The following is a 57,671-nucleotide window of genomic DNA, read 5'->3' as shown; positions in this document are numbered from 1 at the left end:
CATCGGCGTTGGCTAATCAAACGGTGACTGGCAGCTTTTCGCTGGTGGATAGCGATGCGGCGTTGGCATCGTTGCAGGCCAGTGTCGGGTTTCAGATGCGCAAAGTCACTGAACGGCTGGTGATTCTCTCTCCATAAAAATAATATATTTTACAATGTGTTGTGATTTTTTGATTAAAAAATTCATTTTCAGGGTTCAGTGATCCGTTTTCTCATTCGTGAACGTAGTGAGAGTGCAAATGATAATTACTATTATTAACGTGCTCGCAGTTCATGACACGAGATGAGGATCTCTTCTAATGAAACAAAAAAGAGCACACCAGGCAGGCTACGTATTCGCCACCCTTTTATTGACCAGCTTTAGTGGTGCGCACAGCGCCGCAGCGCCGGTTGAACAGCAAGCCACGCAGCAATTCAGCTTCAATCTTCCGGCGAAACCCGTCACTCAGGCGGTGAACGACATTGGCCGTATCACTGGCCTGTCCGTTGTTTTCCGTGAAGAGCCGGAAATGGCCACCATTGGTAAACCCGTGCGTGGCACGCTGAGCACTGAGCAGGCGTTGGCAACCCTGCTCAATGGCACCGGGCTGGGCTACCGCTTTAGTAATGCAACCACGGTACAAATTTATGTATTGCCTCCGTCAGCGAGGACTGCATCAGGGGGAACGCCCGACACCATGGTGGTTCAGGCGCAGGGAAATAGCCGACTGGGCCCGGTGGTGGGTTATGTTGCCAGCAACAGTACCTCTGGTACCAAAACCAACACCCCGCTGATGAGAACGCCGCAGTCGGTCAGCGTGATCACCCGCGAACAGGCTGACGCGCAGGGCGCGCAAAGCTTGGTGCAGGCATTGCGCTATTCATCGGGCGTGGCGGCAGAAGTTCGCGGCTCGGCATCGCGTTATGATTTGCCTTATGTTCGTGGTTTCGGTTCTCCGACCGACAGCAACCAGTATCTTGATGGCTTGCGCTTACTGCGCGGCGGCGGTTATGCCATTCCGCAGATTGAAACCTATGGTATTGAGCGCATCGAATTCCTCAAAGGTCCGTCGTCCACGCTGTATGGTGGTGTGACGCCTGGCGGGTTGATCAATGCGATTTCCAAGGTACCGACCAGCGAACCGCAGCACGCGGTTGAGATGCTCTACGGCAGCCATAACCGGATGCAACTTGGTATGGATTCCGCCGGGCCGCTCAACGATGACCGCTCGTTGCTCTATCGCGTTGTCGCGCTTGGCCGGAAATCTGACACGCAGGTAGTGAATACCAAAGAAGAACGCGTCTATGTCGCTCCCTCTCTGACCTGGATCCCCGATACCGATACTTCATTCACGCTCAACATGAGTTATCAGCACGATCCTGAAGGGGGATACTACGGTGTGTTGCCCACGGTCGGTTCACTGTGGCCCAGCCCGGCAGGGCAAATCCCCCGTAATTTCAACGACGGCGATCCGGCGTTTGATCAGTTCGATCGTAAGCAGATCATGGTGGGGTATCAGTTTGAGCACCGCATCAATGACACCTGGAGCGTGCGCCACAATTTCCGCTATCTCGATCACTCAACGGTGAGCAAGAGCGTAGGGACGTCCAGCATGGGGGCCGATGGACATACCATCTCGCGTTACGCGCTGGGAACGGATGAAACGCTGCGCGGTCTGACATCCGATCTGCAACTTCAGGCTGAATTTGATACCGGGCGTTTATATCACACGGCTTTATTCGGTTTTGATTATCAGCAATCTGACTGGACGCAAATTCGGGATTACGGCGGCGCACCTTCCATTGATTTCCTGAACCCGGTGTATGGCGTAGCGACTAACCTGACGCTGGCGCGCATCACCAACCAGAAGCAGCACACCAATCAGGCGGGTTTTTACGCGCAGGATCAGATCGATCTCGATCGTTGGACGCTGGTGGGCGGCATGCGCTATGACACTATTCGAACCAGAACCGATAACCGACTGAATGATACCCGTAGCGTGCAAGATGACGACGCGGTAAGCGGTAAGCTCGGGCTGATTTACAACTTTGACATGGGGATTGCGCCTTATGTCAGCTACTCCACATCATTCCTGCCGGTCAATGGTACTGATGCAAGCGGCAGCGCCTTTAAGCCGACTACAGCGAAGCAGCGCGAAGTGGGGGTAAAATACCAACCTACGCATTTTAATGCGCTGTTTACGCTTGCCTACTTTGATATTACACAAAGTAACGTCGTGACCTCCGCCAACCCATACACCACTTACCAAACCGGGGAACAGCGTTCACGCGGCGTTGAGTTTGAAAGCAAGATGGCGGTTACGGACAACATCAATGTGACCAGTGCCTTGACCTACACCAACGCCGAAGTGGTTAAAGGATTAGGGGTCGATGTCGGGCAGGCACCTATTGGTATTCCTGATTACACCGCTTCGCTGTGGGCCGATTATCGCTTCCGCTCCGGCGTGCTGGAGGGGATTACCCTGGGCAGCGGCGTGCGCTATGTCGGCAGCACGGTGGGGGGATATTCGCCTAACGTTTATACCGCCAACGCCACGCGATTGGATGCGCCGAGTTACACCGTGTTCGATGCGTCAGTCAGTTACGATTTCGGCAAAAGATCGCCAACGCTCAACGGGTTAAGTGGCAAGGTCAGCGTCAATAACCTGTTCGATAAACGCTATGTGACGTGCCTGTCCAATAACTTCTGTAACTACGGCAACGATCGGGTGGTGTATGCCTCACTGGCTTATCGCTGGTGATGCCAATGGAACAAGCAATACGGTCCGACACGCAAGCACCGCGCATGCGTGAGCAGCTAGCCACGCTACTGGGCATTAGCGCGCTGTACATCGGCTTCGGCATGACCATGGGGCTCATTCAGGGTGGCTTCCCTGCCATTATGCGTGCGCAGGGCATCAGTCTGGGAGCCGCCGGGTGGCTCTATGCGCTCTATCTGCCGTTGGGCGTCGCCTTTTTGTGGGCACCGCTGGTGGATCGCTGGCGCCCGCCGTTATTGCCGCCTCGACTGGCGTGGATTGTACCGATGCAAGTGCTGGCGGCATTGACGGTAGCTATGGTGGCGCTGCTGGAAGGCGCAGCCATGGGGATTCTGTTCTCGATGGGGCTCTTTGTGGCGTTCACCATGGCAACCATGGATATTGCATTGGACGGGTTGGCGGTAGAGCGCATTCATCCAGCCTGGCGACCGCGTGCAGCGGCCTGCAAACTGGGAGCATTATCGACAGGTGCCATGATTGGCGGCGGTGCTTTTGTCGCGTTGTTTCACACCTATGGCTGGAAGGCGATCTTCCTGTGCTATGCGGCCTCTCTTTTACTGCTGGTATTACCGGTGCTGCTGTTAATGAAAGAGGTACCGCATGTTGGCCAACCGAACGTTGGGCGGCGGGACGCGGCGAGCCTGAGTGCGTTGCTGCGTAACCCCGTACAGCGCAAGCGACTTACTCTCTTGACGTTAGCGTGCTGCGTTATCTTTCCGATTGCGGGACTGAATCGCCTGATGCTGCTCGATCTCAATGTGCCGATAGCGCAGATCGGTGGGATCGTCGGCACGCTTGGCCCCATCACCATGCTGATCACTGCGGTTATCTCTATGCCGTTAATGCGCCGCTGCGGGCTTTCCGGTGCACTGATGGCGTTCACCGTGCTGGCCTTGCTGGCATTGGCCGCGATGATAACCGGTTTTGTTCGGGTGCAGTCGTGGCTCGCCATGTCGGGAGCGATAGCGGTGGGGGCGGCGGTGAGCGGCATTTTTGTGGTGCTGAGTGCCAGAATATTGGGGTGGTCACGCGGGGCGCAACCCGCTACCGATTACGCGGCTTTTTACGGCGTAGGACGGTTTGCCAGCACGCTGGCTACCATTGCAGGGGCGCAAATGGTGAGCTGGATTAGCTGGCCCTGGTTCTACGCATCGGGTGCGCTGGCACTACTGATTATTACGGGGCTATTGCGTGCCCCCATGGCAGAAAAGGATGAATAACATGAACCAACAACATCATTATTCCGGTGAGCCACTGGACAGTGAAATTTTCGACAGTTCGCGCTGGCCCGTGGTCTTCCTGCGCTTTCCCGCATTGGAGATGCCGAATCGCACCGACAGGTTACTGGCGGGATTGACGCACATTCTGACACAGCAGCGGCGCGTGGCGTTGGTGTGGATTCCAGCAAGGCATGGTCATGAGAGAGAACCCCATGAACAAGAGAAGCAGGCATCGCGATGGATGAAGCAATATAAAAATGAACTGCGGGATTACTGCGCGGGTTATGTGTATTTGACCTGTGAGCCTGAAGTGCGTGAGAGCCTGAGCGCCATGTTTCCCAAAGTGAAAAAGATCCTGCCGTTTCCCAAAACGCTGGCAGACGATATGGAGGACGCTTATCGAAAAGCGACGGCGTTTCTTGCGCTGGATGGGGCCGTGATGGAGTAAGTGCACGACCAGTCGCATTACGGATGCATTTAAGCACCTGTTTCTTTGCTTATGCCCGCATTGCCCAAGCGGCGACTCAACGCACTTTGCGTTATCCCGAGCAGTTTGGCTGCGGCACTCTGGTTGTTATTGGTGCGAATAAGTGCCTCATGGATCAACTGCTCTGTGATTTCTCTAATGGTGGGTAAATTCGCTGGAAAGGTAATCCGTTCACTGTGCGGTAGCGGTTGAGTTTGTTCTAGCGCCTTAAAAAAAGGCGCGAGGGACAGTTCCTGACCGTTGCTGATCCCTGCGGCGGTAAAAGTTAACGATTTTAATTCGGCAATATTTCCGGGGAAGGCGTAATGCTCCAGTCGGCTCGCGAGATCGTGGGGCAGCGCGAGGTAATCCCGCCCCAACGCCTGGCAGGCCATCTCATTAAAATGCTGCAATAACAGGCCAATATCAGCGGTCCGTTCCCTGAGCGGCGGTAGCCTTATGCGCTGTGGTTGCAGGCAGTAAAGCAATCCGTGGGAGAAATTCTTTTGCTCGAGCTGTTCCAGCGGCACCGTGGTACTAAACAATAACCGGCATTTGAGCGCAGTTTCCCGCAGCGAGCCTTGCGGAAAATAGCGTTTGCGCTGGCACAACTGCGTGAACACCCTTTGGGTTTCCTCATTTGCCAGCGCGAGATGTTCAAGCAGCAAAAAACCTGAGCCTGCCATATCGAGCAAGCCCGCTTGATGGGCAACCCCAAACAGTTTTTGCTCTAACATCTGTGGGGTGATATCGGCCACTGACAGCGTTAACAAGGGTAATTCTGGACAAACCTGTTGTTGCAGCGCTTCCGCAAACAGATGTTTACCTGTACCTATTTCACCTTCTATTAAGATAGGCTCGCGGCTATCGTGCAACGCGGCAGCGAAAGTAAAGCAGTCGTGCATTTTGATGTCAGTGGTGAGGATTCGGTCAAACGCACTCAGATTCATGCGATTAAAGAACCCCTCTTTAATTTGATGGTAACGCCGTTCCAGCCCAATCATCTCCATGGCGCGGCGCACGCCTATCAGTAACTGATCGGTTGAACTGGTTTTGGTAATAAAATCATAGGCACCTTGCTTCATGCACGCTACCGCGATGTCGGTTTCATTGAGTCCTGTCAATACGATCACTCGCACATAGGGAGCATGCTCGCGAATATCTCTTAGCAATTGCCGACCATCAAGGGCGGGCATATTGAGATCGAGTAGCACCAACGCAATATCCAAATCATTGATCAGTTGCAAAGCCTGGCGGCTATTTTCACAGGTGTAGGTCCTGGCCTCGGGAATATGCCGATTGAGCAACATATCGATGGTACGCAGCCAGCGGGTTTCATCATCGATAACGAGAATATTGCGACTAAGCTTCATTGCATATTCCTAATAAAATTTTCATTTCGGTGCCAATATTGGGTTGCGAATGGATAAGCCACTGGGCACCGTGTTCGATAAGAATTTTATTGGTGGTCGAAAGCCCAAGCCCTGTTCCCCCTTGCTCGCGACGGGTGGTGAAAAAGGGTTCGCGAATACGTGCCTGAATGTGAGGCTGCATACCACAGCCATTATCGATGACCTTAAGGTATACACGTCCCTCTTCGATCCCGGTTTCAATCGTCAGCAGGGGATGGATTTTGTCCATCGCCAGACAGGCATTCTGAATCAAATTAATAAGCACCAATTGGAGTTGCAGCTCGTCCCCTTTAACCGCCGGAAGGCGAGGATGGAGTGAGAGCTGCAACTGCAACCGTTTGACATTGTTATGGGTTAACCGCAGCGCAGTTTCAACAATGTGATTGAGTGCGACAGGTTTAACATTGCTGAGACCATAGCGTGAGAAATGTTTGAGATCGTGAATGATACAGCCAATGCGCTGGGCCGATTCCTGCACCGATTGGCTGGTATAATTGAGTTTCTCAAGTCCCTGTTGCAGCGCCTGTGGCTGCGAAGTCGTGGACGGCAATGCCCGTTTCAGATCGTCGATAATATCCTGCATCAGACTCATTGATTGATTGATGAGCCCCACGGGATTATTAATTTCGTGGGCGATGCCCGTCGTTAATTCCCCAAGGGATGCCAGGCGGCTGGAGAGTTCGCTCACCTGTTTCAACTCAAAGGGTTCGGTATAGTCTTCGATAAATAAGGTGATCATATTGCTGGAGATCAGGTATAAATTCAGTTTCCAGCGTTTATTGTCGAGCGAGAATTCGATTAATTGTGATTCTTCACCATTGAATCCTGACTGGATAAGCGGTGTGAGTGCGACCTTTGGATATGCCTGTTCAAGCCTTTCTGGTGCTAACAGCCACTGATATTTACCGTTTTGCCAGATTATTTTCAAGTGTTGATCTAGCAGGATAACGCCGCAGGGAAGACCGTCTAATACCGAATGGAATTGGGCCGATACGCGGTTAATTTCCGCCTCGGCTTTTTGTCGTTGGTGGAGTTCCTGTTTAAGGGATTGGGTTTTTTGTTTGAGCACCAGACTGATATAAAGCGTGATTAACAAGCCAATGCTGGAAATGATGGCAGCAAATAATGCCCATTGGAAAAAATCGTTACGGACTTTCCCTAATTCAATTTTTTCCTTACCGAAGCCGACCCATTTATAAATCAAATCATCGAAGTAACCACCGTGGTAATTCTGCTCAAGAACGTCACTTACCGCTTTGGAGAACTGGGGGTCCTTTTCGGACATGACTAAATAAAATTGACTAAGAAATAACGGATTACTCGCTGTTTTAGTCATCGGGAACTGTTGCAACAAGCGGCGGGCACAGTAGAACTCTGCCAGTACAAAGTCCACTTTACCGGCGGATAACAGCTCAAATCCCTGCTCATTGGTGACGACAGGCACAAGGGTAAAATCCTGCGGATTAGCCTTAAGATACATCTCTACCGAAGAAGCTTGTTTAATGGCTACGCGCTTTTTGTACAGCGCGGCCCACGAGTCTGCCTGGCCTGCGCTACGCAGGTTATAGGCACTGATGTAGGTAGGCAATAGCGGTAGCGCTGTGTTGAGCGCAAAGCTTTCTCCAGCGGGCAAATCAATCACGGCTAATTGGCGCGAATTATGGGTTACGGAATACAGGGTTTGCTCGAGCGTTTGGCGATTGATAATTAAATTGTATTGCAACTTTTGGGCAATTTGACGGGCTAATTCAATGTTAAAGCCAGTCTCTTCGCCAGCCTCATTTTGCCACTCAAAGGGCGGGGTATTGCTATGAACATTGAATGTCAGATTTTGCTGCGCAAATCCTTGTGCCGAGAACAGACTCAGCGCGACTATCATTCCCCGTAAATACTGCCAATAGCTCACACAATACACACCTTCTTGAACACTTCCCAACATTGATGATTACTTTTTTATGGGGAAGCGTGGCTGAAAGCTTTACTTTACGCTGCTATTGAATAAAGGGAAGCGATCAATCTCGCTTTTTGACAAGGACGAAACGTTAAATGCCGTTAATTTACCCGTGCAGACTGTTATCTCTTTTTTGACAGAGATATCACATTTAATTTACTTGATTAGTGATACGGTTACGTCATATTCTTTTAAAGAGAATGATAATTAATTAATATTGAAGTGTGGGATCTCTGCATTATGCAAAAATGCATAATAGAGTATGCAAGGTTCAAAGTTTTTTACGTTAAGCGACCTATCTCCAAATTCTATCCTCGAACGTTATCCCTTCAGAAATTACGCAGCGTAAATTCAGGCCGTGAGCAATTCGCGTTAATAACTCCTGAAAAGAATTGAATAACATAGGGGACACTAATATGGATAATAAATTAGATCAAAATCGTCGAGAATTTTTAACCAAGGGAGCTGTACTCGCCGCTGCGGCAGGAACGCTTGCGCTGACCGCTTCATCTACAGCCCACGCCGCAGAAGTGGTGGCAGCAACGGGAGCCACTGCCTCAGCGGAAGAGCCAAAAGCCATCACCGGTTACATTAAAGAGCCTAAAAACTTAAAAGACGTACTCGGCAATGCGCGCAAAATCATGAGCACGTGTGCTGCCTGTGATGTCGCCGGGGCGGGGCGTTGCAACGGTAAAGGTCCGTGCGGGGAAGGTGTTCCCGGTATGGGCGGTATGCGCCAAAGCTTTGTGCGCAACATTGAAGCCTTTGAAGGCATGAGTCTCACAATGCGCAGCCTGCACAATGTGACTAAGCCGAAAATGGAAACGGAGTTATTTGGCGTTAAATTAGCGATGCCTATCCTGACCGGTGTCACCGGTGGTTTAACCTACAACATGGGGGCTGCGAACAAATTAGCGTTCGATGGCGAAGTGATGACTGAAGATAAATACGCCCGCGGCATTATCGAAGGGGCGGCAAACTCAGGTTGTTTAGGGTGGGCGGCGGACGGCATTGAAGATCCCGTCGATACCTACAAACGTCGTTTAGAGGTTGTTAAAGAATTTAAAGGCCGCGCGATTGCACAAATCAAACCGCGTACCCAACAGGAAATCTTTGAGCGTATCGATCTGGTGCAGAATGCCGGTGCGCCTTTCTTTGCGATTGATATTGATTCGGCGGGCCGTGCTGCCCGTGCACTGCCCGGCAGCACAGTTGAGCCTAAGGACCTGAAAAAGCTTAAGGAAATCGTTAAATACGCCAAGATCCCTTTTATGGCGAAAGGCGTGATGACGGTGGAAGAAGCGCTGATGTGCGCCGAAGCCGGTTGCGGGGCGATTGTGGTGTCTAACCACGGCGGTCGCGTGCTGAGCTCGACCCCTGCGACCATGCATGTGTTACCCGCCATTGTCAAAGCGGTACGCGATCGCGGGTACAAGATGCCGATTCTGGTCGACGGTGGCGTGCGTGATGGTGGCGATGTGCTCAAAGCGCTGGCCAGCGGTGCCCATGCCGTATTGGTTGGCCGCCCGATGCTACGTGCCAGCCTCGGCGGTGGTGTTAAAGGGGTTGAGATGCAGTTCAAACGCTTCCAAGGTGAGCTTGAGTCCAGCATGGTGCTGACCGGTACCGCCGATGTGCGGAATGTTGACCCGGCGATTCTGATTCAGAGCGTTTGATTGTAATCATCACGGCATGCCAATTCGGTGTAGCCTTTGACGCATCCGGAGTCCGGCTCGTTTGTTGAGGATGACTTAAGAGCGTTTTACAGTGATGTGCTTTACAGCTTACAGACCCGCGCGGGAGCGGGGGTCTGTCCATGTACTGATTGAGCACCAAAGTAAGCCGGATAAACATATGGTATTCAGGCTACTGCGCTACGCTGTTGCCGCAATGCAGCGGCACCTTGATGCAGGGAATAAAAAACTGCCTCTGGTGATCCCGATATTGTTTTATGCGGGCAAACCGAGCCCTTGCCCGAATTCCACCAACTGGCTACAACTGTTCGACGATCCGGCTTTAGCCAAGCAGCTCTACAGTGAATATTTCCCGCTGGTTGATGTGACGATCATTTCCGATGACGACATCATGCAGCAAGTATACCAATGCTGGAAAGCGATAGGGCTTTTTGCTGACGCTCTCACCCTGTGAAACTCACCTTTTTGTCACAGTAATCTGTGACGACCTCTCGATAAGTACACGTGAATATCACTTTTTGGTGTTATTCGCGTATACTTGACAAGTTTTTTTATTCAAGTATACATGAATGACATGATTATATGGTTTTCATGTGGACTTATAAATGAACAGGATCACTGCTATTGAGCGTTTAAACACATTCGATAAGCAAGGGCGTTATGTCTTTACCTCCCGCGATTTAGCCAAGATTTTCCATGAGGATACGCCCAGAGCGTTTAATGCCGGGCTAAATCGGCTGGTAAAAGATGGCATCCTGACCCGTGCGATTCGCGGCGTGTACGTTTATAACCATGCCAAAAGCAAAGATGCCTATACGCTTGAACGCATCGTGTTAGCGCTACGCCGTGGTGAATATAACTATCTTAGCCTCGAATCCGCCTTGTCTGAATATGGCGTGATTTCTCAAATCCCGATTGACCGGATCACGGTGATGACCACCGGACGTTCCGAAGAACATAAAACGCCTTTTGGGGTGATTGAATTTACCCATACCAAACGGCCACCAGAGCAGATTTTGCAGGATACCTATTTTGGTAATTCCCCGTTACGGCAAGCGACGAAGAAAACCGCCGTGAGGGATTTACGCCGCGTTGGACGCAATATCCACCTGATTGACGAATCGGAGCTATATCATGAATCAGAAAGTTAACTTTGCCGAACTGGTCAGCAAAGCGGTGGAATCAGCCGAGCTTGAAGGTTTACGCAATGTGGTGGAAAAGGAGCTTTTGCACTACGACATTCTCTACTGTCTTGATAGCGCTGGCTTGTTAGAACAGCTTACTTTTCAGGGCGGGACATCGTTAAGGCTGTGTCATGGCGCAAACCGATTCAGTGAAGATTTGGATTTTGCCGGTGGTGTTGCGTTTTCTGGCGCAGACCTAAAAAACATGAAAGCCTGTATTGAGGATTATCTGGGGAATCGGTACGGCCTTGAGGTCAACGTGAAAGAGCCAAATGAGCTACGAAATGAACCCGGTTATGAGGAAATCCGTATCGACAAATGGCAGGTGTCCGTGACCACTGCACCGGAAAAACGTGATATGCCGAGACAGCGGATCAAGATTGAGATCGCCAATATTCCGGCTTATACCAGAACGCCGATGACGCTAAAACGTAACTATGAGGTTTTACCCGATGGTTATTCCGATACGCTGGTCATGTGTGAAACGCTAAATGAAGTGATGTGTGACAAACTGGTTTCGCTTGTCGCCACTACCAAATATATCCGCTATCGTGACGTTTGGGATTTACCATGGCTTATCCAGCAGAACGCGACTTATGATATCGATATGATTCGTAAGAAAATACAGGACTACCGCATCCCGAATTATGATGAGTTACTGGCACAGCGTATAGAAAGCATTGATCAGGTTGTGGGGGATGGGCGCTTTAGCGCTGAAATGCGCCGATTTCTGCCACAAACAGTATTTGATCGAACGTTAGGACGTGAAATTTTTAGCCACTATTTGAGCGGCCAATTAAAAGCGCTCTTGGGGGCATTACAGCAGGCGCTAAAAGGAGAGGATGGGAAAGCACCATTCGTTATGTAATCGTTAGTGGCCAAAATAAAAAGATTTTGCACAAAACTGTTCACCCTGTTCATCAGATATTTTTATTTTTAATAATCAATATATTAATGGATGATGAGTGGGTGAACAGGTGATGAGTAACTCTTCACCTTTCGGGCATAATATGCATCAATTTGGTTTAGAGCCTATTTTTTGCCGCTTGGTAAACCTGTGAGCGTTCCCGTTTACCTATCGCTAAGACCAGCACCACGATCTGATGATCTAGCACTTGATACACCAACCGATAACCAGCGGAGCGGAGTTTTATCTTGTAGCAGTCGGACATGCCGTGCAGTCGGTTGGCGGGAACATGAGGATTTTGCAAAACGTCTTTCAGCTTCTTGCTGAACTGCTCTCGCAACGGGGCGGTCAGCTTCTTAAATTCTTTCAGGGCGTGTTCTTCAAACTCAAGACTATAGCTGATCCAACTCAACCTTAACCCGCTTCCCTTTCATCCTTGAACGGGCAATTTTAGCGAGTTCGATATCTTCCTGATACTCGACCAATGCTTCCCACAGTTCCGGGGAAACATAGTAGCCAGAGATGCGACCATTCGTGAGCACAGCAACGGGTTGGCCGTTGGCTTCTTTCAGTGCAGCATTCGGTGATTTTTTGAAATCGCTGATACTGACTGCCGCATTGGCAAGGATAGGTTGTACGATCATAGCGCTATCTTTAGCATGGTATTTGATACTAAATTTAGCACTGAATTAGTGATGGGACAAGGCTATTGCGCTGAACCTGTCGGTCGCTTCTGATGCATTTATGATGGAACAGTGTGTTGTCAGGAACGCAGTGCTTTTTCTATTTCCCGACGCAGGATACTATTGAGTCGCGTTTGATAGCCCGGCCCTTCGCTTTCGAGCCAATTCAACACATCGGCATCAAAACGTACGGTTTTTTGGACTTTGATCGGCTTAAAGAACTTGGCTCGTTTCGCCTTATTCCATACAGCGTCAGGCAGTTCCGGCGCATCGGTATAGCCAATGTCTGCATCTGCCATGTTGTTAAGACGATCAATCTGTTGTTTACGGTCCATAGTCCTTGTACCTTGCTCTTTCTTTGGCGTTCGCCTTACGGGCGGAAATGATCCTGATTGAACCGAATCTATCCATATGGACTAGCAACAGTAAAATCTGTCCGCCTGCTGCACCGAGGGTTTGATAGCGCTTTTCGCCATAATCAAATCGGTCATCACAAACGCTCAATACACAAGTCAACCCGTACAGCCGGGATGACTTGTGGCAGATGAGTATCAGTCTACTTCATCGAAGATGATTCACTGTATCCAACGAATCATTCAAATGTTCCAGCCGTTCAGCCAGCATGAAAGTGAGTACTTCTTTCATGGCAGGATCTTCCAGTTTGATTAATGCATGGGTTAGTGCACGGCACTGGTCAGTGATTTCCTCTGAAGTTAGCGGTGTGGAATCAAACATGACGCACCTCCTGAGGGAGCGGGTTATCGGCTGATGGCTGTAAGTCAGAGTAATGTGGAGGTATGAATGGCAAGGTAAATAATGGGGATGACAATATTGATGAGATAGACATAGAACAGTTTCCGTTGAGTAACTTATGTCGCTACCACCAGAAACGCCAATTTCAAGGGTGGTAGCCCAGACGGGGTTGGCGTAACCGGCCTCAACGAATCCCGGCGCTTCCGAAGAAGCCCCCGCCTGAGCCACCATTGTTTTTATGTAGTACCAGCATGATGCTGGCTACAAAAAGTACAAGTGTACAAAGGTTGCGACATAAAAAAGACGCATCGCGCGTCTATAGTCGCCGTTGAGTTGCTCAGGACGCCAATCCCGACTGCCGATTTGGCGGCAGCAGAGGAACTATAGCGTTATAATGTGCAGACAAGCAAGAGTGAGTGAGGCCATTCATTACATGATGTATGGGGGGCGTTTAAACTGCCACTCAATAACCATTAGGGCAGTCGCTGTAGTGGTCAATGAAAACGGACCACCCCTTTAGAACTTTTCCAGAATCGATTTTCTGAATCGTTTGGTGATAATCCACCGTTATATTCATGCGGCATGAGTGAGCTGTAATATCCCACGATGTAGTCTGTGATAGCGTGAGCGGCTTCGCTGAAGTTCATGTAGCCCATTACGGGTACCCTTTTTCAGACTTTCCCCTGCTGGCGCAGCCAGCAGCCAGCACACACAAAAGGTTATGGAGTAAATTACGCGAGGGGGCCTACAAGACAGAACGGCACGTTTTGGCCGAAGCGATTTAGCACAGCCATAAGGTAGGCTGCAGTTATCTGTAAAATCAAACGTGTATTTGGCTTAATAGTGCTTCAATTACAAAGCTAATTTAGCAAATAAAAAAAACTGCAATGAATTGATTACTAGTGTGTTATATGCAGGTGTTAACTAACATTAGGAAGAATATGGACACGGAAAACTCCAGTATTTTTGGAAAAATGTATGCGCCTAGAAGCTTCATTGAATTGTGCCAAATCCTTGAAAAAAAATGGGGTAGTTGCCCTCGAGTACATTACTGGAGGGGGCAAGCAAATATTGAATGGCCAATTGATAGTGCTGCTTATAGAAGATTAAAAGTAGGACGTAGAGGAGGAAAAGTTACAGAAAATATGATGGCTGGTTACGAGAAAAATTTAATAAGCCAGGCTAGACATGGTGGTTATGGGTATGAGGATGGACGGAGATTAACTGACTTTGAAGTGCTGGCAAAGCTACAGCACCATGGTGCCGCGACAAGATTTATTGATTTTTCTAGGAATATGCTGGTTGCTTTGTGGTTCGCATGTAGTTCAAAAGAAAATGCAACCGGCCTACTGATAGGGCTTGATCGGTTACATGTATCAGGGGGGGAAGGGCAAAATGAAGAAAGAATGTATGACAATATTTTTTCAACAAAGTCTGACATAAACAAGGCCATCACTTGGCAACCACCGATAGTAACAAAAAGAATCGCAGCCCAGCGCGCGCAGTTCGTATACAGCGCAGTGAGCAAAAGTCGATTTGGGAGCTTATATTTTGATGACAATCCCGAATCGTACATTTTTATTGCTTTACGTCCGGCATTCAAAAGGATGATGCTGGAACAACTTAAGAGCACTTTTGATATACATCATGAAGCATTACACCCAGATATCGATGGTTTCTGCGCCAGCAATAGCACTGACCAGGACAGATTCAATTATGAGCGTTCTTGAATCGATTGTTAGAGCCTAACGAGTATTGCTATCGAGTGATGGGCGCAAAGTGAACACTGGACATAAAAAAGGGGCCACGCTTTCACGTAACCCCTTGATTTAATTGGCTGGCGGAGTCTGAGCGTATTTCCTAATATAATGATTATATTGAAATAAATGCCAATTCAGACTTTGTGATTAGGCCTAAATGTAGGCCTACGAATACGGACGACGGTGCAATCTGGTGATTATTCGATCTTTTTCTTCGGGGCGGTTATCAGGGGTTGGGCTGTGCCTATTTCGTTTTCAATTTGTCTAGATTTGCCCCAATAAAATGATTTTATGTAAAACTGTTCACCCTCGTCACCTGTGAGTTTTATGATTAATAATCATTATGTTAAGAGGTGATGAGTCGGTGAATAGGTGATGAGTAACTCATCACCCTCGTGCTAATCATTGTCACGATGTATAGCTATTTGCTACACAATCCATTATGCTCGCTGTGTAGCTGTTTGCTATACATGAGGTCATTATGAGAACTGAAGCGAAAGAAACGCCGATCAATATCCGAGCCAAAGCTTCGCAGCGTGAACTGATTGATGTCGCAGCAAAGCTGCTATCAAAGTCCCGCACTGATTTTATCCTTGAGGCGGCATGTCGTGAGGCGGAAGAGGTGTTGCTGGATCAACGCCTGTTCCTGGTCGATGAGGCGCAGTTTGATGCCTTTATGACCGCGCTAGAAAAACCGGTTGCCACCAATGAGCGACTGCATGCGTTATTAGACAGGAAATCACCGTGGGAATAACGGCACCTGAATTATTATTGCCCCAGCATAGTGTTGTTGATTTTCGTTGTTCAGAGCCATTATTGGATGAATGGCTAAAACGAAAAGCACTCAAGAACCAAACCATTGGCGCATCAAGGACGTTTGTCGTATGCGAATCGGGCAATAATCAGGTGGTAGGTTACTACGCCTTGGCTACGGGCAGTGTACAACGACAAATGGCACCGGGGGCTTTGCGGCGTAATATGCCCGATCCGATGCCTGTTCTGGTGCTTGGCCGTCTGGCTATTGATGAACGTTATCAGGGTAGGGGGATCGGCGCTGGCCTGCTAAAAGATGCAGTGTTGCGATCCCGTCAAGTCGCGGAGCAGGTTGGTACCAAAGCGTTGTTGGTACATGCGCTTTCTGAGGACGCCAAAGCCTTTTATCTGCACTGGGGCTTTACCAGCAGTGAACTCCAGCCCAATACCTTACTTTTACCGCTGTGGTAAATCAAAAAGCAAAACCGGCCTTCATAGCCGGTGTTGCTACGTCTGTCGCTTGTTAGGAAATTTCACATTTAGGTAGCCAATCAGTATCCGCTTCCCCTGTCAGCGCTAAATTGGTCTGTACTCCCTGTTTAGTCTTGCTCTTGAGATACACCTTGCCGTATTCCGACATCATGGTTGGCAACGCTGTTCCAAATGCCGTAAGCGTCATAGGTCTTTGATGGCCGCGTGACTCCATAAACGACAAATAGGCGTGATACAGGTACTTGCGCGGGTTACGCGGTGTGATGTTGGCATTCCCCATATACAGTCCGTCGGTGTCCCCCAGCGCCAGCAGATAGCCGCAAAAGTCGACCAACGGATCGGCATGGCGTTTGATTTCCAGTGCCTCGGCGCTTTGTTGCTGCGCCTGTAGCAGTGCACGGGCCTCGTTCGGGTTGCTAAAGCGTTGTATCAGATGGCGCACAATTACCGCCAGCTCAGCGCGGATCTTATCTTTCAGCGCCGGGTCGCGCTCGCTGGCCGCGATGGCTTCCGGGAACGGAATAATTACACGACGACGGGACACGCCGCCGCTGCGGTCGCTAAAGCGCATCGGGCTGTTGTTGACCGCCAGAATCACCGCCGGGATACGGGTTGAGTAGGCGTCCCGGTATTTCGGGTCAACTGTAAGTATCCAAGTAAACCGAACCATTCACTTTTTGAGATTTCCGGATCTTCAGCCATCAGACGGTATTCTTCCGGCGTCAGGTTATTCAGTGATTCATGGGGACGCTCGCTGTTATATTCATGCAGCCAGCGCTCCGTAATTTCCCTAACTTCATTCAGCGTTCTGAACAGGTAAAAATCCAGTATCTCTGTTCGGTACGTTCGGTTAAAACGTTCGACAAAGGCATTCTGCGTTGGTTTGCCCGGTTTAATAAATTCCAGTGCCACACCGTGCTCTTCCGCCCACTGTGCCAACGTCAGCGAGACCAGCTCTGGACCATTATCCATCCGCATCTTTAGCGGATATCCTCGGTTTGCCACTATCCTGTCCAACACCCGAACAACGCGTTGTGCTGGGATATTCAGGTCTATTTCTATCGCCAACACTTCACGATTAAAATCATCCACCACGTTGAACGTGCGAAAACGCCTACCACACACCAGTGCATCATGCATAAAATCTATCGACCAGCACTGATTAAGTGCCTCCGGCGTCGCCAGCGGGGCCGGATTACGCACCGGCAGACGCTGCTTTCCTTTACGACGAAAATTCAGTTTCAGTAAGCAATAGATACGATGAACGCGTTTGTGATTCCATGCATGTCCCTGCCTGCGTAGCTTCTGGAACAACTTCTTGAAGCCATATCGCGGATAGCGTTCCGCCATTTCAGTCAGTGCCTGAATGACCGGCTCATCACGCCGAGTGTCAGGCTGATAAAAATACACCGTCCTGCTCAACGATAACGTCCTGCATGCCTGGCGGATGCTCATCGTAAACTGCGCGGTCAGATAACTGACGAGTTCACGCTTTATCGCTGGTTTTAAAGCTTTTTTTCAATAACATCTTTGAGTGCCCTGCACTCCAGACTCAGATCGGCAAACATCTGTTTCAGACGGCGGTTTTCATCCTCCAGATCTTTCATCTTTTTGATATCAGAGGCTTCCATTCCGCCAAACCTCGCTTTCCAGTTGTAGTACGACGCCTCGGATATTCCCGCTTCGCGGCAAACGTCTTTGACGGTACGTCCGGCTTCAACAGACTTCAAAACGGCAATGATCTGATGCTCGGTAAATCGGGCTTTGCGCATAGCGATCTCCTCAACGGGACATAATCAGTATGTCGGAAGATCTCTAAAAGTGAATGGTTCGGTTTACTGGGATACTTACAAGTTGGCTTCAGACTTCACGGGGCAAATTGAAGACACAAAAAAGCCCGCAGGGCTTGCGCTGTGCGGGCTTTCAGGACTTTATCGGATGACTCTGGTAATCACCGATCAAGAATTTGGTGGAGCTGGCGGGAGTTGAACCCGCGTCCGAAATTACTACACCGTCGGCACTACATGCTTAGTCTAGTCTTTACATTCGCCGGTTAGCTGCGAACAGACACGCCACTAACAAACTAGCCTGATTGGATTTAACGCTTCAACCCCAGGCAGGGCATCCACGCGATCTCTTTTGGGTTTGACCTCTCTTGATCCCCGTCCTAAGAGCGGAGGCTAGGGAGAGAGGGCTCAGAGCAGGTTATTAAGCTGCTAAAGCGTAGTTTTCGTCGTTTGCGACTATTTTTTTGCGGCTTTTTACGAGGCAAACCGCCCCTCGGCATGCTCCTAAGGCTACACAATCCCGTCGAATCCAGAATCAGCCCCAAGTACTTCAGTAGTATAACAGAACCGTGACGCCCTAATCCACTGTTAGCGGTTAGCGTTTTTCATGATGCGTGCTTTGTCCGTTTGCCACTCGCGCTCTTTGATATCCGAGCGCTTGTCGTGCTCTTTCTTGCCTTTGGCAACGCCAATCTTTATTTTTGACCAGGCGTTCTTCCAATACAGCGAAAGCGCGACCACGGTGTAACCTTCACGATTAACCCGTCCGTAGAGTGAATCTAGCTCGCGCTTATTCAGCAACAGTTTACGGGTACGTGTAGGGTCACAAACCACGTGGCTTGACGAAGCCAGTAGTGGCTGAAAGGTAGCACCAAACAGAAAAGCCTCACCACTGTGCAACAGTACATAGCTGTCGCTGATGTTGGCCTTACCTGCACGTAGTGATTTTACTTCCCATCCTTGCAACGCCAATCCCGCTTCGAACTCTTCTTCAATGAAGTATTCGTGGCGAGCACGCTTGTTTTGCGCAATGGTAGCGGAGCCGGGTTTATAAGCTTTTTTCTTTGTCATAGTGTCGTCATTATACCGGATGTTAAAGGGAAAGACATCACTGCCGCATCAGTGAACGCACGTTGAGGAAGGGATGCGATCGTTGCCTCAGAATTTTTACCATCCGGGCCATCGGTGCTATTATTCCGCGCGTTTGAAGTCATACGGAAAATGTCATGCCCAAGATTAGTCGCTCTGCACTGGTGCCCTACAGCGCGCAACAAATGTACCAGTTGGTGAATGATGTCGCCTCCTATCCCCAGTTTCTGCCTGGCTGTACCGGGAGCCGCGTTCTTGCTGCCAGCGCTGAAGAGATGACGGCCGCCGTCGATGTCTCTAAAGCTGGGATCAGCAAAACCTTTACCACGCGCAATACGCTCACCGAGAGCCAGTGCATCACTATGCAGTTGGTGGATGGTCCGTTCCGTCAACTGAGTGGCGATTGGCGCTTTATTCCTTTAAGTTCCGATGCTTGCAAGGTGGAACTGCATCTTGATTTTGAATTCACCAATGCGTTGATCGAACTGGCCTTTGGCAAGGTGTTTAAAGAGCTAGCAAGTAATATGGTGCAGGCCTTCACCCTGCGCGCCAAAGAGGTATACCGTGCCTGAAATCCGTGTCGATGTGGTTTATGCACTGCCAGAACGCCAGTATGTGCGGTCCGTGACGGTGGAAGAGGGCGCAACGGTGGAGCAGGCTATTGTTGCTTCCGGATTGCTGACATTGCGTACCGATATCGATTTGCAGGTCAACAAAGTCGGAATCTTTAGCCGTTCAGCCCGTTTGACGGACGGCGTTACAGAGGGCGATCGCATCGAGATCTATCGCCCGTTGATTGCCGATCCTAAAGAATTGCGCCGTCAGCGCGCGGAGCGTTCCAAAAAATAAGGCACATGCTGTGCCTTATTATGCGTGCTCTGATCACCGCGTCACTATCAATTCAGCGTCGGTTGATTTTTCACGTTGGTCAAAATGCCATCCTGGCTGAAGGTCAGCGTCAGCGTTTGCTGTTTTACCGCCTCATGCCCGGGTTGCTGACGGAAAACGTAGAACCAAGTGTCACTGCCAAAGGGGTCTTGCATCATCGGCGTACCCAATGTATAGGCAACCTGTTGCTTGGTCATACCGGTATGGATTTTTGCCACATCAGCCGGTGCCAGATAGTTCCCTTGGTTGATATCTGGACGATAAACCAGTCTTTCCAGCGTAGAACAACCGGCGGTCAGCATAACAACCATCGCGGCGATGACGGTCAGCGTTTTACAGCGCATAGTAAATACATTCCTTAAGGGCATAGGTTGCCGATGATAATAGACCTTGCCTGTCTTGAAAACCGGCAAGGCGCTTGTATGACCACCGGAATGCAAAAAAGTTGATTATTTTTACCAGAACACTATCGGTACCAACGGTAAAACACACTCAATTAGCCCATCGCTAGCGATGCCTGCTACCGTTTTTACGCGGCCAGTAACTCTTTGGCGTTCGCCAGTGTGTTTTTGGTGACTGCACTGCCACCCAGCAAACGCGCCAGTTCTTGCAACCGTGCGCGTTTATCCAGCGGTTGCATCAGCGTTTCAGTAGCAGCACCGTCGGTGTGTTTACTGACAAAGAAGTGTTGATGACCGCAGCCAGCAACTTGCGGTAAGTGGGTGACACACATCACCTGCGTGGATGTGCCGAGTTGACGCAGCATTTTGCCGACAATGGCGGCGGTCGGGCCACTGATGCCCACATCCACTTCGTCGAAAATCAGCGCTGGGGTATCCATTTTACGCGCTGTGATCACCTGAATGATCAGGGCTATGCGGGATAGCTCGCCGCCGGAGGCGATCTTCGCCAGCGCCTGATGAGGTTGACCCGGGTTAGTCGTGACCAAAAACGCGATGCTGTCTGCGCCAAAGGCGGTCAGGCGCTCTGGCGAAAATTCTACTTCAATGGAGAAGTGGCCGTGCGGCATGGCGAGTTCATGCATCTGTGCCGTAATCAACTGAGACAGTTCATGCGCATGGTGTTGGCGGCGGGCATGCAACTGTTCCGCGGCGTGCAGCGCCTGTTGGTGATATTCGCTGACGGCCAGACTGAGCGTGGCGTGGTTGCTCTCTTGTTCTTCCAACTGCTGCTGTTCATCCAGCAGTTGTTGGTAGAATGCCGGCAGGTTTTCCGGGGCGATGTGATGTTTGCGCGCCAGGGCCATCTGGCGTGACAAGCGCTGCTCCAACTCATAGAGTCGGGTCGGATCGAGATCCGTTTGCTCGCTGTAGTGGCGCAACTCATCGCTGGCTTCGCTGATCTGAATGCTGGCTTCTTCCAGCATATTCAGCACGCTGCCCAGCTTATCATCAAGGGTAACAAGTTCGCCGAGCTGGTGCTTTGCGCTGTGGAGCATGCTCATGATGTTCTGATCGTCGTTTTCGCTGAGCAACTGCAATGTCTGCTGACTGAGTGACAGCAGTTGTCCGCTGTTAGCCAGCCGTTTGTATTCGACGTCAATTTGTTCGTATTCGCCGGGCTGAGGGGAAAATTCTTTCAGCTCCTTGAGCTGGTATTGCAGCAGTTCACGGCGTGCTTCACGTTCGATGTTCGCTTGTTGCAGCTGTGCCAGATCGCGGCAGCTTTGGTGCCACTGTTGCCAGATTTGTTGCATGGCAGCAAGCAGTTGCGGTTCGTCGGCATAGGCATCCAGCAGATGACGTTGGTGTTCAGGTTTGAGCAACAACTGGTGAGCGTGCTGCCCGTGCAGTTGGATCAGGTGTTGGCCGAGCTCACGCAACTGCGATAATGGCACGGCGGTGCCATTGATAAACCCGCGTGAACGTCCATCTGCACTGATCACCCGTCGCAGCAGGCACTCGTTGCTGTCATCCAGTTGGTTTTGCTCCAGCCATGCCCGTGCCGCAGGTGTGTCGCTGAGAGCGAAACGGGCACAGATATCAGCGCGCTGTGCGCCGGGACGCACCATGCTGGCGTCAGAGCGGTTGCCCAAACACAGGCCCAGTGCGTCAATCGCGATGGATTTGCCCGCGCCGGTTTCACCGGTGATAACGCTCATACCTGATTGAAAATCAATTTCTAACTCACGCACGATAGCGAAATGACTGATAGTGAGTTGCGCCAGCATGAATCACCTTCCTGTATGTAACAACAGACTGTAATTGCATACAGTATAATGCCGTTTTTTAACCAGTAAAGTGGCCAGCGCGAAATTTTAAAATAATTTTTTTGACCACCCCAGCTTTGTGCTTAGCGTATTGAAATAGCTGTAATTTTCTGGATGTATCAAATTCAGCGAGTATTGGCTGCGGGTAATCAGTACCTCTTCCCCTTCCTGTACCGGCAGGGTTATCTGGCTGTCACAGCTCAGCTCCAGATCGTGAGTGATATGGGAAAACTTCAGGCGGATGGTGCTGCTGCTATTTATCACCAGTGGGCGCGCTGAAAGCGTATGGGGAAACATCGGCACCAGCGCGATGGCATCCAGTGTTGGTGTCAGGATGGGGCCGCCACCGGAAAGTGAGTACGCGGTGGAACCGGTAGGCGTTGAGATAATCAGGCCGTCCGAGCGTTGGGAAAACGCGAAGCGATCGTCGATATAGACTTCGAATTCAATCATATGGGCGACTTTCCCGGGGTGCAGTACCACCTCGTTGATCGCCGTGCTGGTGCTGTCGGGCTGATCGCGGCGGCAAACGTGCGCCTCCAGCATAAAGCGCCGCTCACTCAGGTAGCGCCCTTCCAGCACCTCGGTAAGCTGTTGTTGTGCCTGATCGGGATCGAGATCGGTCAGGAAGCCGAGATTTCCGCGGTTGACGCCAATCACATCAATGTCATAGCGAGAGAGTACGCGAGCGGCGCCTAACATGTTGCCATCGCCGCCTACCACTACGGCTAAATCGGCTTGCATGCCGATCTCCGCCAGACTGCCGGTCAGCGCGTCGGGCAAGTTTAGCTCGTGGGCGATATGCTGCTCGAGCATCACTTGGTAGCCCTCGCCGTGCAGCCAGTGATACAACATTTCATGCGTCGCCAGTGCCGTGGGGTGGCGCGGGTGGCCCACAATGCCAATGCAATTGAACTGTTTCGTCATCGTTATGCTTTTCCTTACCCTGAGCCGCCCGGTATCACGAAATCTGTCGGTATATGTGACTACTTCTCTTGAATCCCCGGTTTTCATCCCCATAATAAGCGAACAAGCGAGATGAATGCTAAAACCGCGGAGAATTTCATGAGTAGTAAAGAACAGAAGTCGCCTGACGAGCAAGTCGTAGATCAAATGGAAGCGGCACAGGGGCAACATGCGGAAGTGGAACCTGCAACGACAGACGTCGCCGATCCGCGTGATGAACGTATTGCCGAATTGGAAGCGCAACTGAACGAACTACAGCAGCGTGAGCGCGATACCGTGCTGCGCGCGCGTGCCGAAACGGACAATATCCGCCGTCGCGCTGAAATGGATGTGGAAAAAGCGCACAAGTTTGCGCTGGAAAAATTTGCGGGTGAAATGCTGCCGGTGATTGATAACCTCGAGCGTTCACTGGATGCTGCCGATCGCAGCAATGAGTCCCTTGCCTCATTGATTGAGGGCGTGGAACTGACGCTGAAATCGCTGCTGGATGCCGTTCGTAAGTTTGGTATCGAAGTGGTGGGTGACGTGAACGTGCCGTTTAACCCGGAAGTGCACCAGGCCATGACCATGCTGGAGTCGGCCGACCATGCGCCTAATTCCGTAATGATGGTGATGCAAAAAGGTTACACCCTGAACGGCCGCTTGCTGCGTCCCGCCATGGTTGCCGTTTCCAAAGCGAAGGGCTGATTTCCCTGAGCGACCCGCGCGTGCCGTGAAGGCAGGCGTAACAAATTGAAATCAATAAAAACCCCAAGTGACTTTACCTTGGGGTTTTTTGTTTATATTTTGTTAACAATATGGCACGGATCACATTTACAACGATGCGCGCGTGTTGGGGCGGTGATAGTAGAGAGGTCATCGTGAACCTATCAGGCGAAACGTATGTCCCTGCTAACGGTGTTGGTTTTAGCTATTGCAGCAATCTGTTTTACCGTTCTACATGCGCTTGATAATCATTATCATTCATGACAGAGTAAACCATTATAGAGGTAATAAAGGGTCATTGTATGCCGGGGAGCCGAGTGATAGAGACTGCCAGCCGCACGTCAAGGAAGCTTAAACTTTCCCTGATGGGGCCAGCATTTATAGCGGCGATTGGCTATATCGATCCGGGTAATTTCGCCACCAATATTCAATCAGGGGCAGCCTACGGCTATCAATTGCTGTGGGTGGTGGTATGGGCCAACCTGATGGCGATGCTGATCCAACTGCTTTCTGCCAAGCTGGGGATTGCCACCGGAAAAAATCTGGCTGAGCACATTCGCGATCGTTTCCCTCGCCCTGCGGTGTGGGCCTATTGGGTGCAGGCGGAGATTATCGCCATGGCAACCGATTTGGCCGAGTTTATCGGTGCTGCTATCGGCTTTAAGTTGCTGTTAGGGGTTTCGCTGCTTGAGGGCGCGATTCTTACCGGTATTGCAACTTTCCTGATTTTGGCACTGCAACAGCGCGGGCAAAAGCCGCTGGAGATGATTATCGGCGGGCTGCTGCTGTTCGTCGCTGCCGCGTACATTGTCGAACTGATCTTCTCGCGTCCTGAAATGGCCTCGCTGGTGCGTGGCATGGCGGTGCCGCAGTTGCCTACCTCGGACGCGGTGCTGCTGGCCGCTGGGGTGTTGGGGGCCACCATCATGCCCCATGTGATTTACCTGCACTCTTCATTGACCCAGCAGGGGGAAGACCACACCCGTGCCGAACGCTATGCTGCGACCAAAATCGACGTGGCAGTGGCGATGACCATTGCCGGATTCGTCAACCTGGCAATGATGGCGACCGCGGCGGCAGCGTTCCATTTTAGCGGCAATCAGGATATCGCCGATCTGGAGCGTGCTTATCTCACCCTCGATCCACTGTTAGGGAAGGCAGCTGCGACCATTTTCGGTTTAAGTCTGGTGGCTGCGGGGCTCTCTTCTACCGTCGTGGGGACGCTGGCGGGCCAAGTGGTGATGCAAGGGTTTATCCGTTTCCATATTCCCCTGTGGGTGCGGCGCACGGTCACTATGCTGCCTTCGTTTATTGTGATTATGTCCGGCATGGAACCCACTCGCGTGTTGGTGCTGAGTCAGGTGCTGCTCAGTTTCGGCATCGCGTTGGCATTGGTACCTTTGCTGGCGTTTACCGGAAATCGAGCGTTGATGGGAGGCATGGTCAACGGTCGTTGGGTACAGAATGCTGGTAATGTAATTGTTTTTGTTGTGGTTTCTCTCAATGCTTATCTGCTGATCAGCACGTTTATCCTTAGCTGATACAGCGCACTATTTCTCACGTCTAACGGATTGTTGTCACAATAAATGTGATGGCAGTCCATTTTTTTTACCAAAAGGCTGGCGCTCATTTTTCCTCCTCTCTATTATCTGGATCATTAATACGAACAGCGTTCGCATATGCGAACAAAAAGAGGTGAGAGATGCCAGTTTTTGATTACAGTAATCCCGTCAAATTTCATTTTGGGTTAGGACGACACAAGCAAGTGGGTGACATTGCCCGTCCTTACGGTAAAAAGGCGCTGCTGGTAGCGTCAGACAGCTCCAAACCCACCGGGCAGTTGCAGGCGGTGCAACAGTCACTAACAGAAGCGGGTGTCGCGTTTGCGGTTTACGATCGCTTTATGCAGAACCCGCTGTCTACGCTGGTGGCAGAAGGAGCGCAGGTCGCGATCAATGAAGGGTGCGATCTGGTGATCGGTCTCGGCGGCGGCAGCGCGATGGACATGGCGAAAGGGATTGCCTTTTCTGCGGTCAATGAAGGTAGCATCTGGGATTACGTGTTTGGTCGTAAAATCGGCACCCGCGCGTTGCCGATCATCCTTATCCCAACGACCGCAGGCACCGGCAGTGAAGCTAACCGCACCGCGGTATTCACCAACCCGGAAACCAATGACAAGAAAGGCTTGGTGAATCCGCTCATCTACCCGAAGGCAGCCATTATCGATCCTGAATTGATGTTGACCCTGCCAAAACGCGTGATCGCCGGGCCGGGAGCCGATGTGCTGTTCCATGCGCTGGAATCTTACATTTCCAAGAATGCCACGCCGTTCAGCGAAATGCTGTCCCTGCGTGCGATTGAGCTGATCGCACAGAACCTGCCGTTGGTCTATGAAGATGTCACCAACGTGGCCGCCTGGGAGAACGTTACGCTGGCCAGTTCGTTGGCGGGCATGGCGATTGACTGCGCGGGCACCACACTGCCGCACGCGTTGCAGCACCCCATGGGCGGCCTGCTGGACGTGGTGCATGCGGAGGGTATCGCGGCGATTTATAAACCCTTTATGGAATATACCTGGCCTGCGGCGCCCGAGAAATTTGCTGCTATCGCTAAAGCCATGGGGGTAGATACGCGCGACATGAGTCAGGAGCAGGCGGCGGAAAGCAGCGTGGCGGCGGTTCATCAATTCCTGACCGGCATTAATATGGTGCCTACGCTGACGCAATTGGGCGTTAAAGAAGAGCACTTTGATTGGTTGATTAATAATGTATTAACCACCATGAAAGTGGTGCTGTCGAATAATCCACGTGTACCAGACGGAGAAAAGATTCGGGAAATTTATCAGGGCTGCTTGTAATTCTGTGTGCGTTATCCACCAGGGATAAACGCTTATTTATCGGGTGCGTAGTGAATTAATATCTATTTGCACCAGACAATAAAAAGCTATTCCGCCTGACGAGATTTTTTCGTCAGCGGACTTTTGTACCCTATTTTTGATGCCCGTTATAAATGTTATGACAATAAGAGGCTAACGATTATGTTTGTGGTTATTGATTGTGGTTCTACCAATACCCGCCTTTATCTGATCAACGATCAGGCGGTAATCAGTAAAAATGAAATTCCCGTCGGGGTAAACAGCACGGCAGCGACCGGTAATAATGCCGCGTTGAAAGAGGGCATTGCTGCCGGTTTCCAACAGTTGTTGGTGCAGGAAAACCTGACGCTCAACGATGTGCGTTTTGCCATCGCCTCGGGAATGATCACCTCTAACCTGGGTCTGGTGGAGATCCCGCACCTGACCGCGCCGGTCAATATTGACTCACTTGCCACCTTTGCCCGCCAATATCGCGATCCGGCGATTTTCCCGGTTGATATTCCGGTGGTGTTCATTCCCGGTATTAAAAATGCGCCAGGTAAGGGGGGCTGGGAAGGGATTGCGTCGCTGGATTTAATGCGTGGTGAAGAAACCCAGGCGATTGGCGTGCTGAGCCGCCATAAGCCCGCGCTGCCGTGCACCATTATTGAGCTGGGATCGACCACCAAGTTGATTCACATTGATGCGCAAGGAAGACTGGCGGGCAGCATGACCTCGCTGAGCGGTCAGGTGTATGCCGCTATTCTGAAAGAGACCTTTATTGGTTCCAGCGTCAAAAGTGCTGAGCCCCAACCTGACTGCTTCTCTGAGCAGATTGCCGATGCAGCCTACCGCAGCGTGCAGCAAAGCGGCCTGTTACGCACCATTCTGCTGACCCGCTTTATTCAATTCTCACTGGATACCCAACCGGCGGAACGCAAGCTGTTTTGCGAAGCGGCGATGGCGGCTGACGACATGAAACTGTTTGCCGATGCCCAGCAGCAAGGATTTGACCTGAACGGTGAGGTGATTTTTGTCGGCAACGCGCAGCGCTGCCATATCTACCAGCACATGATGAAAAACGTACTCGGTCTGACGCGTCCGGCGACGCTTATCACCGCACGGGACGAAATTGACCGGCTGGTAGTGGAAGGGGCTGGCTATATCGCCGCTCGCGTTGATCTGGGGCAACAGGGCTGAGACAGGAGAGAAACATGTATTCCGTTACCATCGATACCGGCACCACCAACACGCGCGTTTTTGTCTGGCAGGACAATCGCATTATTGCTGAAGCCAGCCAGGCAGTTGGCGTGCGCGACACCGCCATCACTGGCAGCAAAGAAACCTTGACGCGGGGCGTACAGGCGGCGGTTCAGGCTGCGCTGGCACAGGCGGCGTTACCGCCAGGGGCCAACGTGACCTACTTGTCTGCGGGCATGATAACCTCCAATGTCGGCCTGTGTGAGATCCCACACGTTGTGGCTCCTGCGGGTATTAACGAATTGGCGGCAGGCATGGTGCAGCAGGTCATTCCTGAAGTGAGCGATCAGCCGATCTGGTTTGTTCCTGGCATTCGCAACAACGACGGTGCGATTGCGCCGGAAAACGTTGAAAAAATGGATGTGATGCGCGGTGAGGAAGTGGAAACCATCGGAGCCATCGCCGCGTTGGATATTCACGGTCCGGCACTGATTATCCAGCCAGGCTCGCATTCCAAATTTATTAAAGTCGATGCGGATAACCGCATTGAAGGCTGCGTAACGACGATTGCCGGTGAGTTATTGGATGTCATTACGCAACGCACTATTCTGGCCAGCTCGCTGAAACACCAGTTTGCTAATGAAGTGGAAGCGCAGTATCTGCTGCAAGGGGCACGTGATTGTGCCGCCGTCGGTCTGGCGCGCAGCTGCTTCTCGGTGCGCATTCTCGATATGTTCGCTGCACTGAGTGATAACCAAAAGGCGAACTATTTGCTCGGTGCGGTATTGCAAACGGATATTCTCGCGATCAAAAACAGCAAGGCGCTGAATATCTCCCCGGATGCCACGTTAGTGATTTGCGGCAAGAAAATATTAAAGAACGCTTTTGAAATATTAATTAAGGATGATGCCTTTTTTACCGGCGACGTGGTGGTGATTGATGATAATCAGCCTTCGCTGTCTGGCTTAGGTGCATTGGAAATTGCCCGGGTCAGAAAAATTATTTAACGAACATTCCGCCTGTTAGCAGGCAGGTAATGTCATTACCTCTTACCCTACAGGTATTATTATAGGAACATCACGATGAGTACTCTGGTTAATACCGATGCCGCGAGTAAAAAAATTGGCAAGAAACGGTGGTTTGTCGTTTTCTTGTTATTAATTGGCGGCATTATCAATTATCTCGATCGCGCTGCATTATCCATTGCCGCCCCCGATATGATGAAAGATCTGCATTTGACCAATACCGATATTGGTTTGATGGGGTCCGTGTTTGCACTGATTTACGCCATGTGCCAACTGCCTTCCGGCTGGCTGGTCGATAAATTTGGTCCGAAGAAAGTCTACAGTTGGGCAATCGGCCTGTGGAGTGGCGCCACCATGCTGACGGGTGCCTGTAGCAACCTCACCACGCTGTTGTTTGCACGCGGCATCTTGGGCATTACGGAAGCGCCGTGCTGGCCGGGTGCAGCGAAAATCACCGCCTCTTGGTTCCCGAAAAAGGAACGCGCCCTGGCAACAGGCTTCTGGGATGCGGCATCCAAATGGGGCCCGGCCATTGCTCCACCGATTCTGGTTGCCATCATTGTCCCGTTCGGCTGGCGTGCGCTGTTCTTTATCGCCGGTGGTATTGGTCTGATCTTCGTGGTGTTATTCATTTTTGCTTACCATCAGCCGGAAAAGCATCCGACGCTGAGCAAAGAAGAGCTGGATTACATTAAAGAAGGTGGCGGCGGTACCGCAGAAAAGCTGGGCAACAGCGAAGTCACCATTAGCTGGGGCGGGTTGTTCAAGTACAAATGCGTGTGGGGCATGATTCTGGGCTGGTTCTGCTATGTGTGGATGATGAATATTTTCACCACCTTCCTGCCGCTCTATTTGATGAAAACCCAGAACATCGAACTCAAAGCGTTGGGCATTTACGCCAGTATCCCTTACTTCGGCGGTATCGTTGGGGCGATTGGCGGCGGGTATCTTTCCAAATGGTTGATGGATCGGGAAATCTTTAGTGATTCACTGGTTGCCAAACGCGTCACCATCAGCGTCTCCGCGCTGTTGGCTGGTGTTGCCGTGGTGGCAATTCCGTTCGCGACCAGCCTGACCGGTACGCTGGCTCTGCTGGTGATTGCCATGGCGCTGCTCTCGGCGCTCTCTGCAACCGGCTGGGCGTTACCGGGTGATGTCGCGCCGGCATCCATGGTGGCGTCCGTAGGCAGTATCCAGAATTTCGGCGGTTACTTCGCCGGTTCACTCTCACCGTTGGTGACCGGCATGATCGCCGATGCTACCGGTTCTTACACCATGGCGTTTGTCAGCGGCGGGATCATCGCTGGCTGTGCCGCCCTGTGCTACTGGTTCATCGTCAGAAAACCGATCGTCGCTAACGCATGATCGCAGTGGAGGCGGCCTCGCGCCGCCTTTTTCGCCGTTTGTAGCAGTCGATTTAATAGTTAATTAAAGGGTTATGAGGTTATCAATGATTAAGCACCGAGTGATTCACGCCATAGAAGAAACGGGCATTATCGCGATTGTCAGAGGGACAAAACCCGAGGAGGTGATCCCCGTGGCACGCGCGCTCTACGATGGCGGCGTGCGCGTGTTGGAAGTGACCTGCAACACGTCAGGTTATCTGCGCAGTATTGAAGCGCTCACGGTGGAATTGGGCGACAAAATGTGGATCGGTGCGGGAACCGTGATCAATCCGGTCATGGCGCAGTTGGTGATGGATGCCGGAGCCAATTTTGTGTTGGCACCGGATTTTAATCCGCAGGTGGTCAGCATGGTGCATGAAAAGCAGAAGCTGATGATCCCCGCCGTCGTTACGCCGTCTGAAATCTTGCAGGCGTGTCGTATGGGCGTCGATTTGCTTAAGCTGTTTCCGGCTAACGGTTTGGGCGTCAACTACCTGAAAGAGTTGCAGGGGCCGCTTAACAATCTCTCGATCATTCCTGTTGGCGGCGTGACGCTAAATAACGTCGCAGACTTTGCACAGGCGGGCGCATTTGCCGTTGGGGTGGGCAGCGAGCTGATCAATAAAACGTTAGTGGCCGAGCAAGCATGGCAACAGTTAACCGAGCTGGCGCAGACCTTTATTACGCGTTTTCGGGAAAATAAAAAGCCGGATGACGTTTGTTACCCTCTCTGATTGACTCTCCTCTTCCGATAAAGGCTGCCTGCCGCACTATCAACGCGGGTTGCCCTTATCGGGCACTTTTATTTTTTCTTACCGCTATGGTTATCTTGTATAATCCCGCGCAAGCGAATGCATGGGGATGGATGGCGTGGAAAAAATCAATCGCTCGGTGGCCAGAGCGCTGGATATGCTGGAGTTGGTCGCAGGAACGCGGGATGAGTTAACCATAACGGAAATCAGTACTCAGTTAGGCATACCGAAAAGCACCACCTTCGATATTATTTATACGCTGGTGGATAAAGGCTATCTTGAAATCGCCAATCCCCGTGTCAAATCTTTCCGTCTGGGGCTTAAATTGTTCCAGACCGGTGCGGTTTATCTCGATCAAACGCCGTTTCATGAAGCCGCACGCTCGGTGCTGGAAGAGTTGGCTGCCAGCGCGCAGGAAACCTCGTTCCTGGCAATGGAAAACGACGGTATGCTGGTCTATCTGGATAAAGTGGAGAGTGCTGCATCAGTACGTACCTCTGCGCGCATCGGTTCCAATAACCCACTTTATTGCACTGGCCTTGGCAAAGCGCTGCTGGCGACCATGCCGGATGAACAAGTCAAAGCCATTCTCGATAAAACCGGCGGTTTGCAGCCGATTACCCCCTTCACCGTGACGGATGAAGCGCGTTTTTTCGGCGTGCTGAACGAAGCGCGCCAGCGCGGCTACGTGATTGACGATCGTGAACATAACGCGGAAGTCTTTTGTGTCGCAGCCCCTATTTATAACGCTCGGGGTAAGGTGCAAGCGGCGCTGAGTATTGCCAGCCTGTTTTCCAAAGTAAAAGATAACCCTGAGCGTATTGCTGAGCTGGGTTCGCTGATCTCAACGGCGGCGCTCACGCTATCGCGCCGTATCGGTTTTCGCGGTGAACATCTGTATCAGGAGTTTCGTTAAGTCAGCCGCGTGTTTTCCCGCGTGATGGAGTGTTGTGATGTCGTCTCCCATAAAGCTTATTGAAAAGAAACTGCTGTCCGATAACTGGTATGTGCTGCACAACTACACGTTCGATCTGCAACGTAAACAGGGCGGTGTGGTGCGACAGCGGCGCGAAGTTTATGACAAAGGCGACGGTGCCACCATTCTGCTCTATAACCGGGATAAAAAGACGGTAGTGCTGACGCGCCAATTTCGTATCCCGACGTACCTCAACGGTAATGAGAGCGGCATGCTGTTGGAAACTTGTGCGGGATTGCTGGATGCGTTGTCACCGGAAGCGTGCATCCGTAAGGAAGTCATGGAAGAGACGGGTTACCATATAGAGCAGGTCGAAAAACTGTTTGAAGCCTATATGTCGCCTGGCAGCGTGACAGAAAAGGTGTATTTTTTTGCCGCAGAATACGCGCCTTCCCAACGTCTGGCGCGCGGCGGCGGCGTGGAAGATGAAGACATTGAGGTTATCGAACTGCCGTTTGTTGACGCACTGGCGATGATCAAAGACGGGCGTATCTGCGATGGAAAAACCATCATGCTACTGCACTATGCGCAGTTACAGGGATGGTGTGCATCCTAAATACTCAAGACCTGTAACCCAGTCTTTTGAAAAAAAATTCCCGTCGTCCCCGGCTTTCGTCGAGGATGACGGGCATCAGCAGTTTAAGACTTACTTCAGCAACGCGCTGGCTTTTGCCACCACGTTATCCACCGTAAAGCCAAACACCTCGAACAGTTTTTCCGCCGGAGCCGATTCGCCGAAGCTCGTCATGCCCACAATCGCGCCGTTCAGGCCAACATACTTGTACCAGTAGTCGGCAATCCCCGCTTCGATCGCCACGCGCGCGCTGACCGCTTTCGGCAGCACCGCTTCGCGGTAGGCCGCATCCTGCTTGTCGAATGCATCGGTGGACGGCATGGAAACCACGCGCACCTTATGGCCCTGTGCGCTCAGCACGTCGCTGGCGGCAACCGCCAGCTCGACTTCTGAGCCGGTGGCAATCAGGATCAGGTCTGGTTGACCGTCGCTGTCTTTCAGCACGTAAGCGCCTTTCGCCACGTCCGCCAGTTGCTGCGCGGTGCGTGCCTGTTGGGCCAGGTTTTGACGCGACAGGATCAGCGCCGTCGGGCCATCCTTACGCTCGATGGCGTATTTCCACGCCACCGCGGTTTCTACCTGATCCGCCGGACGCCAGGTGCTCATGTTTGGCGTCACGCGCAGGCTCGCCATTTGCTCTACCGGCTGGTGCGTCGGGCCGTCTTCACCCAGACCGATGGAGTCATGAGTGTAAACGTAGATGCTGCGGATTTTCATCAGCGCAGCCATGCGCACCGCGTTACGGGCGTATTCCACAAACATCAGGAAGGTCGCGGTATACGGCAGGAAGCCGCCGTACAGCGCCAGACCGTTGGCGATGGCGGTCATGCCGAACTCGCGCACCCCGTAGTGGATGTAGTTGCCTGCCGGGTCTTTATCCAGCGAGACCGAGCCGGACCAGATGGTCAGGTTGCTCGGTGCCAGGTCAGCGGAGCCGCCGAGGAATTCCGGCAGCAGCTTGCCGTAGGCTTCCAGCGCGTTCTGCGAGGCTTTGCGGCTGGCAATTTTCGCCGGGTTGGCTTGCAGCTCTTCAATGAATTTCTGGGCATCCGCCTGCCAGTTGGCCGGCAGGTCGCCGACGGTGCGGCGTTTGAATTCGGCAGCCAGTTCCGGATAGGCCCTGGCATAGGCGGCAAACGTCTCGCTCCAGGCACTCTCTTTCTGCGCGCCAGCGGCCTTGGCATCCCAGGCGGCATAGATATCGGCCGGGATTTCAAACGGCGGGTATTTCCAGCCCAGCTGTTCGCGTGAAGCGGCCACTTCGGCGTCACCCAGCGGCGCGCCGTGGGAATCGTGCGTACCGGCCTTGTTCGGTGAACCGAAACCAATCACGGTTTTGCACATCAGCAGGGACGGTTTGTCCGTCACCGCGCGCGCCTGTTCGACAGCGCGGGTGATGGCATCGGCGTCATGACCGTCGACCCCACGCACCACGTGCCAGCCGTAGGCTTCGAAGCGTGCTGCGGTGTCATCGGTAAACCAGCCTTCCACGTGACCGTCAATGGAGATGCCGTTGTCATCATAGAATGCCACCAGCTTGCCCAGCTTCAGGGTCCCGGCCAGCGAACACACCTCGTGGGAAATGCCTTCCATCATGCAGCCATCACCCATGAACACATAGGTGAAGTGGTCAACGATATCGTGACCCGGGCGGTTGAACTGCGCCGCCAGCGTGCGTTCTGCCAGCGCCATGCCGACCGCGTTGGCGATACCCTGCCCGAGCGGGCCGGTGGTGGTTTCCACGCCGTCGGTGTAGCCGTACTCCGGGTGCCCCGGTGTTTTGGAATGCAGTTGGCGGAAGTTCTTGAGCTCTTCAATCGGCAGGTTGTAACCGGTGAGGTGCAGCAGGCTGTAAATGAGCATGGAAGCGTGACCGTTGGAAAGAACGAAACGGTCGCGGTTGGCCCAGTGGGGGTTAGCCGGGTTGTGATTAAGGTAATCGCGCCACAGGACTTCGGCGATATCTGCCATACCCATGGGTGCGCCCGGGTGACCGGATTTGGCTTTTTGCACGCCGTCCATGCTGAGTGCACGGATAGCGTTGGCACGTTGGCGACGTGCGTGCGGCGTATCAGACAACGACATAATGGGCTCTCCACATCACAGTTGCGCTGCGAGCATCGCTTCCAGCTTTTCCTGATCGATAGCGAACAGGCGAATGCCTTCCGCCAGCTTGTCCACCGCCATGGCATCCTGACAATGCTTCCAGCGGAACTCGGCTTCGCTCAGCGGAGAAGGGCGGTGCAGCGCTTCCACCGATGGTGTGAGCTGGCGCGTTACCGGAGCGCTGCTGTTTTTCAACTGATCGAGCAGTGACGGTGAAATGGTCAGGCGATCGCAGCCTGCCAGCGCCAGAATCTGTTCCACTTTACGGAAACTGGCCCCCATGATCACCGTGTTATAGCGATGGCGTTTGTAATAGTCATAGATATTTTGCACCGACAGCACACCGGGATCCTGCTCGGCCTGATAGTGTTCGGCAGGCTGTTTGGCTTGATACCAGTCGTAGATACGGCCCACAAACGGCGAGATAAGAAACACGCCCGCTTCGGCACAAGCGCGCGCTTGGGCAAAGGAAAATAACAGTGTGAGGTTGCAGTTGATCCCTTCACGTTCCAGCTCTTCTGCCGCGCGGATGCCCTCCCAGGTGGAAGCCAGTTTGATCAATATGCGCGAGCGCGGAATGTCTTTCTCTTCATACAAACCTATCAGCTTGCGCGCCTTGGCGACGCACATGCCGCGATCGAATGACAATCGAGCATCCACCTCGGTGGAGATGCGCCCCGGCACCGATTTGAGGATCTCGGCACCGATATTGACCGCCAGACGATCGCCCGCGTTGATCAGTTGGGTAGCACGGGTCCCCCCCTGTTGGCGGGCATAGGTAATGGCCTCTTCGAACAGTGGACTATATTGGGGCAACGTGGCTGCTTTCAAAATCAGCGAGGGGTTGGTGGTCGCATCCTCGGGTGCAAACTGACGAATCGCGTCAATATCGCCGCTGTCCGCGACGACAACGGTAAACTGCTTCAGGGCATCAAGTTGATTCATCATGTCACCGCCCGTTTTCCTGCTGCTCGTAGTAGCCAATGCGATCCACTTTGGGTGCCGATCCCCCGCCTTCAAATTCAGAAGCCAGCCAGGCAGCAACGATCTCTTTTGCCAGCTCTGGCCCGATAACCCGCGCACCCAGCGAGATAATTTGCGCGTTATTGCTTTTTCTGGCGCGCTGTGCGGAATAGGTGTCATGGCATTGGGCAGCCCGAATCCCTGTGACTTTGTTCGCGACAATGCTCATGCCGATACCGGTGCCGCAGATCAAGATCCCGCGCTCGTGTTTCCCTTCTTTGATGGAGACGGCAACGGTGTGTGCAACATCGGGGTAGATCGGATTTTCGCCACTGGGATCGTAGCTGTAGTCGGTAACCTGCAACCCCTGCTGTTGTAAAAATTCACTAATGATGTTTTTCAAATCGATCGCGGCGCTGTCTGCGCCAATCGCAATTGCGTGCATACCCATCTCCTGCCTGACTAAAGGTCAACATAGCGCCAGATCCGGCGTTTCACGGCTAACATATACCGACAGTTTCAAATGTTCAACTGGTGATTATTTGTTTTGTGTTGGTGAGTGTATGTGATCTTGTTTAAAAGGTGATTAAGGTCACTTATTACGCTTTTTAAGCGGTATTTTACCTTTTGTACACATATTTGGATCATGCTCACAATTTTTAAACAGAGTAGTAGGCAAAGAATCGGCGCGATCATATCGTTCATATGTTCACTGTGTGAATTATTGATTTGACTCTTTAGAGGGCATAACAATGTCTCAGACCGATACGCAAACGATAACAACGACGATAGAACATAAAGGTCACACCAGGTACTCCATCGCAAACGGCAGGGGGGCAGTATGAGCAAGATATCGGCTACACAAGCGGCGCAACAGGGCACCGCAGTACCCTCCTCCGCAGAGCAGTCTGCCATCCGCAAGATCTCCTTGCGTCTGGTGCCGTTCGTCGGACTGATGTTCTTTATTAACTTCCTCGATCGCACTGCAATTTCTTTTGCTGGCCCGAACGGTATGAATACCGATCTGGCGCTGACCGTCGCGCAGTTTGGGCTGGCGTCCGGCATTTTCTTTATTGGTTACATCCTGTTGGAAGTGCCTAGCAACCTGGCGTTACACCGTTTTGGCGCACGCAAGTGGCTGGCGCGCATCATGGTTTCCTGGGGGATTGTGTCACTGCTGTTTACTTGGGTAAGCAGTGTGCAAGAGCTGTATATCTTGCGCTTCCTGCTGGGGATTGCCGAGGCAGGTTTCTTCCCCGGGGCCATATTGTTCCTGAGCCTGTGGGTGCCAGCGCGTTATCGCAGCAAGATTTTGGCGCTGTTTTATCTGGCCCAGCCGATGACCACCGTGATCGGTGCACCACTGGCAGCGTGGCTGATTGAACAGCATGGCCTGCTTGGGCTAGAAGGTTGGCGCGTGATGTTCCTCGGGGTATCGATTCCGGCAATCGCCGTGGGGATCATCACCTGGTTCTACCTGGTCGATCGCCCTCAGGATGCGAAATGGCTCAACGATGAAGAGAAACGCTGGCTGGTGGGTGAACTTGACAGTGAACATGCCGCCAAGCAGCACAGCAAACATCCGAGCGTGAAAACCGTGATGTTCAACAAGCGCGTGTGGGTGCTGTGCTTCATCTACTTCGGTTTTATTTATGGCCTGTATGCGCTGGCGTTCTTCCTGCCGACCATTATCAGCGGCTTCCAACAGCAGTTTGGCACCACCTTTAATGTGCTGCAAAAAGGGTTGATTACCGCGATACCGTATCTGCCCGCCGCCATTGTGATGCACTTCTGGTCACGTGACGCGACCCGTCGCGGCTGCCGTACCTGGCACATCGCTATTCCGGCGTTGACCGGTGCCATCAGTATTCCGCTGGCACTGTACATGGAATCACCGGCAGCCACCATCGCCGTGATCACCGTAACCGCCTGTTCCATTTTCTCTGCGTTACCTAACTTCTGGACATTGCCTACGCAGTTCCTGACCGGGGCCTCTGCGGCGGCCGCGATTGCCCTGATCAATACCATCGGTAACGTTGCTGGGTTTTCTGCGGGGTATATCACCGGGGCGGTGCGCGGGGTTACCGGCACCTATGTTCTCCCAATGTTGATTGTCGGCGGCCTGATGCTGCTCTCTGCAATCTTGATGGTGTTATTGAGCCGTTCCGGGCAGGAATCCCAAGCTGCATCAGCCACACAGGAGGATTGACATGACCTATTTGTTTAACCAGCCGTCTGATTTTGCACGTGAATTAACGGAAGGTTTTGTTGCAGCGCACAGCGACAAGGTGCGTCAGGTGCCGGGGGGCGTGGTCAGAAGCACCCGCAGTCCTGAAGGTAGTGTTGCCATTGTGGTTGGCGGTGGTTCTGGACACTACCCGGCGTTTGCCGGGTTGGTTGGGCAAGGTTTGGCACACGGTGCCGCGATGGGCAACCTGTTTGCTTCGCCGTCTGCGCAGCAAATCTGTTCCGTAGCACGTGCGGCGCACAACGGTGGCGGTGTTCTGCTGACATTCGGCAACTACGCGGGGGATGTGCTCCATTTTGGTCAGGCGAAAGCGCGGCTGAATGCCGAAGGGATCCCGTGTGAATTGCTGGCAGTGACCGATGATATCTCCAGCGCGCCGCCCGAGGAGTGGCAAAAACGTCGTGGCGTAGCGGGCGATTTGGCGGTGTTCAAGGCGGCAGCCGCCGCCGCTGAGGCAGGATACGGTCTGGCGGCGGTGCTGGCGGTGGCTGAGCGAGCCAACCAGCGCACGCGCTCTTTCGGCGTCGCTTTTTCGGGTTGCACCTTACCCGGAGCCGATCACCCACTGTTTACTGTGCCCGAGGGCATGATGGGTGTCGGGATGGGCATCCACGGTGAGCCCGGTATTAACGATGCGCCGATTTCCAGTGCGGATGAACTGGCTGAACTGTTGGTCAACGCGTTGTTAAAAGAGGTGCCGCAGGCGGTGACCACACTGTCAGGGCAGCGCCTCAGCGTGGTGCTTAATGGGCTGGGTGGCGTGAAGTATGAAGAGCTGTTTGTGGTGTATCGCCGCGTTGCTCAACTGCTGACGGCACAAGGGCTCACCATCGTTGAGCCAGAGGTGGGTGAGCTGGTGACCAGTTTTGATATGGCTGGGCTTTCACTCACCCTGTTCTGGCTGGATGAGGAACTGGAGCGCTTCTGGCGTGCGCCTGCCAATACGCCCGCGTTCCGCAAAGGCAGCATGACGGTCGCTGAACCGCGCGAGGAGTGCGAATTCAACGTCGAGCAGGACAGTATTCCTGAAGCAACCCCGGCATCGCGCGAGGCGGCGCAGTGTGTTGCCGCTGCCTTGGCGGCGGCGCGTGATGTCATTGTGGCGAATGTCGATGAACTGGGCCGCATTGATGCCGTGGCAGGCGATGGCGATCACGGTATTGGCATGGAGCGCGGCGTGGTAGCCGCGGCGGAAACGGCCGCCAGCATGCTGGGAAGACAGGCGGGCGCTGGCACCTTATTGCAGCGTGCGGCGGATGCCTGGGCCGATCGGGCCGGGGGCACGTCCGGCGCCATTTGGGGCGTAGCGCTCAACGCACTGGGTACGGCGCTGGGCGACAGCGCAAAACCGGATGGCGCGCGCGTTGCCCTCGGCATTCGTCAGGCAGCAGAAGGCATTATGCATTTCGGTAAGGCGAAAGCGGGCGACAAAACGCTGGTCGATGCCCTGTTGCCGTTCAGTGAAGCGTTGACGCAGCGTGTCAACGCGGGAGAGGCGTTGCCGCAGGCCTGGTTGAACGCCGCGCAGGTGGCACAACAGGCGGCGGATGCCACGGCGCAACTGCGTCCCAAAATTGGTCGTGCGCGTCCTTTGGCAGAAAAAAGTCTGGGCACACCGGATGCGGGCGCGATTTCGCTGGCAATGATCCTGAATGTGGTAGCGGCCGTGTTGAATCAGGGCCAGACCGAGCGCCCTGCGGTACAGGAGACACAAGCACAATGAGCCAACCGGGGAGTCACGAACGCGTTATCACGCTGGGTGTCAGCCTGAAAATGTATTTTGGCTACCAGCAAACCGTGGACTGGTGCCAACGCATCCACGCCATTGTGCAGCGCCATCCGCTGGCGTCGGTGGCGCAGGTCAGGTTGTTTGTGTTGCCAACCTTTCCTGCGTTGGCCCCCGCTGTCTCTCTTTTCGCTGATTCTGTCGTCGATGTCGGGGCGCAAGACCTGCACTGGGCGGATAACGGCGCCTTCACCGGGGAAGTCAGCGGCACACTGTTGCATGAAATGGGGTGCCGCTATGTAGAAGTCGGGCATGCGGAACGGCGTCGCTATTTTGGTGAAACCGATGAGCATATTGCCCTTAAAACCGCGGCGGCCTGGCGCAACGGGCTGACCCCTGTGCTCTGCGTTGGCGAAGAGCAGCGCGGCAGCGTGCAGCAGGCGATAGCCATCTGCCAGGCTCAGTTAACCAGCGCGCTTAACTGTGCACAGCAACAGCAGTTAACGGGGCAGGTCGTTGTAGCTTATGAGCCTCAATGGGCGATCGGCAGTGCAGAACCCGCACCAACGGGAGACATCAGCCTTGTCTGCGAGGCGCTGAAACAGCAGCTTTCTACGGCGACGGGCGTGCGCGACGGCAGAGTGATTTACGGGGGCAGCGCCGGACCTGGGTTACTGAGTCAGCTTGGGCCTGCGGTTGATGGGTTGTTTTTAGGGCGCTTCGCTCACGATCCGGCGGCGTTCAACGCCATTATGGATGAAGCGCTGGCGCTGTGCCCACAGCAATAAAAATACGCAGAAAGGAGAGATTACCGTGGCTATTGGTTTAAGCACTTACGCTTTTTTCTGGCGCATGTCCTCCCGCGTTCCAGACCCGATGGGGCTGGAGGCGATGTTGGATCACACGGCAGAATCGGGCGCAACGGTGTTTCAGATTTGTGATTACCCACCGGTGGAAGCGCTGTCATTCGCTGAACTGGAAAAGCTGCGTCAGCGCGCCGAGGATTTATCCCTTCAACTGGAACTTGGTACGCGTGGGCTGGAGACCGCGCATTTAACGCGTTACCTGACGCTGGCTCAGGCACTGGATGTCCGCTTTATTCGCACCATGTTTAACAGCGTGACGCACCAGCCCACACCGGATGAAGCGCGCGAACTGCTGCGGATCATTGTGCCGCAGGCAGAGCAGCAGGGCGTGCAGTTCGGGCTGGAAACTTACGAGCAGGTAAAAACCCGCACTCTACTTGACGTCGTTGATGCGATCGACAGCCCAGCATTGGGCATTTGTCTCGATCCGGGAAACTGCGTGGCGGCGTTGGAGCATCCGTGTGACGTTATCGACATGACGGCGCGACGCGTGGTGAACCTGCACATCAAAGATTTTGCCTTTGCGCGCCAGAACGGTTGGGTAGGGTTTACCTATTCCGGTAGCCCGCTCGGCACCGGGTTGCTCGACTACGACCACCTGCAAAACGCGGTTCGTCCCAATGAGCGACACATCAATCAGGTGGTTGAGCACTGGCTTCCATGGCAATCCTCACCGGAAGAGACCTGCCGCCAGGAAGCCGCCTGGACCACACAAAGCCTGAACTTTCTTTTTGCCCATAATCCGCAGGCAGGGCAGCGATAACCTTTTTTATTGAACGAAAATGCATTCCAAATCCGAGGAGTAACGATCATGACAACAGAATTAAAAACGATTACGGTACTGGGCGCTGGTGGCAAAATGGGCATGCGTATCTCTGCCAATTTCCAGAAAAGTGCCTATCAGGTGTTTTACTGTGAGAATTCGCCACGCGCGCAGGAGCAGGTCATTGCCGCAGGGCGCGAGTTGGCAGTGGCTGAGCAGGTTATTCCTGACAGTGACGTGGTGATCCTTGCCGTCCCTGATATTGCGCTGAAAGTGGTTTCCGCGCAGGTGGTGCCGCAAATGAAACGCGGTGCGATTCTGTTAACGCTCGACCCGGCTGCGGCCTACGCCAATTTGATCGCCAAACGTGATGATATCGATTACGCGGTCGCACACCCTTGCCACCCTTCGGTATTCCTCGATCGTTTCACACCAGAAGAACATGCCGACGCGTTTGGCGGCGTGGCCGCGCCTCAGCACGTGGCCGCTTCCTATGAAGCAGGCAGCGACCAGCAGAAGGCCGTGCTGGCCGAGGTGGTGAAAGTCATGTATGGCCCGGTGATCGACGTGCACTGGGTGACAGTAAAACAGTTGGCTTATCTGGAACCGACGCTGGTTGAAACCGTGGCCTGTATGGTAGGCACGCTGATGAAAGAAGCGCTGGATGAAACCGTTAATACCATCGGCGTGCCGAAAGCCGCGGCGGAAGCGATGCTCTATGGTCACATTCAAATCGCGCTGGCAGTGGCGTTCCGCAGCACCAACCCGTTCTCCGATGCTTGCATGATCGCCATCGAGTACGGCAAAGAAAACATTATCAAACCGGACTGGAAAAAGATCTTCGATCAAAAAGAGCTGGATCTGGTGATCGCCAGAATGCTGAAGATTGATGCCATTGAGCGCTAATGCCTGAAGCGCATCAATGATGTGGAACCGCCGCAAGCCCGCTTATGCGGGTTTGCGGCATCACTGTTTTTAGGCAATGACGTGACTATTATCAGGAGATTGGTTGCCGGAGTTGAGCCCTGACTTGCGGCGTGCAACAATTGTTAATGATGATCGGCGGTTGCCGACAGGGCCGCGTCTGCCCAGGCACGCTTACCCTTTGCGTAAGGACAATATTACCGAATGGAAAAACAATCAGGATCTCAGGATAACGAACTACTGACGGAAATCGCCGTGGCCTATTACCAGGACGAGATTACCCAGGAGGAGATCGCGAAGAAATTCGGCATTTCGCGCATCAAAGTAGGGCGTTTGCTCAAGCGTGCTAAAGAAGAGGGCATTGTCGAGATCAACGTTCGCTACCATCCGGTGTTCAGTACCCGCTTGGAGCAGCAACTTCTGGAGCGTTTTCCTATCAAACGTGCGCTGATCGCGCTCGATCACCCTGATGAAGAAGAACAGCGACGTCAGGTGGCGGCATTGGTTTCCAACCATCTGGCGGTGACGCTGAAGGATGGTACGGTGGTTGCGGTCGGACAGGGGCGTAATGTGTCTGGCGTAGCGGACCACGTGGGAAACGTGACTGAGCGCCACTGCAAATTTATCTGCGGGATCGGTGGCACGCACCGCCCCGGCGATGCGATCAACGCCGATCATATCAGTCGCCGTCTGGCGAAGAAATTTGGCGGTAGCAGTGAAACGCTTTACGCGCCGGCTTACGTGGAAAACCGCGCCCTCAAGCAAGCCTTTATGCAGAACGGCACCATCAAGGAGACGCTGGATCGCGCCCGTAAGGCGGATATCGCGCTGGTGGGCATTGGCGACATGAATGAAAACAGCTACATGGTAAAACTGGGCTGGTTCTCGCCGCAGGAAATTGTTGATGCCAGCCTTAACCAGGGCGTGATTGGCGATATTGCTGGCTATGACTTTTTTAACGCGCAGGGGCAGCACATTGATACTGTGATGCATGACAGGGTGATTGGCGTCAGCATTGAGGAGCTGCGCAATATTCCCTGCGTGATTGCCATTGCTTCGGAAAACACCAAAGCGTTGGCAATATTGGGCGCGTTACGCACCGGTGCTATCGATATTATCGCTACCAGCGCCTCGAACATCCGCACCATCCTCAATATGACCCAATAGGGTACTTTCTTCTGCCGGGCAGCAGCGCTGCGCTGTCCGGTATCCGAATGATTTATCACCGCTTTTGGTTGATTTTTACGTCTGCTTTTTGCCCGTAGGTTAGCAATACGTTATCCAGTTCGCGATAACGTGACAGTATGCGCAAAAAACAAGCAGATAAATTAACTATATTAACCTGCATTCACTTGTAGTTTTTGCCATGCTCGAATCTTATACCAAGAGAAATGATTGAACTTCTTACGGCGTTCACCTCTCCTTGTCTGCCTGGGATAGACTCGCCGCCCTACGTCACGACAACAAAAGCCTATAAGGGATGCAACAATGGATGAACAACTCAAACAGAGCGCATTGGATTTTCACCAGTATCCGGTGCCGGGGAAGATTCAGGTGTCCCCCACTAAACCGCTAGCGACCCAACGCGATTTGGCGTTGGCCTACTCTCCGGGCGTTGCTGCACCTTGTCTTGAAATCGCCGAAGATCCGCTGGCTGCCTACAAATACACCGCACGCGGCAACCTGGTCGCGGTGATCTCCAACGGAACGGCGGTGCTTGGCCTCGGTAACATTGGCGCATTGGCCGGCAAACCGGTGATGGAAGGTAAGGGCGTTCTCTTTAAAAAATTCTCCGGCGTCGATGTGTTCGATATCGAAGTGGACGAACTGGACCCGGATAAACTGATCGACGTGATTGCCGCGCTGGAGCCGACGTTTGGTGGCATCAACCTGGAAGATATCAAAGCGCCGGAGTGCTTCTACATCGAGAAGAAACTGCGTGAACGCATGAAGATTCCGGTGTTCCATGACGATCAGCACGGCACGGCGATCATCTGTACAGCGGCGGTGTTGAACGGCCTGCGCGTGGTGGAGAAAAACATCTCTGACGTGCGTCTGGTGGTTTCCGGCGCGGGGGCTGCCTCCATTGCCTGCCTGAATTTGTTGGTGGCGCTGGGGCTGAAGAAACACAACATCGTGGTGTGTGACTCACGCGGCGTGATCTACAAAGGTCGTGACGCCAACATGGAAGAGAACAAGGCGATTTACGCGGTGGAAGACACCGGTGCGCGCAAACTGGGTGACGTGATCCCCAATGCCGATATCTTCCTGGGCTGTTCCGGCCCCGGCGTATTGACGCCGGACATGGTAAAAACCATGGCACCGCGTCCGCTGATCATGGCGCTGGCGAACCCGGAACCGGAGATTCTGCCGCCGTTAGCCAAAGCGGTGCGCCCGGACGCCATTATCTGTACCGGACGTTCTGACTACCCGAACCAGGTGAATAACGTACTGTGCTTCCCGTTTATTTTCCGTGGCGCACTGGATGTGGGCGCAACCACCATCAACGAAGAGATGAAGCTGGCGTGCGTAAAAGCCATTGCTGATTTGGCATTGGCGGAGCAGAGTGAAGTGGTGGCCTCGGCGTATGGCGATCAGGAGTTGTCGTTCGGACCTGAATACCTGATCCCGAAACCTTTCGACCCGCGTTTGATCATCAAGATTGCGCCTGCGGTGGCAAAAGCGGCGATGGATTCAGGCGTAGCGACGCGCCCTATCGCTGACTTTGATGCCTATATCGAAAAACTGACGCAGTTTGTTTATAAAACCAACCTGTTTATGAAGCCGATATTCTCTCAGGCACGCCAGCAGCCGAAACGCGTGGTGTTTGCTGAAGGGGAAGATCCGCGCGTGCTGCACGCCACGCAAGAGCTGGTGACGCTGGGGCTGGCTTTCCCTATTCTGATCGGACGTCCCGGCGTTATCGAGAAACGCCTGCAAAAACTCGGCCTGCAAATCACCATCGGTAAAGATTTTGAGGTGGTGAACAACGAATCCGATCCGCGCTTCAAGGAATACTGGTCGGAATATTATGCGTTGATGAAACGCCGTGGCGTCTCGCAGGAAACCGCGCAGCGCGAAGTGATCCGCAACCCGACGGTGATTGCCGCCATCATGGTGGAACGCGGTGAAGCGGATGCGATGATCTGCGGCACCATCGGCACCTATGAAGAACATTTCGAGGTGGTCGAGAAGGTGCTGGGTTATCGTGACGGCGCACACGTGGCGGGGGCCATGAATGCCCTGTTGCTGCCGAGCGGTAACACCTTTATTGCTGATACTTACGTCAACCCTGACCCAACGCCTGAGCAACTGGCAGAAATCACCCTGATGGCCGCGCACACCGTGCGTCGTTTCGGTATTGAGCCAAAAGTCGCGCTGTTGTCACACTCCAACTTTGGCACCTCAAACTCACCGACTGCACGCAAAATGCGTGAGGCGCTGGCGTTGATCAACAGGTTGGCACCGGAGCTGGAAGTGGACGGTGAGATGCACGGCGATGCCGCGCTGGTGGAAGCGATCCGCCGCGAGCAAATGCCGGACAGTCCGTTAAAAGGCTCTGCCAATATCCTTATTATGCCGAACATGGAAGCGGCGCGTATCAGCTATAACCTGCTGCGCGTTTCCTCGTCTGAAGGGGTGACGGTTGGACCGGTGCTAATGGGCGTTGCCAAACCGGTGCACATCCTGACGCCGATCGCCTCGGTACGGCGTATCGTCAACATGGTAGCGCTGGCCGTGGTGGAAGCGCAGACCCAGCCGCTGTAATAACATCAACGTGGCCTACAGCAAACAGCCCGGCATGCCGGGCTGTTTTTTTATCCGTGTATTAACGCCGTTGGCGCAGCCACTTATCCAACTCGTTGGCAAAACGCTGGCGATCTTTCTGGTTGAGGGCATCCGGTCCACCGGTTTGAACACCGCTGGCGCGCAGCGTATCCATAAAATCGCGCATGGTCAGCCGTTCTCGGATAGTGGCGGGCGTGTAGGTTTCTCCGCGCGGGTTGAGCGCCACGGCCTTTTTTTCCAGCACTTCTGCTGCCAGTGGAATATCGGCGGTGATCACCAAATCCCCAGCGTTGACGCGTTTCACGATTTCGTTATCCGCCACGTCAAACCCGGCGGCAACGCGCACTGATGAGATGTAACGTGACGGCGGCGTGCGCAGCGACTGATTGGCGACCAGAACGACACGGGTTTGGGTACGATCGGCCGCGCGATACAGCACCTCTTTAATCACATTAGGGCAGGCATCAGCATCTACCCAAATTTGCGGTTCTGCGTGGGTATTTTCGTTCATGTAGGATCCTTGGCTAACCACGCTTTTACCGGTAAAAAATCACGATAAAGTGCGGCTTCCGGGCTGTCCGGCTCCGGTTGGTATTGGTATTCCCAACGCGCCAGCGGTGGCATCGACATCAGGATGGATTCGGTGCGCCCGCCGCTTTGTAGGCCAAACAGTGTGCCGCGATCCCACACCAGATTAAACTCAACGTAGCGCCCACGGCGATAGAGTTGAAACTGGCGTTCACGCTCTCCCCAGGGCAATGCGGCACGGCGCGCGACGATCGGCAGGTAAGCGTCGAGAAAACCGTTTCCGACAGCGCGCATAAATGCAAAGCTGGTGGTGAAATCCGGCGTATTCAAGTCATCGAAAAACAGTCCGCCGACGCCACGCGCCTCGTTACGGTGTTTGAGGAAAAAGTAATCATCGCACCACTTTTTGTAACGCGGATACACGTCGTCACCAAACGGTTGGCAGAGATCGTGCGCGGTTTGGTGCCAGTGTACGACGTCTTCGGTAAAGCCGTAGAACGGGGTGAGATCGAACCCACCGCCAAACCACCATACCGGCGCTTCACCCTCTTTTTCCGCCACGAAGAAGCGCACATTGGCGTGGCTGGTGGGCACATACGGATTTAACGGATGGATAACCAGCGAAACACCCATGGCCTGAAAGCGGCGTCCGGCAAGCTCGGGCCGGTGCGCGCTGGCCGAAGGGGGGAGTGTTGCGCCCATCACGTGAGAGAAGTTGACGCCTGCTTGTTCGAACACCGCGCCCTGGGTCAGCACCCGGCTGCGTCCGCCGCCGCCAGCGGCGTGTTGCCAGCGCTCCTCATTAAAGCCGTGCTTGCCATCTGCGGCGGCAAGGTGCTGACACAGCGTGTCTTGCAGCGTAAGTAAAAAGGATTTTACGGCGGAAATATCAGGCTGGCTCATGACGGTGTTCGCAAATCCATTATAACAAAGGGGCTACCAGTATAGCCTGTCACAACCGTGAGGTGTTGGCTTTCCTGCTGCCGAAGGGCTGAGAGGGGGGATGGCAGCAAATTGATATTGCGTCTGCGCGAGATCACGCGATAATCAGATTTTCCTTAGCGATCAACGGGGGGATCCCATGGAAATCCGCGTATTCAGACAAGATGACTTTGAAGAAGTGATTACCCTATGGGAACGTTGCGATCTGCTGCGCCCCTGGAACGATCCAGAAATGGATATTGAGCGCAAACTGAATCACGACGCCTCCCTGTTTTTGGTGGCCGAAGTGGGCGGTGAAATTGTGGGGTCAGTGATGGGCGGGTATGACGGTCATCGCGGATCGGCCTATTATCTGGGTGTGCATCCCGATTTTCGCGGGCGTGGCATCGCTAACGCATTGATCAGCAGGCTGGAAAAAAAACTGATCGCACGCGGTTGCCCCAAAATCCACCTGATGGTGCGGCAGGACAATGATACGGTGATCGGCATGTATGAGAAGCTGAACTACGATATCGTAGATTCCGTCACGCTGGGGAAACGTCTCATCGAAGATCAAGAATACTAATTGCTATACCCGTCATACTTCAAGTTGCAGGTGCGTTGGCTTTCCTCGCTCACCCCAGTCACATACTTGAGTATGCTCCTGGGGATTCGCTGCGTCGCCGCCTTCCTGCAACTCGAATTATTTAGGGTATATTGTTGGTTTTTTGGCTTGTTGTTTAAAAACTGTTGCGTCGCTCGATTCGCTTAGATGATAATGAGTATCAATTAATCTTTGCGGTATTTCTATTGTCACCGACTATGACGCAGCTAACGACATTCTGGAGCGTATTTTACCACTCCCATCAGGGATGGCTGCGCGGATGGCTCAGTAAAAAAACCGGTTGCCGCCATCTGGCGGAAGATCTCACCCACGATACTTTCCTCAAACTGCTGACGCTGGCGGAGCCTGAAGCGATCCGTAATCCGCGCGCTTACCTGATGGTCACCGCCAACCACGTGATGATCGACCAGTTCCGTAAGCGCAAACTGGAAGAGGATGCGTTGGCGGCGCTGGCGCAATTGGCGGAGGGGGCAGAAGAGCAGTCTGCCGAGCAGCGTGTGGCAATCAGTCAGTTAGTGGCTACAGCGCTGCATATCCTCAATGAAGAGTTGGATGAAAAAGTGCAGCGCGCGTTTGTTATGGCGCGCGTTGAAGGCTATTCCTATCGCGATATCGCCGTTACGTTGGGCGTGAGTGAAAGCAGCGTTAAACAGTATCTGGCAAAAGCCATGATCCATTTCCACACCCGCATCTTCAGTCTGGACAGCGATGAGCCAGAAAGCTGAGTTAGCGCGTATCCAGCAGCAGGCCGCTGAGTGGCTCATCCGCTTTTCCGAACCCGAGGAAGACCCGACGGCGGATGCCACCCGTGCTGCTGAATGGCAGCGCTGGTGCGAGCAGGATGCACGCCACGAGCGAGTTTATCGCCAGATGCAGCAACTCTGGTCCAGTGCGTCGCTGACACCTGCCGCCACGCAGCGTAAGACGCGTCCACAACGTTTCTTCTCTTTGGCCTTGGCGCTGGGGCTTGTGGGCGTGCTTGCCAGTCAACTGCCTTATCGCTACTGGTTGGCGGATCAGCACACGGCAGTCGGTGAGATCCGTCGCCTGACGCTGGATGATGGCAGCGTACTGACGTTAAACACCGACTCTGCGGTTAATCTGCACTTTGATACCCGGCAACGCACGGTGGAACTGGTGCAAGGGGAAGCCTACGCACAGGTAGCAAAAGATCCGGCCGGGCGTCCGTTTGTGATTCGCAGTCTACAGGCGTCTGCCCAAGCGCTGGGTACGCGCTATAGCGTGCGCGAAATCGGAGACGAAACCCGAGTGCATGTGGAAGAGTCTCGCGTTCGCGTCACTGCGCAGGGCGATCCTGCGGTCAGCGTTGATCTGAAGGCCGGTCAGCAGGTCAGCCTCACACAGTATGCGTTGCTGGATGACGTGCAAGACGGCGTAGCAGAAGCGGGCTGGCTGCACAACCAGTTGGTGTTTGAAAATGCGCCCTTGAACGAGGTGCTTGATGAACTGCGTCGTTATCACCGTGGCGTAATCTATCAGGACCCGCGCGATCGGCGCATGCTGGATAAACTGCGTTTTACCGGCGTCCTGCCGCTGGATGATACCGGCCGCGCCCTCTCGTTACTCAGTCAGTCTCTTCCACTCTCCTATCGGCAACCTGTCGATACCGTGGTGTTGATCGGCAGTAAAAAATAACTCTCATAAAATCAATTTCTTATTAAATAATGAGAATGATTATTAAAATTATTTTCGTTTTACCCTGCCCGATTTTTGCTGCCTGACGTCATCGTCAGTAGAAATCAAAAATAGCAGCAGGCAGGGAACTCGTATTCATGTCCATTTTTATCACGCAGCAGGGGAAGTGTTGGCCGCAGGTTGTTTTGACTGTGGCATTAAGCGCCGGGATGGCGCATGCGGCTCCGGTCAGCACGGTTCAGTTGCCCGCGCAGTCCTTGGAAAAATCGCTGATGCAGTTAGCACGGCAAACCGGCGTTAACTTTGGTGCAGACAGTCAACTGGTGGCGGGCAAACAGGCACCGGCACTGAGCGGCAGCTACAGTGTGGAACAGGCGCTGGAAGCGCTGCTACGCGGCACCAACCTGTACGCGGAACCGACCGACGATGGCAAGGGCTTTATTATTCGTCCGTTGGCGCAAGTGAATGCAGCGCCTGCGCAGGATGACGCCGCGACCTCTGCCGCCGCAGAGCCGCATCGCGGGGATGTGATTACGGTTCAGGCGCAGGTAACGCCAGGGCCGATGGATATCGGTAGCCAACAACTGACGGCGGAAGATATCGCAAAAAAGCCGGTGGTGAACGGTAATATTACCGAGCTGCTGCGCACTAACCCTAACGTGCAGTTTTCCGAGTCATCGCGTAACAGTCAGACCCCAGGGGAACTGGCACCGGATGTGGTGTCCTTCCACGGCGAGAAGTTCTATAACAACAATTTTATGATTGATGGCTTCTCTAACAACGATCGCCTGAACCCCGGTGTGAACGTCGGCAAGGTTGATGCTACCGCCAACGGCAACAGTGCGGCGGATTTCCCTTCCGGGCATCCTGAAGCCTTTTGGGTGGATACCAGCCTGATTGAGTCGTTGTCTGTCTATGATAGCAATGTCTCCGCGAAATATGGTCAATTTACCGGTGGTGTGGTTGATGCGAAGCTAAAACGCCCCTCATTTACCGAAGCGTCAGGCTCCATTGGCTACCGTGCTACTCGCTCTGCCTGGACCAAATACCACATGTCGGAGGCGCTCCAGAAGTCGTTTGATTCGCCAACGACATTGAATAAACAGCCCAAATTTGCCAAAAATTTTTATAATCTGATGGTCAGCCAACCGTTGGCTGACAATGCCGCATTGATGTTTGCTTACGTGCGCAAAGAATCGGATATTCCCTTCTATCACAGATACATGGGTAAATGGGAAGATCAGCAGCGTTCTTCAGAAAACTATATGCTGCGCGGGGCGTGGGATGTGAATGAACGTAACCAACTGACCATGACCGTGCAGTATTCTCCCCATTCCTCCAGCTTTGTCCGCTCTGATATCAAAAATGGCAACTTTACCAACGAGGGAGGTGGCTACACGACCAATCTGGTCTGGGATAACCGCAATGCGCTCGGGAAGGTTTCCACCAAGTTAGCCTGGAAACAGAACGAAAATACCATTACCAACAAAGAGCAGAATTTCTATTACTGGTACAAAACGCCCAGCATTGACTGGGTGTCTGGCTTTACAGGTACAGCGGCTCAGGAAGGGGGCTATGGCACCATTAAAACCGCACAACAAGGTCTGACGCTGAAACAGGAGTGGGAATTGAAAGCCTTCTCAACGCTGGGAATACAGCACCGCGTTGACGTGGGATACGGCGCAGAGATCGCGTCAGCAAAATACCAACGTGATAGCGCCAGCTACGGCTATCTCAGTTCGAAGCGCACCACGCTGGTCAATTGTGCGGGAGACACCGCCTGTATCAGCGGTGAACAATATCATTACAAACGCAATGTGTATGATGTCTCGAACGTGGATGTCTCGACCAATACCTACGAAGCCTATCTGCAAGATACCTTGCGTTTCCAGCGTCTTACCGCCGTACCGGGTGTCAGAGTCGATTATGACGACTACATGAAAAACACCAATATTTCGCCTCGCTTAAGCGCCAGCTATGACCTGTGGGGCGATCGTTCTACGGAGCTGTTCGGTGGGGCTAACCGCTACTATGCCGGTAACGTATTGGCTTATAAGCTGCGCTCTGCCCGTAGGCTCGGTTACACCGAGTGCCGAGCCGAGCACGTCAATGCCAACGGCTCGTGTAGCTCCACGGGAGTCGCCACTGCGGGTAATGTGCCCGGTGAGTGGGTGTACGATAAGGCACTTAATGAAGTGAACTATAACTACACCTCATTACGCACTCCGTACAGCGATGAACTGACGTTCGGTATACAGCAGCGTATCTATGACACGGTATGGACGCTGAAGTGGGTGGGGCGTGAAGGTAAGGATCAGTTTGCTTCAGAAAAAACACCCGGCAGCAAAACCTACTCGCTAACCAACAACGGCAAAATGGATTCTGATACCTACAGCCTGGTGGTTAAACCCATTGCGCCCTTTGAGTGGAATTCCATGTTGTTCAACTGGAGCGTGGGGGGGAGTATCCAAAAAACCAACTCGTCCAACACGGCTTACGATGACGAAGTGGATGTTGATAAACACATAATTTACAAAGGTAAATTCATGCGTGCTATCGATCGTCCTGCTGATGACTTTAACCGCCCTTGGGTTACATTTGTTGAACTGAACACCGAAATTCCCGCATGGCGTCTGGACTGGACGCAGCGTCTTAACTACGTAGGAGGCTATAAAGAGGTTACCTCCGACGGCAGCCTGATCTGCGCTGGTCAACCGGCCTGTGAAGGCTATGAAGGCCCTGTCGATATCTATTCAGAAAAACAGGCGGGTTCCAACGTGAACTTGGACTGGCGTGTCACCTACACCCAGCCGGTCGGTAAACAGAACGTCAAAGTCGGCGTAGACGTGCTTAACGTACTTAACCGCGCTAACAGAACCGGTTCCAACTACGGCTTGGGCCGTCAGTTTTGGGTCGATGTGACCTATTCCTGGTAAGAAGAAAAACAATGAAAAACACAGTGAGCTATTGGCTGGCGGGCGCATTTTTTTTAAGCGCCGCCCTATCTGCTGCGGAGATAAAAAGTCCGCTGCCGCACATTACCACCGGCACGTTGCCTAACGGCCTGCACTACACGTTGGTGCCGCTGGAAGGTCAGAAACAGCGTGTAGACATTCGACTGGCCGTGGAGGCCGGTTCCGTGGATGAAACCGATACGCAATCCGGCGTAGCGCATATGGTTGAGCACATGGTGTTCCGTGCCAGTGAAGCGTACCCGAGCGGCGTGGCGAACATGCTGCATCAAAAGGGCTGGATTCGTGCGCAGCATTACAACGCCATGACCAACTATGAGCGCACCCAATACATGATGAGTCCGCCTGCGGGTAAGCGCGATCTGCCGCTGGCGCTGGCGGCGCTGAGCCAAATGGTCGGCCATGCCAGCCTGCGGCAAAGCGATCTGGACGATGAGCGCAAAATTATTCTGGAGGAGTGGCGTGGCAAGCTGGGTGTTGCCGAGCGCATGAATCAGCAGCGGGTGCAAGCGATACGCCAAGGGTCACGCTATCCCGATCGCCCGGTGATCGGTACGGAATCCAGCATTACTCGCATGCCTGCCACCCAGCTACAGGACTTTTATCAGCGCTGGTATCACCCGTCCAACATGCGCCTGATGGTGATTGGCGATATCGTTCCGCAAGAGGTGGCCGCGGAGATCGCCCGCCAGTTTGGCGCGTTGCCTAACGCGAGGCTTCCTGCCCGTAACTACTACGAACCGCACCTGAAAAAACAGCTGAACGTGGTGCGCTTGCAGGACAGCGAAAGCGGTGCCAGCCAGATTGCCTTTGTGTTTCGTCTCAACGATCCGCAGAGTAAAAATCTCGGTCTGGAGGGGATGCGTCACCGCTTGCTGGATCAGCTCGCCACCAACGCGTTGCAGCGTCAACTGCGCCGCCAAAGCGAACATCTGCCGGACAGCGTGAACAGTCTGGTGGTGCGTAAGTCGGACATTGGTAAAACCACGGTTGCGGTGGGTTTTTTTGCCGACGTGATCCCGGGCGAGCATCAGGCGGCGTTGCCAGTGCTGCTGCAAGAGATCGAGCGCGTTAAGCGTTATCCGCTGAGCGAACGCGACATTGTCGAGCTGAAAAACGATATCCGACAGGCCGCCAATCGGATGGTTGCCAGTGCGGAATCACGCGAGTTTTCCGATTGGGTGCAGCAACTCTCGGTGGGTTGGCTGCAAGGCAAACCCTATGTCAGCGCGCAACAGATTGGTCGTGATGCTCTGACGCTGCTGCCGACTATCACGCCGCAAGACGTGAGTCGTCATTTGCAACGTTGGCTGACCGCGTCGGATACGTTGGTGCAATTCAGCGTGCCAGGCGATGCGCCGTTTACCCTACCGACGGTAACGGCGATAGCCGCTGAGCTACAAAAAGCCGGTGCCGTTAATCTTGCGCCCGCACCGCTGCCTTCAGCGAAAGTGGTGCCGGAACTGCCAGTGGTCACCACGGCGGGTAAACGCACGGCGGTGCAGCACTTCCCGCAGCAGCAGGTGGAGCAATGGCAGCTTGCTAACGGCGATCGCGTGGTGTACTTGCGTACCCCGCTGGCCCACGACAAGTTTTACCTGTCGGCCTACAGCAATACCGGGTTTATGGCGAAAACGCTCAACCCGTGGCAGGCACAAATTGCCAGCCAGATTGTGGCGCAGAGCGGCCCTCAGGGCTGGCGTGCGGAGAATTTGCGTGACTGGAAACAAACGCAAGCGGTGTCGTTCAACGTCAGCCAAAGCGCGGATGAGTTGCAGATTACCGGTCTGGCCACGCTGAAACAGGCGCAGTCGCTGTTCCAGCTTTATCATGCAATGAACACGCAGGCGGGCGTTGATGCCAGCGTCATGAAAGACAGCCTGGCATCCCTGATGCGACAACGCGCCAACCGCAGCCGGTCGGCAGGCGATCTGCGTCAGCGAGAAGTGACGCGCTTGCGCTTTGGGCAACCTGCGTATCAGGAACCGACTCAGGAACAATTGCGTGCGGTGACTGCGCCGATGTTGCTCACCCAATGGCAACAGACCGTAAGCACACCGGTAACCTACTACCTGATGGCGAACCAACCGGCAGAAACGTTCTTGCCGCTGGTGGAGCGTTATCTGGCGTCATTGCCACGTGCTACCCAGCCAGACATCGCGTCACATCGGGCACTGGCTGGCACTCGTGAAGCAACGGTGGCGTTGAATATCGAACCACGTTCAGAAGTGCGGGCCTGGAGTTACACCGAACAACCCTGGACGCCACAGGCCGCTGTGCAGGTTAGCATTGCGCGCAATCTGGCAAACAAATATCTCAAAAACAGCCTGCGCGATGAGGCGCTGGGTATTTACCGTATGCGTCTTGACAGCGAGTTGGCAGACAAGGCACAGCGTATCGAGACAGAGATAAGCTTTACCGCTTCTCCTGAGCGGGGCCATGAACTGTGGCAGCGCGCTGAACAGGTGCTGGCGAGCTTGCCACAACGGATTACCGCAGACGATGTTGAACAGCAGCGTCAGCAATTTATCCGAGCGGAGCAGGGGCGTAACAATGATTTCACCACCCAGCAGCGGCGCTTGATACTGAGCGATCGCCACTACGGCGATCCGCGATATCTGAGCGAAGTGGCGAACCTTGCTCAGGCGGTGACGTTGGACGGGGTACGCGCGATGGCGGCCAAACTGCTCAACCCGGCTAACCGCGTGCTGTTACTGTCATTGCCGCGTGAAGAGGCGGAAACCGTGGGCAGCGTCGCTGATACCGCGTTGCAAGGAGATGGCGCCCTATGAGTGCATTATGGGCACTGTGCCGCCCCTTCTGGGGCGGATGGCGCAGTTGGCGCGCCTGGTCACTGCTGGCCGTTGCTGTCTCCATGGGCTTCGGCATCGTCTACCTCAACGTACAGATCAACGAATGGAGTCGGGTGTTTTACGACACGCTCGGCACCTACGACAGCAGCAAGCTGTTTGGCTTGATGAAAGAGTACACGATTTACATCCTGCTCTATATCGGCGTTTTTGTGTATCAGGACTGGTTTACCAGCTTGCTGGTGATCCGTTGGCGTAGCGCCCTGACTGCACAATTTGTTGATAGCTGGCTGGCAAAATGCACCTTCTATCGCATGTCGTTAACCGGGAAAATCGATAACCCGGACCAGCGTATTGCCGAAGATATCAATCTGTTCACTGACAAGCTGGTCAGCATGGTGGTCGCCTTTCTCATCAATGCGGGTCGGCTATCGTCGTTTATGGTAATCCTGTGGCAACTCTCTGGCGTGCAACGCTTTACCCTGTTTGGCCGTGAGTGGGCGATCTCCGGCTATCTGGTGTGGGTGGTGATCATCTACACCGTGGTGGGGACCTTGATTACGCACGTGGTGGGGAAAAAACTGCACGGCATCAGCTATGCCCGACAGCGTTCAGAAGCGAATTTCCGCGCCGCACTGTTGCGTAAACACGACAATGCAGAACAGATCGCACTTTATGGCGGTGAAGCGCAGGAGAAAACCTACCTGGCGCGCCATTTTAGCGAGGTCGCACACAGTTGGCGTCAACTGATGGACACCAAGCGTAATATGGGGTTCTTCACCTCCGGCTATATGCGCGTCAGCCTGATTGTGCCCATTTTTGCCGCACTGCCGGCCTTTTTAACCAAAACGGTGACGCTCGGTGGCCTGATGCAGATCCGCAGCGCATTTTCTCAGGTGCACGGCGCGCTTAGCTGGTTTATTCACATGTATGTGGAGATAACCATGCTTTCCGCCAGCATCCAGCGTTTGATCCAGTTCAAGCAGGAAATCGATCGCCATCAGCCGCAACAGGCGGCACCGGAGGTGGGCGAGTGCCTGAGTATCGAGAACCTCTCGTTTGCGACGCCGCAGGGCACCCCGCTGTTAAACGACGTGGCGCTGCACTGTGCGCCGGGAAGCTGGAGCAAACTGTCCGGGCCAAGTGGATTGGGTAAATCGACGCTGCTGCGCACCTTGAACGGGTTGTGGCCCTACTATCGCGGGCAGTGGCAAGCGCAAGCGGGCCGCTCGCTACTGTTGCCACAGAAAAGCTATTTGGGGCAGGGGACGCTGGCGGAGGTACTGTGTTATCCGCACCCGCCGCTTAAGGATGTCAGCATAATGCAGCACACCCTGGAGCGGGTTGGCCTCGGAGAGTGGTGCGATCGTTTGGCAGAGCGGCATAACTGGGATCGCATTTTTTCTGGTGGTGAACAACAGCGGCTGGCTTTCGCACGTGCGTTGATCGCTAAACCGGATACGCTCTATCTGGATGAGGCCACCAGCAGCCTCGATCACGGTGCGGCGCGTGCGTTGCTGAGTGAGCTTAAACAGGCGCTGCCGGCATGTACGGTTATCGCCATTACTCACCAAGGTGAGCTGGACGATTTGTTCCCGCATCACTATGACCTCACCGTGTTTCGCGCGGTGAGCGCGGGATAACGCCATCAACCAGAGGGAAGGTCACTGTGGTCTTCCTTCGCCCATCCCATCCTGTTTTGATTGCTGATGTGATGGCAATTATTCCTTTCTGTGGTGCGTTGCTTCGGTTAGGGTATCGGAATCACGTTTGCTGGAGTAGAAAAATGATCGTAAGAACATGGCATGGATGCGTTCCCGTTACACACGCTGCGGGGTTTGCTGCTCACCTTGAGGTCACGGGGATTCAACATTCCCGAAGCATACCGGGCAATGTGGGGGCCGCGGTCAAAAGGGTTACGCAAGGTGATTGGGAGCATTTCTTTCTCGCCACCTATTGGCATGATATTGAGGCGGTAAAAGCGTTTGCGGGCGAAGATTACCATGTCGCCGTCACCTATCCTGACGATGAACAGTTTGGCCTGTTGTCCGACCCTTATGTTTTTCAACATGAGGTTGAGTCGGTCCTGCCTCTGTAACAGGGCTGAATGCCTACTGACGGGGAGCCTGTTTGTGCCGCCAACGCTCGCTTCCCCTTACCGTGAGAATCAACGATAATCTTGCCCTCTTGTACGGCACTTTTCTCCGGCCAGAGACTCAAACCCTCACGCATGCGATCGTGGGGTGGCGCAGGTGCCGCTCACTGTTAAAGGAATTTATGTTATGAGGTTTCGCTCCGTTCAGTTGGTAG

The 57,671-nt window shown here is 53.3% G+C and carries 51 protein-coding genes, 1 other RNA gene and 6 pseudogenes (1 of these 58 running past the window's edge); 36 read left to right on the top strand and 22 right to left on the bottom strand.

Going from position 1 to position 57,671, the window contains the following annotated elements; translation table 11 throughout:
- The 4 genes from J5224_RS12895 to J5224_RS12880 all read left to right on the top strand — a co-directional run.
- Positions 1-137, top strand: partial view of a FecR family protein gene (locus tag J5224_RS12895; RefSeq protein WP_264625753.1) — the 3' end only. It extends 838 nt beyond the left edge of the window; 137 of the gene's 975 nt are visible here — the last part of the coding sequence; the start codon falls outside the window, past its left edge; it ends in the stop codon at positions 135-137.
- 161 nt (positions 138-298) lie between these two features.
- Positions 299-2,740 carry a TonB-dependent siderophore receptor gene (locus J5224_RS12890; RefSeq protein WP_264625752.1) on the top strand — a complete coding sequence of 814 codons (2,442 nt, stop codon included), beginning with the start codon at positions 299-301 and terminating at the stop codon, positions 2,738-2,740.
- 5 nt (positions 2,741-2,745) lie between these two features.
- On the top strand, positions 2,746-3,978 hold the full coding sequence (locus J5224_RS12885) for an MFS transporter (RefSeq protein ID WP_264625751.1): 1,233 nt from the start codon (positions 2,746-2,748) through the stop codon (positions 3,976-3,978).
- 1 nt (position 3,979) lies between these two features.
- Complete coding sequence (locus J5224_RS12880) at positions 3,980-4,426, top strand: hypothetical protein (RefSeq protein ID WP_264625750.1); 447 nt, start codon at positions 3,980-3,982, stop codon at positions 4,424-4,426.
- Positions 4,427-4,455: 29 nt separating this feature from the next.
- Here J5224_RS12880 and J5224_RS12875 read toward each other — a convergent pair whose 3' ends face one another.
- Positions 4,456-5,817 carry a sigma-54-dependent transcriptional regulator gene (locus J5224_RS12875; RefSeq protein ID WP_264625749.1) on the bottom strand — a complete coding sequence of 454 codons (1,362 nt, stop codon included), beginning with the start codon at positions 5,815-5,817 and terminating at the stop codon, positions 4,456-4,458.
- Positions 5,807-7,762, bottom strand: coding sequence for an ATP-binding protein (locus J5224_RS12870; protein WP_264625748.1), 1,956 nt, complete (start codon positions 7,760-7,762; stop codon positions 5,807-5,809). The genes J5224_RS12875 and J5224_RS12870 overlap by 11 nt, the downstream gene beginning before the upstream one ends.
- Before the next feature lie 461 nt (positions 7,763-8,223).
- Here J5224_RS12870 and J5224_RS12865 point away from each other — a divergent pair, with 461 nt between their 5' ends.
- From J5224_RS12865 to J5224_RS12850, 4 genes and pseudogenes are all read left to right on the top strand, one after another.
- Positions 8,224-9,483, top strand: a complete 1,260-nt coding sequence (locus tag J5224_RS12865) for an alpha-hydroxy-acid oxidizing protein (protein WP_264625747.1) — start codon at positions 8,224-8,226, stop codon at positions 9,481-9,483.
- A 48-nt stretch (positions 9,484-9,531) separates the two neighbouring features.
- Positions 9,532-9,898 (top strand): annotated as a pseudogene (locus J5224_RS12860) (Rpn family recombination-promoting nuclease/putative transposase); the annotation flags it as partial.
- Positions 9,899-10,106: 208 nt separating this feature from the next.
- Complete coding sequence (gene abiEi / locus J5224_RS12855; protein ID WP_264625746.1) at positions 10,107-10,652, top strand: type IV toxin-antitoxin system AbiEi family antitoxin; 546 nt, start codon at positions 10,107-10,109, stop codon at positions 10,650-10,652.
- Positions 10,636-11,553: a nucleotidyl transferase AbiEii/AbiGii toxin family protein gene (locus tag J5224_RS12850; protein ID WP_264625745.1), complete on the top strand. Its 918-nt coding sequence runs from the start codon at positions 10,636-10,638 to the stop codon at positions 11,551-11,553. The genes abiEi and J5224_RS12850 overlap by 17 nt, the downstream gene beginning before the upstream one ends.
- Positions 11,554-11,710: 157 nt before the next feature.
- Here the strand turns inward: J5224_RS12850 and J5224_RS12845 are convergent, their stop codons facing one another.
- From J5224_RS12845 to J5224_RS12815, 8 genes and pseudogenes are all read right to left on the bottom strand, one after another.
- Positions 11,711-11,995, bottom strand: coding sequence for a type II toxin-antitoxin system RelE family toxin (locus J5224_RS12845; protein WP_264625764.1), 285 nt, complete (start codon positions 11,993-11,995; stop codon positions 11,711-11,713).
- Positions 11,985-12,236 (bottom strand): type II toxin-antitoxin system Phd/YefM family antitoxin, encoded by a 252-nt coding sequence (locus J5224_RS12840; RefSeq protein ID WP_264625744.1) that lies wholly within the window; start codon positions 12,234-12,236, stop codon positions 11,985-11,987. Before J5224_RS12840 ends, J5224_RS12845 begins: the two co-directional genes overlap by 11 nt.
- A gap of 119 nt (positions 12,237-12,355) precedes the next feature.
- Complete coding sequence (locus J5224_RS12835) at positions 12,356-12,610, bottom strand: BrnA antitoxin family protein (RefSeq protein WP_264625743.1); 255 nt, start codon at positions 12,608-12,610, stop codon at positions 12,356-12,358.
- Complete coding sequence (locus tag J5224_RS35790; protein WP_413544673.1) at positions 12,600-12,779, bottom strand: BrnT family toxin; 180 nt, start codon at positions 12,777-12,779, stop codon at positions 12,600-12,602. The genes J5224_RS12835 and J5224_RS35790 overlap by 11 nt, the downstream gene beginning before the upstream one ends.
- Positions 12,780-12,836: 57 nt before the next feature.
- Positions 12,837-13,010 (bottom strand): hypothetical protein, encoded by a 174-nt coding sequence (locus tag J5224_RS12830; protein WP_264625763.1) that lies wholly within the window; start codon positions 13,008-13,010, stop codon positions 12,837-12,839.
- Between the two features lie 147 nt (positions 13,011-13,157).
- Positions 13,158-13,259, bottom strand: a pseudogene (locus J5224_RS12825) (ash family protein); the annotation flags it as partial.
- Between the two features lie 5 nt (positions 13,260-13,264).
- Positions 13,265-13,402: pseudogene (locus tag J5224_RS12820) on the bottom strand (host cell division inhibitor Icd-like protein); the annotation flags it as partial.
- A 120-nt stretch (positions 13,403-13,522) separates the two neighbouring features.
- Positions 13,523-13,693 (bottom strand): annotated as a pseudogene (locus J5224_RS12815) (IS110 family transposase); the annotation flags it as partial.
- Between the two features lie 276 nt (positions 13,694-13,969).
- On the opposite strand from J5224_RS12815, the gene J5224_RS12810 reads away from it, so the two are divergent.
- From J5224_RS12810 to J5224_RS12800, 3 genes are all read left to right on the top strand, one after another.
- Positions 13,970-14,758 carry an FRG domain-containing protein gene (locus tag J5224_RS12810; protein WP_264625742.1) on the top strand — a complete coding sequence of 263 codons (789 nt, stop codon included), beginning with the start codon at positions 13,970-13,972 and terminating at the stop codon, positions 14,756-14,758.
- Between the two features lie 511 nt (positions 14,759-15,269).
- Positions 15,270-15,542 carry a DUF1778 domain-containing protein gene (locus J5224_RS12805; protein WP_264625741.1) on the top strand — a complete coding sequence of 91 codons (273 nt, stop codon included), beginning with the start codon at positions 15,270-15,272 and terminating at the stop codon, positions 15,540-15,542.
- Positions 15,533-16,012: a GNAT family N-acetyltransferase gene (locus tag J5224_RS12800; protein ID WP_264625740.1), complete on the top strand. Its 480-nt coding sequence runs from the start codon at positions 15,533-15,535 to the stop codon at positions 16,010-16,012. The genes J5224_RS12805 and J5224_RS12800 overlap by 10 nt, the downstream gene beginning before the upstream one ends.
- A gap of 52 nt (positions 16,013-16,064) precedes the next feature.
- Here the strand turns inward: J5224_RS12800 and J5224_RS12795 are convergent.
- From J5224_RS12795 to smpB, 4 genes and pseudogenes are all read right to left on the bottom strand, one after another.
- A pseudogene (locus tag J5224_RS12795) lies at positions 16,065-16,676 on the bottom strand (primase-like DNA-binding domain-containing protein); the annotation flags it as partial.
- 26 nt (positions 16,677-16,702) lie between these two features.
- Positions 16,703-17,805, bottom strand: a pseudogene (locus tag J5224_RS12790) (IS3 family transposase); the annotation flags it as partial.
- A 195-nt stretch (positions 17,806-18,000) separates the two neighbouring features.
- Positions 18,001-18,363: a transfer-messenger RNA gene (ssrA, locus tag J5224_RS12785) on the bottom strand.
- 45 nt (positions 18,364-18,408) lie between these two features.
- On the bottom strand, positions 18,409-18,891 hold the full coding sequence (gene smpB / locus J5224_RS12780) for an SsrA-binding protein SmpB (protein WP_264625739.1): 483 nt from the start codon (positions 18,889-18,891) through the stop codon (positions 18,409-18,411).
- 155 nt (positions 18,892-19,046) lie between these two features.
- On the opposite strand from smpB, the gene J5224_RS12775 reads away from it, so the two are divergent.
- Entirely contained in the window at positions 19,047-19,481 is a 435-nt protein-coding gene (locus tag J5224_RS12775; protein WP_264625738.1) for a type II toxin-antitoxin system RatA family toxin, read from the top strand.
- Complete coding sequence (locus tag J5224_RS12770; RefSeq protein WP_264625737.1) at positions 19,474-19,758, top strand: RnfH family protein; 285 nt, start codon at positions 19,474-19,476, stop codon at positions 19,756-19,758. Before J5224_RS12775 ends, J5224_RS12770 begins: the two co-directional genes overlap by 8 nt.
- 47 nt (positions 19,759-19,805) lie before the next feature.
- Here the strand turns inward: J5224_RS12770 and bamE are convergent, their stop codons facing one another.
- From bamE to nadK, 3 genes are all read right to left on the bottom strand, one after another.
- On the bottom strand, positions 19,806-20,141 hold the full coding sequence (bamE, locus tag J5224_RS12765; RefSeq protein WP_264625736.1) for an outer membrane protein assembly factor BamE: 336 nt from the start codon (positions 20,139-20,141) through the stop codon (positions 19,806-19,808).
- A 185-nt stretch (positions 20,142-20,326) separates the two neighbouring features.
- Positions 20,327-21,988 carry a DNA repair protein RecN gene (recN, locus tag J5224_RS12760; protein WP_264625735.1) on the bottom strand — a complete coding sequence of 554 codons (1,662 nt, stop codon included), beginning with the start codon at positions 21,986-21,988 and terminating at the stop codon, positions 20,327-20,329.
- Positions 21,989-22,075: 87 nt separating this feature from the next.
- Complete coding sequence (gene nadK / locus J5224_RS12755; protein WP_264625734.1) at positions 22,076-22,954, bottom strand: NAD(+) kinase; 879 nt, start codon at positions 22,952-22,954, stop codon at positions 22,076-22,078.
- Between the two features lie 138 nt (positions 22,955-23,092).
- Between nadK and grpE the strand changes: the two genes are divergently transcribed.
- From grpE to nudK, 9 genes are all read left to right on the top strand, one after another.
- A complete protein-coding gene (grpE, locus tag J5224_RS12750) occupies positions 23,093-23,680 on the top strand; it encodes a nucleotide exchange factor GrpE (protein ID WP_264625733.1) in 588 nt (195 codons plus the stop codon).
- 320 nt (positions 23,681-24,000) lie between these two features.
- Positions 24,001-25,239 (top strand): Nramp family divalent metal transporter, encoded by a 1,239-nt coding sequence (locus J5224_RS12745; protein ID WP_264625732.1) that lies wholly within the window; start codon positions 24,001-24,003, stop codon positions 25,237-25,239.
- A 161-nt stretch (positions 25,240-25,400) separates the two neighbouring features.
- Positions 25,401-26,555 (top strand): iron-containing alcohol dehydrogenase, encoded by a 1,155-nt coding sequence (locus J5224_RS12740; RefSeq protein ID WP_264625731.1) that lies wholly within the window; start codon positions 25,401-25,403, stop codon positions 26,553-26,555.
- Between the two features lie 180 nt (positions 26,556-26,735).
- Positions 26,736-27,752, top strand: a complete 1,017-nt coding sequence (locus J5224_RS12735) for a 2-dehydro-3-deoxygalactonokinase (RefSeq protein ID WP_264625730.1) — start codon at positions 26,736-26,738, stop codon at positions 27,750-27,752.
- Between the two features lie 14 nt (positions 27,753-27,766).
- Positions 27,767-28,759: a 2-dehydro-3-deoxygalactonokinase gene (locus J5224_RS12730; RefSeq protein WP_264625729.1), complete on the top strand. Its 993-nt coding sequence runs from the start codon at positions 27,767-27,769 to the stop codon at positions 28,757-28,759.
- Positions 28,760-28,834: 75 nt separating this feature from the next.
- A complete protein-coding gene (locus J5224_RS12725) occupies positions 28,835-30,142 on the top strand; it encodes an MFS transporter (protein WP_264625728.1) in 1,308 nt (435 codons plus the stop codon).
- Positions 30,143-30,227: 85 nt separating this feature from the next.
- A complete protein-coding gene (locus J5224_RS12720) occupies positions 30,228-30,896 on the top strand; it encodes a bifunctional 4-hydroxy-2-oxoglutarate aldolase/2-dehydro-3-deoxy-phosphogluconate aldolase (RefSeq protein WP_264625727.1) in 669 nt (222 codons plus the stop codon).
- A 136-nt stretch (positions 30,897-31,032) separates the two neighbouring features.
- Positions 31,033-31,830, top strand: coding sequence for an IclR family transcriptional regulator (locus J5224_RS12715; protein ID WP_264625726.1), 798 nt, complete (start codon positions 31,033-31,035; stop codon positions 31,828-31,830).
- A gap of 37 nt (positions 31,831-31,867) precedes the next feature.
- Positions 31,868-32,446: a GDP-mannose pyrophosphatase NudK gene (gene nudK, locus J5224_RS12710; RefSeq protein ID WP_264625725.1), complete on the top strand. Its 579-nt coding sequence runs from the start codon at positions 31,868-31,870 to the stop codon at positions 32,444-32,446.
- Between the two features lie 90 nt (positions 32,447-32,536).
- Here nudK and tkt read toward each other — a convergent pair whose 3' ends face one another.
- From tkt to rpiB, 3 genes are read right to left on the bottom strand one after another with little or no spacing between them, the layout of a single operon-like run.
- A complete protein-coding gene (gene tkt, locus J5224_RS12705; RefSeq protein ID WP_264625724.1) occupies positions 32,537-34,549 on the bottom strand; it encodes a transketolase in 2,013 nt (670 codons plus the stop codon).
- A gap of 15 nt (positions 34,550-34,564) precedes the next feature.
- Positions 34,565-35,515, bottom strand: coding sequence for a transaldolase (gene tal / locus J5224_RS12700; RefSeq protein WP_264625761.1), 951 nt, complete (start codon positions 35,513-35,515; stop codon positions 34,565-34,567).
- Positions 35,516-35,519: 4 nt separating this feature from the next.
- Positions 35,520-35,978 (bottom strand): ribose 5-phosphate isomerase B, encoded by a 459-nt coding sequence (rpiB, locus tag J5224_RS12695; protein WP_222159674.1) that lies wholly within the window; start codon positions 35,976-35,978, stop codon positions 35,520-35,522.
- A 396-nt stretch (positions 35,979-36,374) separates the two neighbouring features.
- Between rpiB and J5224_RS12690 the strand changes: the two genes are divergently transcribed.
- The 7 genes from J5224_RS12690 to maeB all read left to right on the top strand — a co-directional run bounded on the left by J5224_RS12690 (position 36,375) and on the right by maeB (position 45,828).
- On the top strand, positions 36,375-37,742 hold the full coding sequence (locus tag J5224_RS12690) for an MFS transporter (RefSeq protein ID WP_264625723.1): 1,368 nt from the start codon (positions 36,375-36,377) through the stop codon (positions 37,740-37,742).
- Position 37,743: 1 nt separating this feature from the next.
- On the top strand, positions 37,744-39,504 hold the full coding sequence (locus tag J5224_RS12685) for a dihydroxyacetone kinase family protein (protein WP_264625722.1): 1,761 nt from the start codon (positions 37,744-37,746) through the stop codon (positions 39,502-39,504).
- On the top strand, positions 39,501-40,295 hold the full coding sequence (locus J5224_RS12680; RefSeq protein WP_264625721.1) for a triose-phosphate isomerase family protein: 795 nt from the start codon (positions 39,501-39,503) through the stop codon (positions 40,293-40,295). The genes J5224_RS12685 and J5224_RS12680 overlap by 4 nt, the downstream gene beginning before the upstream one ends.
- A 25-nt stretch (positions 40,296-40,320) precedes the next feature.
- Complete coding sequence (locus J5224_RS12675) at positions 40,321-41,136, top strand: sugar phosphate isomerase/epimerase family protein (protein ID WP_264625720.1); 816 nt, start codon at positions 40,321-40,323, stop codon at positions 41,134-41,136.
- A 48-nt stretch (positions 41,137-41,184) separates the two neighbouring features.
- Positions 41,185-42,042: a phosphogluconate dehydrogenase C-terminal domain-containing protein gene (locus J5224_RS12670; protein ID WP_264625719.1), complete on the top strand. Its 858-nt coding sequence runs from the start codon at positions 41,185-41,187 to the stop codon at positions 42,040-42,042.
- Positions 42,043-42,264: 222 nt separating this feature from the next.
- Complete coding sequence (locus J5224_RS12665) at positions 42,265-43,227, top strand: sugar-binding transcriptional regulator (RefSeq protein WP_264625718.1); 963 nt, start codon at positions 42,265-42,267, stop codon at positions 43,225-43,227.
- Between the two features lie 321 nt (positions 43,228-43,548).
- Positions 43,549-45,828 carry an NADP-dependent oxaloacetate-decarboxylating malate dehydrogenase gene (maeB, locus tag J5224_RS12660; RefSeq protein WP_264625717.1) on the top strand — a complete coding sequence of 760 codons (2,280 nt, stop codon included), beginning with the start codon at positions 43,549-43,551 and terminating at the stop codon, positions 45,826-45,828.
- A 61-nt stretch (positions 45,829-45,889) separates the two neighbouring features.
- Here the strand turns inward: maeB and J5224_RS12655 are convergent, their stop codons facing one another.
- The gene (locus J5224_RS12655) at positions 45,890-46,360 is read right to left on the bottom strand and encodes a YaiI/YqxD family protein (protein ID WP_264625716.1); all 471 of its coding nucleotides are present in this window, start codon (positions 46,358-46,360) and stop codon (positions 45,890-45,892) included.
- Positions 46,357-47,280 (bottom strand): oxygen-dependent coproporphyrinogen oxidase, encoded by a 924-nt coding sequence (gene hemF, locus J5224_RS12650; protein WP_264625715.1) that lies wholly within the window; start codon positions 47,278-47,280, stop codon positions 46,357-46,359. Before hemF ends, J5224_RS12655 begins: the two co-directional genes overlap by 4 nt.
- Before the next feature lie 178 nt (positions 47,281-47,458).
- Here hemF and J5224_RS12645 point away from each other — a divergent pair, with 178 nt between their 5' ends.
- The 7 genes from J5224_RS12645 to J5224_RS12615 all read left to right on the top strand — a co-directional run bounded on the left by J5224_RS12645 (position 47,459) and on the right by J5224_RS12615 (position 57,459).
- Complete coding sequence (locus J5224_RS12645; RefSeq protein ID WP_264625714.1) at positions 47,459-47,884, top strand: GNAT family acetyltransferase; 426 nt, start codon at positions 47,459-47,461, stop codon at positions 47,882-47,884.
- Between the two features lie 236 nt (positions 47,885-48,120).
- Positions 48,121-48,648 carry a sigma-70 family RNA polymerase sigma factor gene (locus tag J5224_RS12640; RefSeq protein WP_264625713.1) on the top strand — a complete coding sequence of 176 codons (528 nt, stop codon included), beginning with the start codon at positions 48,121-48,123 and terminating at the stop codon, positions 48,646-48,648.
- Complete coding sequence (locus J5224_RS12635) at positions 48,632-49,579, top strand: FecR family protein (RefSeq protein ID WP_264625712.1); 948 nt, start codon at positions 48,632-48,634, stop codon at positions 49,577-49,579. Before J5224_RS12640 ends, J5224_RS12635 begins: the two co-directional genes overlap by 17 nt.
- A 137-nt stretch (positions 49,580-49,716) precedes the next feature.
- Positions 49,717-52,515: a secretin and TonB N-terminal domain-containing protein gene (locus J5224_RS12630; RefSeq protein WP_264625711.1), complete on the top strand. Its 2,799-nt coding sequence runs from the start codon at positions 49,717-49,719 to the stop codon at positions 52,513-52,515.
- 11 nt (positions 52,516-52,526) lie between these two features.
- Positions 52,527-55,343, top strand: a complete 2,817-nt coding sequence (locus J5224_RS12625; RefSeq protein ID WP_264625710.1) for a M16 family metallopeptidase — start codon at positions 52,527-52,529, stop codon at positions 55,341-55,343.
- Complete coding sequence (locus tag J5224_RS12620) at positions 55,340-57,004, top strand: ABC transporter ATP-binding protein/permease (RefSeq protein ID WP_264625709.1); 1,665 nt, start codon at positions 55,340-55,342, stop codon at positions 57,002-57,004. Before J5224_RS12625 ends, J5224_RS12620 begins: the two co-directional genes overlap by 4 nt.
- Before the next feature lie 143 nt (positions 57,005-57,147).
- On the top strand, positions 57,148-57,459 hold the full coding sequence (locus J5224_RS12615) for a hypothetical protein (protein ID WP_264625708.1): 312 nt from the start codon (positions 57,148-57,150) through the stop codon (positions 57,457-57,459).
- The last annotated feature ends 212 nt before the right edge of the window (positions 57,460-57,671 follow it).

Source organism: Candidatus Symbiopectobacterium sp. NZEC135, from assembly GCF_025962695.1.
This window is presented reverse-complemented; position numbering and strand designations above follow the sequence as displayed.

Bases quoted from the DNA above. Each gene is read 5' to 3' on its own strand.
- J5224_RS12740 (WP_264625731.1), top strand. From the start codon at position 25,401: ATGCCAGTTTTTGATTACAGTAATCCCGTCAAATTTCATTTTGGGTTA.
- tal (WP_264625761.1), bottom strand. From the start codon at position 35,515: ATGAATCAACTTGATGCCCTGAAGCAGTTTACCGTTGTCGTCGCGGAC.
- J5224_RS12775 (WP_264625738.1), top strand. From the start codon at position 19,047: ATGCCCAAGATTAGTCGCTCTGCACTGGTGCCCTACAGCGCGCAACAA.
- J5224_RS12840 (WP_264625744.1), bottom strand. From the start codon at position 12,236: ATGATCGTACAACCTATCCTTGCCAATGCGGCAGTCAGTATCAGCGAT.
- J5224_RS12730 (WP_264625729.1), top strand. From the start codon at position 27,767: ATGTATTCCGTTACCATCGATACCGGCACCACCAACACGCGCGTTTTT.
- tkt (WP_264625724.1), bottom strand. From the start codon at position 34,549: ATGTCGTTGTCTGATACGCCGCACGCACGTCGCCAACGTGCCAACGCT.
- J5224_RS12830 (WP_264625763.1), bottom strand. From the start codon at position 13,010: ATGTTTGATTCCACACCGCTAACTTCAGAGGAAATCACTGACCAGTGC.
- rpiB (WP_222159674.1), bottom strand. From the start codon at position 35,978: ATGCACGCAATTGCGATTGGCGCAGACAGCGCCGCGATCGATTTGAAA.
- J5224_RS12865 (WP_264625747.1), top strand. From the start codon at position 8,224: ATGGATAATAAATTAGATCAAAATCGTCGAGAATTTTTAACCAAGGGA.
- J5224_RS12640 (WP_264625713.1), top strand. From the start codon at position 48,121: ATGACGCAGCTAACGACATTCTGGAGCGTATTTTACCACTCCCATCAG.
- J5224_RS12620 (WP_264625709.1), top strand. From the start codon at position 55,340: ATGAGTGCATTATGGGCACTGTGCCGCCCCTTCTGGGGCGGATGGCGC.
- J5224_RS12645 (WP_264625714.1), top strand. From the start codon at position 47,459: ATGGAAATCCGCGTATTCAGACAAGATGACTTTGAAGAAGTGATTACC.
- J5224_RS12875 (WP_264625749.1), bottom strand. From the start codon at position 5,817: ATGAAGCTTAGTCGCAATATTCTCGTTATCGATGATGAAACCCGCTGG.
- J5224_RS12725 (WP_264625728.1), top strand. From the start codon at position 28,835: ATGAGTACTCTGGTTAATACCGATGCCGCGAGTAAAAAAATTGGCAAG.
- J5224_RS12670 (WP_264625719.1), top strand. From the start codon at position 41,185: ATGACAACAGAATTAAAAACGATTACGGTACTGGGCGCTGGTGGCAAA.
- J5224_RS12690 (WP_264625723.1), top strand. From the start codon at position 36,375: ATGAGCAAGATATCGGCTACACAAGCGGCGCAACAGGGCACCGCAGTA.
- J5224_RS12720 (WP_264625727.1), top strand. From the start codon at position 30,228: ATGATTAAGCACCGAGTGATTCACGCCATAGAAGAAACGGGCATTATC.
- recN (WP_264625735.1), bottom strand. From the start codon at position 21,988: ATGCTGGCGCAACTCACTATCAGTCATTTCGCTATCGTGCGTGAGTTA.
- J5224_RS12735 (WP_264625730.1), top strand. From the start codon at position 26,736: ATGTTTGTGGTTATTGATTGTGGTTCTACCAATACCCGCCTTTATCTG.
- abiEi (WP_264625746.1), top strand. From the start codon at position 10,107: ATGAACAGGATCACTGCTATTGAGCGTTTAAACACATTCGATAAGCAA.
- J5224_RS12630 (WP_264625711.1), top strand. From the start codon at position 49,717: ATGTCCATTTTTATCACGCAGCAGGGGAAGTGTTGGCCGCAGGTTGTT.
- nudK (WP_264625725.1), top strand. From the start codon at position 31,868: ATGTCGTCTCCCATAAAGCTTATTGAAAAGAAACTGCTGTCCGATAAC.
- grpE (WP_264625733.1), top strand. From the start codon at position 23,093: ATGAGTAGTAAAGAACAGAAGTCGCCTGACGAGCAAGTCGTAGATCAA.
- maeB (WP_264625717.1), top strand. From the start codon at position 43,549: ATGGATGAACAACTCAAACAGAGCGCATTGGATTTTCACCAGTATCCG.
- bamE (WP_264625736.1), bottom strand. From the start codon at position 20,141: ATGCGCTGTAAAACGCTGACCGTCATCGCCGCGATGGTTGTTATGCTG.
- J5224_RS12665 (WP_264625718.1), top strand. From the start codon at position 42,265: ATGGAAAAACAATCAGGATCTCAGGATAACGAACTACTGACGGAAATC.
- J5224_RS12885 (WP_264625751.1), top strand. From the start codon at position 2,746: ATGGAACAAGCAATACGGTCCGACACGCAAGCACCGCGCATGCGTGAG.
- J5224_RS12685 (WP_264625722.1), top strand. From the start codon at position 37,744: ATGACCTATTTGTTTAACCAGCCGTCTGATTTTGCACGTGAATTAACG.
- J5224_RS12810 (WP_264625742.1), top strand. From the start codon at position 13,970: ATGGACACGGAAAACTCCAGTATTTTTGGAAAAATGTATGCGCCTAGA.
- nadK (WP_264625734.1), bottom strand. From the start codon at position 22,954: ATGACGAAACAGTTCAATTGCATTGGCATTGTGGGCCACCCGCGCCAC.
- J5224_RS12880 (WP_264625750.1), top strand. From the start codon at position 3,980: ATGAACCAACAACATCATTATTCCGGTGAGCCACTGGACAGTGAAATT.
- J5224_RS12890 (WP_264625752.1), top strand. From the start codon at position 299: ATGAAACAAAAAAGAGCACACCAGGCAGGCTACGTATTCGCCACCCTT.
- J5224_RS12745 (WP_264625732.1), top strand. From the start codon at position 24,001: ATGCCGGGGAGCCGAGTGATAGAGACTGCCAGCCGCACGTCAAGGAAG.
- J5224_RS12805 (WP_264625741.1), top strand. From the start codon at position 15,270: ATGAGAACTGAAGCGAAAGAAACGCCGATCAATATCCGAGCCAAAGCT.
- J5224_RS12625 (WP_264625710.1), top strand. From the start codon at position 52,527: ATGAAAAACACAGTGAGCTATTGGCTGGCGGGCGCATTTTTTTTAAGC.
- J5224_RS12635 (WP_264625712.1), top strand. From the start codon at position 48,632: ATGAGCCAGAAAGCTGAGTTAGCGCGTATCCAGCAGCAGGCCGCTGAG.
- hemF (WP_264625715.1), bottom strand. From the start codon at position 47,280: ATGAGCCAGCCTGATATTTCCGCCGTAAAATCCTTTTTACTTACGCTG.
- J5224_RS12680 (WP_264625721.1), top strand. From the start codon at position 39,501: ATGAGCCAACCGGGGAGTCACGAACGCGTTATCACGCTGGGTGTCAGC.
- J5224_RS12835 (WP_264625743.1), bottom strand. From the start codon at position 12,610: ATGGACCGTAAACAACAGATTGATCGTCTTAACAACATGGCAGATGCA.
- smpB (WP_264625739.1), bottom strand. From the start codon at position 18,891: ATGACAAAGAAAAAAGCTTATAAACCCGGCTCCGCTACCATTGCGCAA.
- J5224_RS12850 (WP_264625745.1), top strand. From the start codon at position 10,636: ATGAATCAGAAAGTTAACTTTGCCGAACTGGTCAGCAAAGCGGTGGAA.
- J5224_RS12655 (WP_264625716.1), bottom strand. From the start codon at position 46,360: ATGAACGAAAATACCCACGCAGAACCGCAAATTTGGGTAGATGCTGAT.
- J5224_RS12615 (WP_264625708.1), top strand. From the start codon at position 57,148: ATGATCGTAAGAACATGGCATGGATGCGTTCCCGTTACACACGCTGCG.